Below are 56,233 nucleotides of genomic sequence, written 5' to 3'. Positions count from 1 at the left end.
TCACCGAGTTCGACGAACTGCACGGCGACCGTCACTTCTCCGACGACGCTGCGATCGTTGGCGGCATTGCTCGTCTGGACGACCAGCCGGTGATGATCATCGGTCACCAGAAAGGCCGGGAAGTGCGCGAGAAAGTCCGCCGCAACTTCGGCATGCCGCGTCCGGAAGGCTACCGCAAGGCGTGCCGCCTGATGGAAATGGCCGAGCGTTTCAAAATGCCGATCCTGACCTTCATCGACACCCCGGGCGCTTACCCGGGTATCGACGCCGAAGAGCGCAACCAGAGCGAAGCCATTGCCTGGAACCTGCGTGTCATGGCTCGCCTGAAGACCCCGATCATCGCCACCGTCATCGGTGAGGGTGGTTCCGGCGGTGCATTGGCGATCGGCGTGTGCGATCAGTTGAACATGCTGCAGTATTCGACCTACGCGGTGATTTCGCCGGAAGGTTGTGCTTCGATTCTGTGGAAAACCTCAGACAAAGCCCCGGATGCCGCTGAAGCCATGGGCATCACCGCCGAGCGCCTCAAAGGCCTGGGCATCGTGGATAAAGTGATCAGCGAGCCGTTGGGCGGCGCCCACCGTGATCCAGCCAAGGCGGCCGCCTCGATCCGTGCCGAGCTGAGTTCGCAACTGTCGATGTTGAAGAAGTTCGATAACGAAGCGCTGCTGGCTCGTCGTTACGAGCGACTGATGAGCTACGGTCTGTAACTGGACGCCGCTTCTGCCAACGATGCAAAACACTGTGGGAGCGAGCTTGCTCGCGATAGCGGTATAACAGTCAGCAAATGTGTTGAATGTTAAGCAGCCATCGCGAGCAAGCTCGCTCCCACATTTGTTTTGTGTGAAGTGATCGATATGAGTCAGACCATGATTGATCTACCTGGTAGGCTTCTACGCAACCTTGCTCCTTGTCGCTGCGCCGTCACCTGGCGCATCGCCTTCTCCGGCGGCCTAGACTCCACCGTCCTGCTGCACCTGCTCGCCCATCTCGCAAAATCCCAATCCCTGCCGGCGCTGAGCGCCATTCACGTCCACCACGGCCTTCAGGCTGCGGCCGATGCGTGGCCGGATCATTGCCGGTCCGTCTGTGACGCCCTGGGTGTGCCGCTACAGGTGGTTCGCGTTCAGGTTCAGCCTGGCGCCAGCCTTGAGCGTGCCGCCCGGGACGCGCGCTATGGGGCGTTCATCGAGGTCACTCAAGCCAATGAAGTGCTGCTGACTGCCCAGCACCGTGACGATCAGGCGGAAACCCTGTTGTTTCGGCTGTTGCGAGGCGCCGGGGTGAGGGGGCTCTCGGGCATGCCACGCCAACGACCGCTGGGCAAAGGGCATCTATTGCGGCCTTTGCTCGATGTCACGCGTGCGGAACTGGAAGCTTATGCGGACGAGTACCGGCTGAACTGGATTGAAGACCCCTCGAATCAGGACCGACAATTCTCGCGCAATTACCTGCGCCACCAGGTGTTCCCGGTATTGACCGAGCGCTGGCCGCAAGCCGTGGCGACCATGGCCCGTAGCGCCGCGCATCTGGGTGAAGCACAGGCATTGCTCGATGACCTGGCGCAGATCGATCTTGCCCGCGCAAGTACGGACAGTGAATTCGATTGGCTGGGTGTGCCGTCCCTGGAGCTGGCGCCGCTGGCGACACTCTCCGCCGCTCGCCAGCGCAATGCAGTGAGTCACTGGCTCGGGGCGCTGACGCGTCTGCCCGATAGCGACCACTGGTCGGGTTGGGAGGATTTGCGGGATGCCACCGGCGATGCCCGACCGCTTTGGCGATTGACGGACGGCGAACTCCACCGGGCCGGTGGGCGTATCTGGTGGCTGTCGGGAGACTGGCTTGGCACTCCACCCGCGCCCGGAACCTGGTCCGATCCCTCGCTACCGCTGGCGTTGCCGTGCAACGGTGAACTCACGCTCACCGGCCAAATCTGCGATGGGCCGTTGCAGATCCGCTACCGTGAAGGGGGAGAAATCATGCATCTGCCTGATCGCGGGCACCGTAACCTGAAGCGTTTGCTCAACGAACGCGGCGTTCCGAACTTTGCCCGTGGCAGATTGCCGCTGCTGTACCAGGGCGAGCAATTGCTGGCGGTGGCGAACCTGCGGGGTCTGAGCGGCAGCGCCAATGACGGCTGGTTTTTACATTGGCAGCCACCACCTGCGATCAAGGTTTGAGCTGAAAGGGGCTTTCCGGTAGACTACGCTCCCTTCTTGATACAACTTCTGTGGATTCGCCTGAATTGCAGGAGTTGCCGATTACCAAGCAGTCTTTGCTGGGCGATTCCAAAAAATGTGTAGCGAGCAACGTACCGGTGTCTCACCTTCCGGTCTGTCCCAACGCGGCGGTTTTTTTGAAAGATGCACTGTGATCGATGCAGGTGATCGGGGGCTTCGGCCTTCCTTCGCTTCCCCCGGCGGCTCGGACCGCTTTAACGCAGACTTCTAGGGTTTTTCATGACGCGCTACATATTCGTCACGGGCGGTGTTGTTTCTTCATTGGGGAAAGGCATCGCATCGGCTTCATTGGCGGCCATCCTGGAGGCGCGGGGACTTAAGGTCACCATGCTGAAGCTGGACCCGTACATCAACGTTGACCCGGGCACCATGAGCCCGTTCCAGCACGGTGAAGTGTTCGTCACCCACGACGGCGCCGAGACCGACCTGGACCTGGGCCATTACGAGCGGTTCATCCGCACGACCATGACCCAGAACAACAACTTCACCACCGGCCGTGTCTACGAACACGTCCTGCGCAAAGAGCGCCGTGGTGATTACCTGGGCGCCACCATCCAGGTGATCCCGCACATCACCGACGAAATCAAGCGCCGGATCATCAAGGGCGCCGGCGATGCCGACGTGGCCATGGTCGAGATCGGTGGCACCGTGGGTGACATCGAATCGCAACCGTTCCTCGAAGCGATCCGTCAATTGCGTTTCGAAGTCGGCGCCAAGCGCGCGATGCTGATGCACCTGACGCTGGTGCCGTACATCGCCACCGCCGGCGAAACCAAAACCAAGCCAACCCAGCACTCGGTCAAGGAGCTGCGTTCCATCGGCCTGCAACCGGACGTGCTGGTGTGCCGTTCCGATCACCCGATCGACCTCTCCTCGCGCCGCAAGATCGCGCAGTTCACCAACGTTGAGGAGCGTGCGGTGATCGCGCTGGAAGACGCCGACACCATCTACAAGATCCCGGGCATCCTGCACTCCCAGGGCCTGGATGATTTCGTCGTCGAGCGTTTCGGCCTGGAATGTGGCGGCGCCGATCTGTCCGAGTGGGAAGCCGTGGTCGACGCCAAGCTCAACCCCGAGCACGAAGTCACCATCGCCATGGTCGGCAAGTACATGGAACTGCTGGACGCCTACAAGTCGCTGATCGAAGCGATGAGTCACGCCGGCATCAGCAACCGCACCAAGGTCAACCTGCGCTACATCGATTCCGAAGACATCGAAAACCAGGGCACCGCGCTGCTCGAAGGTGTCGACGCGATCCTCGTACCGGGCGGCTTCGGTCTGCGTGGCGTGGAAGGCAAGATCACTGCCGTTCAATTTGCTCGCGAAAACAAGGTTCCGTACCTGGGTATCTGCCTGGGCATGCAAGTGGCTGTCATCGAGTTCGCACGTAACGTGCTGGGCTGGAAAGACGCCAACTCCACCGAGTTCGATCGTGCCAGCGGTCACCCCGTCGTGGGCCTGATCACCGAGTGGGAAGATGCCACCGGCGCCGTCGAAATCCGTACCGAAGCGTCCGACCTGGGCGGCACCATGCGCCTGGGCGCCCAGGATTGCCTGCTCGAAACCGGCTCCCTGGTGCACGACTGCTACGCCAAGGACGTGATCGTCGAGCGTCACCGTCATCGCTATGAAGTGAACAACAACCTGTTGCCGCAACTGATCGAAGCCGGTCTGAAAATCTCCGGTCGTTCCGGTGATGGCGCGCTGGTCGAAGTGGTCGAAGCCCCGGATCATCCGTGGTTCGTCGCTTGCCAGTTCCACCCTGAGTTCACCTCGACGCCACGCGACGGTCATCCGTTGTTCAGCGGTTTCGTCAAGGCAGCTTTGGTCCAACACCAGAAGAAGGCGTGATTCCAATGGCGCAGAAGATCATCCGCGTAGGCGATATCGAGATTGGCAACGACAAGCCAATGGTGCTGTTCGGTGGCATGAATGTGCTGGAAAGCTGTGACATGGCGATGCAGGTCTGCGAAGAGTACGTGAAGGTCACCGAAAAACTCGGTATCCCTTACGTGTTCAAGGCCAGCTTCGACAAGGCCAACCGATCCTCCGTGACCTCTTACCGTGGCCCGGGCCTGGAAGAGGGCATGCGGATTTTCCAGGACATCAAGCAAGCGTTCGGCGTGCCGATCATCACCGACGTCCACGAGCCTGATCAGGCGGCGGTCGTCGCTGAAGTCTGCGATATCATCCAGCTGCCGGCCTTCCTGTCGCGCCAGACCGACCTGGTGGTCGCGATGGCCAGGACCGGTGCGGTGATCAACATCAAGAAGGCCCAGTTCCTCGCCCCCCAGGAGATGAAACACATCCTGAGCAAATGCGTGGAAGCGGGTAACGATCAATTGATCCTCTGCGAGCGCGGTTCGAGCTTCGGCTACAACAACCTGGTCGTCGACATGCTCGGCTTCGGCATCATGAAGCAGTTCGAATACCCGGTGTTCTTCGACGTGACCCACGCGCTGCAAATGCCCGGCGGTCGCTCGGATTCCGCCGGCGGTCGTCGTGCCCAGGTCACCGATCTGGCCAAGGCCGGTATGAGCCAGTCGTTGGCCGGCCTGTTCCTCGAAGCGCACCCGGATCCGGACAACGCCAAATGCGACGGCCCTTGCGCCTTGCGTCTGGACAAACTGGAGCCATTCCTGGCCCAGCTCAAGGCGTTGGACGAACTGGTGAAGAGTTTTCCTGTCGTAGAAACCGCGTAAATCGGGTTTCTCCATGTAGGAGCTGGCTTGCCAGCGAAGGGTCCCTCAAGCCTTGCAGAGACTTCGAGGCCCCCTTCGCCGGCAAGCCGGCTCCTACAAAAAGCAATGTGACCCACAAGTTATAAATCGATCGGTACAGCGTTTTCGTCAACTTTGGAGTGTTTACAACAATGGCAAAAATCGTCGACATCAAAGGTCGTGAAGTTCTCGACTCCCGTGGCAACCCCACCGTCGAAGCGGACGTGCTTCTCGATAACGGCATCATCGGCAGCGCTTGCGCGCCGTCCGGTGCTTCCACTGGCTCGCGTGAAGCGCTCGAGCTGCGTGATGGCGACAAGAGCCGTTACCTGGGCAAAGGCGTGCTCAAAGCCGTCGCCAACATCAATGGCCCGATCCGCGATCTGTTGAAAGGTGCAGACCCAAGCGACCAAAAGGCGCTGGATCACGCAATGATCAAGCTCGACGGTACCGACAACAAAGGGTCCCTGGGCGCCAACGCGATCCTCGCCGTTTCCCTGGCAGCCGCCAAGGCCGCCGCACAGGATCAGGACCTGCCACTGTACGCTCACATCGCCAACCTGAACGGCACCCCGGGTGTCTACTCGATGCCGGTTCCGATGATGAACATCATCAACGGTGGCGAGCACGCGGATAACAACGTCGACATACAGGAATTCATGGTTCAGCCGGTTGGCGCCAAGTCTTTCTCGGAAGGTCTGCGCATGGGCACCGAGATTTTCCATCACCTCAAAGCCGTGTTGAAGGCCCGTGGCCTGAGCACCGCCGTGGGTGACGAAGGTGGTTTCGCGCCAAACCTGGCCTCCAACGAAGATGCTTTGAAAGTGATCTCCGAAGCCGTGGCCAACGCCGGCTACAAGCTGGGCACCGACGTGACCCTGGCCCTGGACTGCGCGGCGAGCGAATTCTACGAAGACGGCAAATACAACCTGTCCGGCGAAGGCCAGGTATTCACCGCTGAAGGTTTCGCCGACTACCTCAAAGGCCTGACCGAGCGTTACCCGATCATCTCGATCGAAGACGGCCTGGACGAGTCTGACTGGGCTGGCTGGAAAATCCTCACCGACAAGATCGGAGAGAAAATTCAGCTGGTAGGCGACGACCTGTTCGTGACCAACACCAAGATCCTGAAAGAAGGCATTGATAAAAAGATCGCCAACTCGATCCTGATCAAGTTCAACCAGATCGGCACCCTGACCGAAACCCTGGAAGCCATCCAGATGGCCAAGGCTGCGGGTTACACCGCCGTGATCTCGCACCGCTCCGGCGAAACCGAAGATTCGACCATTGCCGACCTGGCCGTGGGCACTTCGGCTGGCCAGATCAAGACCGGTTCCCTGTGCCGTTCCGACCGCGTTTCCAAGTACAACCAGCTGCTGCGCATCGAAGAGCAGTTGAACGGCAAAGCCAAGTACAACGGTCGCAGCGAATTCCGCGGCTAATGGCTAAAAGATAAAAAGACAACGGATTGTGTTGGAAAAGTCGCAACAGCGATGGATTTGCCACTAATCTGATGCCTTATCAGCACAAGCCTGGATCTTCCAGGCTTCGTGCTATCAGCAGCTTCAAAGTTTTTACACGGCTGTCTTTTTTCACTGGATACCTGATATTCGATGCGCAGTCCCAATTGGTTGTTCCTCGTCTTGCTCCTGCTGCTGGCTGGCCTGCAATACCGCCTGTGGGTGGGTAATGGCAGCCTGGCGCAAGTGGCCGAGCTGACTCAGCAGATCGCTGATCAACACGCTGAGAACGAAGGCCTGCTTGAGCGCAATCGGGTGATGGACGCTGAAGTCAGCGAGTTGAAAAAGGGCATGGAGACCGTTGAAGAACGGGCTCGCCATGAGCTGGGCATGGTCAAGGATGGTGAAACCCTTTACCAGCTGGCGCAATGAACCTTTCGTTACCGGCCTTCTGGGCCGTGATTCCTGCCGCGGGCGTCGGTGCCCGTATGGCCGCGGACCGTCCCAAGCAATATTTGCAACTGGGCGGGCGCACTATTGTTGAACACAGCCTCGGCTGTTTCCTCGATCATCCTTGCCTGAAAGGCCTGGTGGTCAGTCTTGCTGTCGATGATCCTTATTGGCCGAACCTGGCGTGTGCTGGCGATTCGCGTATTCAGCGGGTTGAAGGGGGGGCCGAACGTTCCGGGTCGGTGCTCAATGCGTTGCTGCATCTGCATGCCCAGGGCGCTGACGATGAGGATTGGGTGTTGGTGCACGACGCCGCGCGGCCGAATCTGAGCCGTGATGACCTGGACAAGTTGCTCGGTGAGTTGGCGGACGATCCGGTGGGCGGTCTGCTGGCGGTGCCGGCGCGCGACACCCTCAAACGGGTCGACAAGCAGGGCCGTGTCGTCGAAACCGTGGATCGCAGCGTGATCTGGCAGGCTTATACGCCACAGATGTTTCGTCTGGGTGCGTTGCATCGGGCGTTGGCCGACAGTCTGGTAGCGGATGCAGTCATCACCGATGAAGCTTCGGCGATGGAGTGGGCAGGGCTGGCACCGCGGTTGATTGAAGGGCGGTCCGATAACCTGAAAGTCACTCGGCCCGAAGACCTTGAATGGTTGCGCCAGCGTTGGGCTAACCGTCATTAATTGACTGTGGATCGGTGTTGCCCCTATCGCGAGCAAGCTCGCTCTCACAGGGCTCTACGGCATTTACAAGATTTGTATTCGACCACGGTCACTGTGGGAGCGAGCTTGCTCGCGATAGCGGTAGTATTGACAACCGACATCTTACTGGCACGCAGGCACCTTCCTAGCTTCGATACTCCGGCCTTTCAGCCAACCCTCCCTTCAAATAATCCACCAACTTGCGCACCTTCGGCGACAGATGCCGCTGCTGTGGATAAAGCGCCCATACCGCCGTGTTCGGCGGCTGATGCGCTTCCAGCAACGAAATCAACGCACCGCTTTTCAAATGCTCCAACACATAATAATCCGGCAACTGACACAACCCGACACCCTGTAACGCCGCATCCAGCACCGCTTGCCCACTGTTGCAACGCCAGTTTCCCTGTACCCGCTGGGAAAATTCCCGTCCGTTCTGTTCCAGTTGCCAAATGTCCGAACTGCCGATGAGGCAATTGTGCCGGCTCAGTTCCGACAAACTGTGTGGGCGACCATACCGTTCCACGTAGGACGGTGATGCGCACAGGTACATTTGCCGTGGTGCCAGTCGTGCCGCCACCAGTCTTGAGTCCTGCAAGCGACCCAGACGGATCGCCAGGTCCAGGCCCTCGTGCACCAGGTCCAGTTGGCGGTTGCTCAGTTCGATGTCGATCCGCAGTTGCGGGTAAAGCCCCATGAAGCGGGTCACCAGCGGCACGATGAAGCGTTCGCCGTACGCCACGGCGCAGGTCATGCGCAGCATCCCTTTAGGCTCGCTGGTCAGATCACCGACCGCTCGCAAGGCTTCTTCGCGGCCATCCTGTAAACGTTGGCAATGCTGCAGGAAGGTTTGCCCGGCCTCGGTCAGGGTGACCCGGCGGGTACTGCGATAAAGCAGTCGCGTCTGAAGTCGCTCTTCCAGCCGAACGATTTGTCGACTGACATGGGAGGACGACACCCCGAGACGTTCGGCAGCGGCGGTGAAATGGCTGCACTCGGCCACGGCGACGAACTCGTCGATGCCTTCCCAGCGGTTTTCGGACATTGATGATTATCCCTGTACAGCAATAAAGTTTTGCTTTTGTCCTGATTATTCACCGTAGAGCACTGTATTACACTCACTGTCTCATTTTTATTCACTGGAGAATGCTCATGATCAAGTCGCGCGCTGCCGTAGCCTTCGAGGCCAAGAAACCCCTCGAGATCGTCGAAGTCGATGTCGCCATGCCCAAGGCCGGTGAAGTATTGCTGCGAGTTGTTGCTTCCGGTGTCTGCCATACCGATGCCTACACGCTGTCCGGTGCCGACCCGGAAGGCATCTTCCCGTCGATCCTCGGCCACGAAGGTGGCGCGGTGGTGGAAGCCATCGGCGAGGGCGTGACCTCCGTGGAGGTGGGTGATCATGTGATTCCGCTCTACACCCCGGAATGTCGCCAGTGCAAATTCTGCCTGTCGGGCAAGACCAACCTCTGCCAGGCCATTCGCGCCACCCAGGGCAAAGGCCTGATGCCGGATGGCACCTCTCGCTTTTCCTACAAGGGCCAGCCGATTTTCCACTACATGGGTACCTCGACCTTCTCCGAGTACACCGTGCTGCCGGAAATCTCCGTCGCCAAAATTCCTAAAGAAGCGCCACTGGAAAAAGTCTGCCTGCTGGGCTGCGGTGTCACCACCGGCATCGGCGCCGTTCTCAATACGGCCAAGGTAAAGCCAGGTGACACGGTCGCCATTTTCGGCCTCGGCGGCATCGGCCTGTCGGCGGTCATCGGCGCGGCCAAAGCCAAGGCAGCGCGCATCATCGCGATTGACATCAACCCGGCCAAATTCGAGATCGCCAAGCAACTGGGTGCAACCGATTGCGTGAACCCGAAAGACTTCGACCGTCCGATCCAGGAAGTCATCGTCGACATGACCGATGGCGGCGTTGACTTCTCCTTCGAGTGCATCGGCAATGTGCAATTGATGCGCGCGGCCCTCGAGTGCTGCCACAAGGGTTGGGGCGAATCGGTGATCATCGGCGTGGCCGGTGCCGGTCAGGAAATCTCCACCCGTCCATTCCAGCTGGTCACCGGTCGCGTCTGGCGCGGTTCGGCGTTCGGCGGCGTGCGCGGCCGTACCGAGTTGCCAAGCTATGTCGAAATGGCCGAGACCGGCGAGATCCCGCTGGATACGTTCATCACCCACACCATGGGCCTGGAAGATATCAACAAGGCGTTTGACCTGATGCACGAAGGCAAGAGCATCCGTTCCGTCATCCATTTCTAAGAAGCAGCGGTAAGCCGCAAGTCATAAGCTGCAAGAGAGCGCGCCTCGACTTGCAGCTTCAAGCTTGTAGCTTACCGCTGGGAGTACTCCCATGAGCCTGGAAAATATCTCCTGCCAGAAAAGCTTCGGCGGCTGGCACAAACGCTATCGGCACCGCTCCGATGTGCTCGGCTGCGATATGGTGTTCGCCGTGTACCTGCCGCCGCAAGCGGAGCAGGGCGGCAAACTGCCGGTGCTGTACTGGCTGTCCGGCCTGACCTGCACCGACGAAAACTTCATGCAAAAGGCCGGCGCCATGCGCATGGCCGCCGAGCTGGGGCTGATCATCGTGGCGCCGGACACCAGCCCGCGCGGCCCCGATGTGCCGGGTGATCCGGACGGCGCCTGGGACTTCGGACTCGGTGCCGGTTTTTATCTGAATGCCACCCAGGAACCCTGGTCGCGGCACTATCGGATGCACGACTATGTCGTGCAGGAATTGCCGGCATTGGTCGAGGCGCATTTCCCTGCTTCGGACAAGCGCGGCATCAGCGGTCACTCCATGGGCGGCCATGGCGCGCTGGTCTGCGCGTTGCGCAACCCGGGGCGCTATCAGTCGGTGTCGGCGTTCTCGCCGATCAACAACCCGATGGATTGTCCTTGGGGGCAAAAGGCCTTTTCCCGTTACCTGGGGGAAGACCGGTCGAAGTGGCGCGAATGGGATGCCTGTGCATTGATCGCCGAGGCGGAAGAAAAATTACCGCTGCTGGTCGATCAAGGTGATCGCGACGATTTCCTCGCCACCCAGCTCAAGCCTGAAACCCTGCAACAAGCCACCAGACTGGCGGGTCATCCGCTGACGTTGCGCCTGCAACCCGGCTACGACCACAGCTATTTCTTCATCGCCAGCTTCATCGATGACCATCTGCAGCATCACGCGCGCGCTCTAGGGGGGGCTCTCAGTTAACGCCGAGGGGAAACTAATTGAGAGCACCCCCTCGCCTAATGCAGGTAGAATCACGCCCTGACAAAAATCGGGGCGTTTTTTTATGCGTATTGGCCACGGCTACGATGTGCACCGTTTCGCTGAAGGCGATTTCATTACTCTGGGCGGCGTGCGGATTGCACACGGCTTCGGGCTGCTCGCTCATTCCGACGGTGACGTCCTGCTGCACGCCTTGAGCGATGCCTTGCTTGGCGCGGCCGCGCTGGGCGACATCGGCAAACACTTCCCGGACACCGACCCGACATTCAAGGGCGCCGACAGCCGCGTGCTGTTGCGTCACGTCGTCGGATTGATCCACGCCAAAGGCTGGAAAGTCGGCAACGTCGATAACACCATCGTCGCCCAGGCGCCAAAAATGGCCCCGCATATCGAATCGATGCGCGCGCTGATTGCCGCGGATCTTCAAGTTGAGTTGGATCAAGTGAACGTGAAAGCCACCACCACCGAAAAGCTCGGCTTTGTCGGTCGCGAAGAAGGTATTGCCGTGCATTCCGTTGCCTTGTTGCTGCGCGTATGAACGACCTGCAATTGCTCGGTCCCCGTGCCTACGGTGAAGCCCTCGGCAGCGCCGTATTGAAAGCGACGGCTGAAGACTTTCAAGTCGATGAAGTGCTCGATATCCCCCTCAGTGGCGATGGCGAGCACCTGTGGATCTGGGTGGAAAAGCGCGGTCTGAATACCGAAGAAGCGGCGCGGCGGATCGCCAAAGCGGCTGGCGTGCCCTTGCGCACCGTCAGTTACGCGGGCCTCAAGGACCGTCAGGCGCTGACGCGTCAGTGGTTCAGCGTACAGCTGCCGGGCAAGGCTGATCCGGATTTGTCGCCTGCCGAAAACGATACGTTGAAAATCCTCAAGACCGGCCGGCACAAACGCAAACTGCAACGTGGTGCCCATTCGGCCAATGGCTTCACCTTGCGCCTGACTCAATTCGCGGGCGACAAGGCGGCAATCGAAGAGCGTCTGCAACGGATTGCCAAGCAAGGTGTTCCCAATTATTTCGGCGCCCAGCGCTTCGGGTTTGACGGCGGCAACGTGGTCGATGCCCGTGCCTGGGCCGCGCGCAAGGCGTTGCCGGAGCAGCGCAATGTGCGTTCGCGCCTGCTTTCAACGGCCCGTAGTTTTCTGTTTAACCAAGTGTTGGCGGCGCGAGTCGCCGATGGCACCTGGCAGTGTGCACAGGTCGGCGATTTGCTTGCCTTCACCGACAGCCGCAGTTTCTTTCCCGCCGGCGTTGCCGAGTGCAGCGACCCGCGCCTGGCAATTCTCGACCTGCACCCGACCGGTCCGCAGTGGGGCGAAGGTGACTCGCCGGCCTCGGGCGCTGTCCATGAATTGGAACAGGCAATCGCCGCACGCGAGGCGGATCTACGCGATTGGTTGATTAACGCCGGAATGAGCCACGAACGTCGCATCCTGCGGCTGCCCATTGGTGGGTTGACGTGGCATTATCCCGAGCCTGACATTCTGCAACTGGAATTCGTCCTGCCGGCCGGATGCTTCGCCACCGTATTGGTGCGCGAACTCGTCGATCTGGTGCCGGTGGGGCAGACGGACAGCCCATGCGTATTCTGATTTCTAACGATGATGGGGTAACCGCACCCGGTCTCGCCGCGCTTTATGCTGCGCTGGCGGATTACACCGAATGCGTGGTTGTCGCCCCGGACCAGGACAAAAGCGGCGCCAGCAGTTCGCTGACGCTCGACCGTCCGCTGCACCCGCAAACCCTGGCCAACGGCTTTATCAGCCTTAACGGCACGCCCACCGATTGCGTCCACCTGGGGCTTAACGGTCTGCTGGAGCAAGAACCGGACATGGTGGTGTCCGGGATCAACCTGGGCGCCAATCTCGGGGACGATGTGCTGTATTCCGGGACTGTGGCCGCCGCCCTCGAAGGGCGTTTCCTGGCGCGTCCTTCGTTCGCCTTTTCGTTGGTCTCACGGCAAGTAGAGAACCTTTCCACAGCCGCTTATTTTGCGCGCAAACTGGTGGAGGCTCATGCGGACCTCGATCTGCCACCGCGCACGGTGCTGAACGTGAACATTCCCAATTTGCCGCTGGACCACATCCGCGGCATACAACTGACTCGCCTCGGCCATCGCGCCCGCGCTGCGGCGCCGTTGAAAGTGGTCGATCCGCGGGGCAAATCCGGTTACTGGATCGCCGCGGCGGGGGACGCCGAGGATGGCGGTCCGGGCACCGATTTCCATGCGGTGATGCAGGGCTATGTTTCAATCACCCCGCTGCAACTGGATCGCACCTTCAATGACGCCTTCAGAAGTATTGATGGCTGGCTCGAGGGACTGCGCTAATGGCTCGTGAACAAGACCACATGCTGCATCGCGGCATCGGGATGACCTCGCAACGAACCCGCGAGCGCCTGATTCAGCGGTTGTATGAGGAGGGCATCTCCAACGCCAAGGTGCTGGAGGTGATTCGCCGTACACCGCGTCACCTGTTCGTCGACGAGGCGCTGGCCCACCGTGCCTATGAAGACACGGCGTTGCCGATCGGGAACAACCAGACCATCTCCCAGCCTTACATGGTCGCCCGGATGAGCGAACTGTTGCTGGAGGCAGGTCCTCTGGACAAGGTCATGGAGATCGGCACGGGCTCGGGCTATCAGACCGCGATCCTGTCGCAACTGGTCGAGCGGGTGTTTTCGGTCGAGCGCATCAAGGTGCTGCAGGACCGGGCCAAGGAGCGCCTGGTCGAGCTCAACTTGCGCAACGTGGTGTTTCGCTGGGGCGATGGCTGGGAGGGCTGGCCGGCGCTGGCGCCGTACAACGGCATCATCGTCACCGCCGTGGCCACCGAAGTGCCTCAGGCATTGCTCGATCAATTGGCGCCGGGGGGGCGATTGGTGATTCCGGTCGGCTCCGGCGAGGTTCAACAATTGATGTTGATCATTCGGGAAGAACAGGGTTTTTCCAGACGCGTTCTCGGGTCTGTGCGCTTCGTTCCATTGCTCAACGGTCCGCTGGCCTGAGCATTTGTTTCGACGCGCTGAATTCTCTTCGATTGTCCCTGTCTTACAGCGGCATCGATCGATTAAACGGGGCGCATCGACAGGTAGCAAACGTGTGCCTCGCTTCATTAAAGGTAAAGCCTGCACGGCCCGTTATACTTGCGACTTTCTGCCGGAATACGGCAATCCACATTTTCAGCCACCACAAAGGGAGCGGCGGGTGAGTCTTACAGTCATTGCGCAGCGAATGGGTATAACGAGCTTTCAGCGCCTGGTGACTGGCCTCGTCTTGAGCACCTTGCTGGTTGGTTGTTCCAGCAACAAGTCGAGCGACGTGCGCGTCATCGAGCGCAACAAATCTGTCGCGCAGCGACCGGCAGTGACGACGGGTCAATACGTCGTTCGTCCCAAGGACACCCTGTTCTCCATCGCCTTCCGCTACGGCTGGGATTACAAGGCGCTGGCAGCGCGCAACAACATTCCTGCGCCCTACACGATCCATCCAGGTCAGACGATTCGCTTTGACGGTCGCACCGGTTCAACGCCGGCAACCGTGGTCAGTTCAGCCAGTTCAACACCTTCATCGTCGAGTAAAACCACCGTCTTCCGTCGTCCCGCTACCGGTGGGACCACTGGCACGGCGGTGGTCGTACCGTCCGTCGCGAACAAACCTGCAGCCGTTCCGATGCCGCCAGCGGGTCCCGCCCCGACCGGCTGGGGGTGGCCTTCTAATGGCATTCTCATTGGTAAATTCTCTTCAAACGGCAGTTTGAATAAAGGAATTGATATCGCCGGGGATTTGGGACAGCCTGTTTTAGCTGCGTCTGATGGGACGGTGGTATACGCCGGGAGTGGCTTAAGGGGCTACGGCGAATTAGTCATCATCAAACACAGCGATACCTACGTCAGTGCCTACGGACATAACCGCAGGCTGTTGGTTCAGGAGGGGCAGCAGGTCAAGGTCGGACAGACAATTGCCGAAATGGGGTCCACGGGTACAGACCGGGTGAAACTGCACTTTGAGATTCGCCGACAGGGTAAACCTGTAGATCCGCTGCAATTCCTGCCACGTCGTTGATTGCTATCCAGCCTGTTCCGTCACGTAGAGGGGACAGGCTCCAGCGTTGCCAAGGATATAGGCGCCGCTTGAGCCTGGGGTCGAACTCACCAAAGGACTATAACAATGGCTCTCAGTAAAGAAGTGCCGGAGTTTGACATCGACGATGAGGTTCTCCTTATGGAGACCGGCATCGACACGGATCCGATGTCGAATGATGAAGGGGCTGCACCACCTTCCGTTCGTACAAAATCCAAACACTCCGCTTCGTTAAAGCAACACAAGTACATTGATTACACGCGTGCACTCGATGCCACGCAGCTGTATCTCAATGAGATCGGTTTCTCCCCCCTGTTATCCCCCGAAGAAGAAGTTCATTTTGCGCGCTTGTCGCAAAGTGGAGATCCTGCCGGGCGCAAACGCATGATTGAAAGTAACCTGAGGCTGGTGGTGAAGATCGCCCGGCGTTACGTCAATCGTGGCCTGTCGCTGCTGGACTTGATCGAAGAGGGCAACCTCGGGCTTATCCGGGCGGTAGAAAAGTTCGACCCTGAACGTGGCTTCCGCTTTTCGACCTACGCGACCTGGTGGATTCGTCAGACCATCGAGCGCGCAATCATGAATCAGACCCGGACCATCCGGTTGCCGATCCATGTGGTCAAGGAGCTTAACGTCTACCTGCGGGCTGCACGGGAACTGACACAAAAACTCGATCATGAACCCTCACCCGAAGAAATCGCCAACCTGCTGGAAAAACCAGTGGCAGAGGTCAAGCGCATGCTCGGCCTTAACGAGCGGGTATCTTCGGTCGACGTCTCGTTGGGCCCGGATTCGGACAAAACCCTGCTGGACACCCTTACCGATGACCGCCCAACCGATCCATGTGAACTGTTGCAGGATGACGACCTGTCCCAGAGCATCGATCAATGGCTCTCTGAACTGACCGACAAGCAGCGTGAGGTGGTCATCCGCCGCTTCGGCCTGCGAGGGCACGAGAGCAGCACGCTTGAAGATGTAGGCCTGGAAATCGGCCTGACCCGGGAACGGGTCAGACAGATCCAGGTTGAAGGCCTGAAACGCCTTCGGGAGATTCTCGAAAAGAACGGCCTGTCGAGCGAGTCGTTGTTTCAATAAGTAGTCGCCAGGCACGCTGCACAAAAACCCCGACTGGTTCGGGGTTTTTTGTGAGTGCAGCAAAGGGTTTTGATACGGCTGCGACATCACATCAGCTTTGTAGTCTCGTGCTGTAAGTCTTTGCTTACCCTTATGTAGGTTTTCGTTATCTTTACAGTGTGGCAGTGTTCCACGTTTCTTTTGCCCTGCGCTTATCTCTCTGATTTATGTGCTTATTTTATTAAGTTACCAGCATATGACAGCCGAACCAGGGCGTTTTCGGCCGCTTGCTCCCGGGCGGGAACGCTTTAGTATTCAGGTTGTGTCAACGGACGGACACGCCCTTCAAGGATGAGGGGAAAGGACATCGCAGGACGCGTTTCATCAGGACGATGAAAAGGAACACAGGGACTAGGGAAAAAAATGTGGGCGGGTCAAACCGCCCCTTTTTTTGTCTGCAATAAAGTCATAAAAGCAAAAAGGCCCGCAGGGGGCCTTTTCGAGAACGCGGAGCAATCAGCGTTCGAGGTCTTTGATCTTGCCTTTGACGCCATCCCACTCTTCGGCATCGGGCAGCGATTCTTTTTTCTCTGTGATGTTGGGCCAGATTTCGGCCAGCTCAACGTTCAGCTGAATGAACTCCTGCATATCTTCAGGGACTTCATCTTCAGAGAAGATGGCCACGGCAGGGCATTCAGGCTCGCACAGTGCGCAGTCGATGCACTCATCCGGGTGAATCACCAGGAAGTTCGGGCCTTCGTAAAAGCAGTCCACCGGACAGACTTCTACGCAGTCGGTGTACTTGCACTTGATGCAGTTGTCGGTGACGACGAAGGTCATTTCTAGATTTCTCCTCAGGCGGCGGCAGCGGAGCCCCTTCACGTTGGGGTCGCCAGGTTCGGGAGCGATAGTCTGCTGGCCAGGCTATTAGCCAGCAGCATCCCAAACCGCGCGAGATTCTAACAGCTTGCACGCAAGTGCGTTAGACCCGTGTCTTCAGTGTATAGAGCATTTCGAGCGCACGACGCGGGGTCATGTCATCCAGATCGAGTTTAGCCAGTTCATCCAGCACCGGATGCGGCAGGCTGGCGAACATGTCGCTCTGCTGCGGCGCGGCCGGTTTGCCCTTGGCGGGCTTCGGCGTTTCATGGGGCAGGGCAGTGGCCTCCAGTCGGCCCAGATGCTCGCGAGCCCGCACGATCACTTCGCTCGGCACACCGGCCAACTGCGCAACCGCCAGGCCATAGCTCTGGCTGGCAGGCCCTGGCAGCACATGATGCAGGAACACGATGCGCTCATTATGCTCGGTGGCATTGAGGTGCACGTTGGCCACCAGCGGCTGGGCTTCCGGCAACACCGTCAGTTCGAAATAGTGCGTGGCGAACAGCGTGTAGGCCCGCAGGTGCGCCAGGCGTTCGGCGGCGGCCCAGGCCAGGGAGAGGCCATCGAAGGTGCTGGTGCCGCGACCGACTTCGTCCATCAGCACCAGGCTGCGCTCGGTGGCGTTGTGCAGAATGTTGGCGGTTTCGCTCATTTCGACCATGAAGGTCGAACGCCCGCCCGCCAGGTCATCGCTGGAGCCGATCCGGGTAAAGATCCGATCCACCAGCGACAGTTCGCAGCTGGCCGCCGGCACGAAACTGCCAATGTGCGCCAGCAGTACGATCAGCGCGGTCTGACGCATGTAGGTGGATTTACCGCCCATGTTCGGACCGGTGATCACCAGCATGCGCGTATTGTCGTCGAGGCTCAGGTCGTTGGCCACGAACGGCGTGGTCAGCACTTGCTCGACCACCGGGTGACGACCCTGGCTGATGCGCATGCAGGGCTCGTCGACGAAACGCGGGCAGTTCAGGTCCAGGTTCAGTGCGCGCTCGGCCAGGTTGCTCAGCACGTCCAGCTCGGCCAGGGCGGCGGCGGTATCCTGCAGGGGCGGCAACTGGGCGATCAGGTCTTCGAGCAACGCTTCGTAGAGCATCTTCTCGCGGGCCAGGGCGCGGCTCTTGGCCGACAGCGCCTTGTCTTCGAAGGCCTTCAGTTCCGGGGTGATGAAGCGCTCGGCACCTTTGAGCGTCTGGCGGCGGATGTAGTCGGCCGGCGCGGATTCGGCCTGTTTGCTCGGCAACTCGATGAAGTAACCGTGAATGCGGTTGTAGCCGACCTTCAGGTGCGACAGGCCGGTGCGGGCCTTCTCCCGCGCTTCAAGGTCGATCAGGAACTGACCGGCGTTTTCGCTGAGCGATTGCAGCTCGTCGAGTTCGCTGTCGTAACCGGTTTTCAGCACGCCGCCGTCACGGATGACGGCGGGCGGGTTGTCGACGATGGCTTTTTCCAGCAGGGCCGCCAGTTCCGGGTAGGTGCTGGTGGTCTTCGCCAGTTGAATGATGTGCGGAGCTTCGAGCTCGGTCATCGCCACTTGCAGTTCCGGTAGTGCGCCGAGGGCGTCGCGCAGGCGAGCCAGGTCACGAGGACGTGCATTGCGCAGGCCGATCCGCGCCAGGATCCGCTCGATGTCGCCGATTTCCTTGAGCTGCGGTTGCAGTTTTTCGAAGCGGTAGCCGTCGAGCAGGCAAGTGATCGAGGTCTGGCGTGCCAGCAGGACGCTGAGATCGCGCAGGGGGCGGTTCAGCCAGCGGGTCAGCAATCGGCTGCCCATGGCGGTCTGGCAGCGATCGACCACCGATTGCAAGGTGTTATCCCGACCACCGGCCAGGTTGGTGTCCAGTTCCAGGTTGCGACGGCTCGCGCCATCCAGCACCACGGTATCGTCCAGACGTTCATGCCGCAGGCTGCGCAAGTGGGGCAGGGCGGTGCGCTGGGTTTCCTTGGCATAGCTCAGCAGGCAACCGGCAGCGCCGATGGCCAGGGTCAGGTTCTCGCAGCCGAAACCTTTCAGGTCCTGGGTCGAGAATTGCTGGCAGAGACTTTTCAGCGCCGAGTCACGTTCGAAATCCCACGGCGCACGGCGACGAACCCCACGACGTTTTTCCGCGGGCAAATCTTTGGGCCAGTCATCCGGGATCATCAGCTCCACCGGATTGACCCGCTCCAGTTCCGCCAGCAGGTTTTCCCAGCCCTTGATTTCCAGCACCGTGAAGTTGCCGCTGGTGATGTCCAGCACGGCTAGGCCGAACAGGCGCTCGTCACCCAGCACTGCGGCGATCAGGTTATCCCGACGCTCATCCAGCAGCGCCTCGTCACTCACCGTGCCCGGGGTGATGATCCGCACCACCTGACGATCCACCGGGCCTTTACTGGTGGCCGGGTCGCCGACCTGCTCGCAGATCACCACCGACTCGCCGAGCTTCACCAGTTTCGCCAGGTAACCTTCGGCGGCGTGGTAAGGAATCCCGCACATCGGAATCGCCTGCCCGGCCGACTGCCCACGGGCGGTCAGGGTAATGTCCAGCAACTTGGCGGCCTTCTTCGCGTCTTCATAGAAGATCTCGTAGAAGTCACCCATGCGATAGAACATCAGCTGGTCGGGGTGCTGGTTTTTCAGGCGCCAGTACTGCTGCATCATCGGCGTGTGGGAGGACAGATCGGAGAGGGCTTTATTCATCGGATAATCAGGCAAATTCGTTGAAAGGTGTAGGGCAAAGGAGGGGCGTCGGCCCGGCTTTTCCGCGATGGGCGCAAGGTTAACATGGGCAGTCCACCCGACGCAGGCATGAAAGCCCTTGTTGGCTGGCAAGAGGTGGCGGGCAGAGTGACGGCTTTTCGGCCTGGGGAAACAGGTCAGGCCACACACATTTTGATCGTTTCCGAGCCTTGCAAGCGCGATCCGCTCGTGTACGGTAGTCCCATTGAGCCCTTTCAGGAGAGGACCGTGAAAGAAATTACCCAGCTGGCCGCTGAACTTGGCAGGCGCTTGCAGGTTCTCAATGCTCACGTCACTGCCGCCGAGTCCTGTACCGGCGGTGGGATCTGCGAAGCGATTACCCGCATTCCCGGCAGCTCGGCGTGGTTCGAGGCCGGTTATGTCACTTACTCCAACCGCCAGAAGATCGAGCAGTTGAATGTCCCTGCGCCCTTGTTTGCCACTGTGGGCGCGGTCAGTCGCGAGGTGGTCGAGGCGATGGTGCGGGGCGCGCAGGAAAAAAGCCGCGCGCATCTTGCCGTGGCGGTCAGTGGTGTCGCCGGGCCCGATGGCGGGTCGCCCAGCAAGCCGGTTGGCACGGTGTGGCTGGCCTGGGGGGTCGGCGAGCGGGTATTCAGCGAGGTGCAACACTTTCCCGGCAACCGCGACGAGGTTCGCCGACAAACGGTGAAGGCCGCGCTAGAGGGGCTACTGCGCCATGCCGCTGGAGAAATCTCAAATCAGGGGTAGGCGATCCTCAAGCGCTGTGGAATAATACTGGCTACTTATACAGGTGTTGGCCGTCAGGCCTTATTGATTACGTGAGGACTTTAATGGACGACAACAAGAAGAAAGCCTTGGCTGCGGCCCTGGGTCAGATCGAACGTCAATTCGGCAAGGGTGCCGTAATGCGTATGGGCGATCAGGACCGTCAGGCGATCCCGGCTATCTCCACTGGCTCTCTGGGCTTGGACATCGCGCTCGGCATTGGCGGCCTGCCAAAAGGCCGTATCGTTGAAATCTACGGCCCTGAATCCTCGGGTAAAACCACCCTGACACTGTCGGTGATCGCCCAGGCTCAGAAAGCCGGCGCGACCTGCGCATTCGTCGACGCCGAGCATGCCCTGGACCCTGAATATGCCGGCAAGCTGGGCGTCAACGTCGACGACCTGCTGGTTTCCCAGCCGGACACCGGCGAGCAGGCCCTGGAAATCACCGACATGCTGGTGCGTTCCAACGCGGTTGACGTGATCATCGTCGACTCCGTGGCGGCGCTGGTGCCAAAGGCTGAAATCGAAGGCGAAATGGGTGACATGCACGTGGGCCTGCAAGCCCGCTTGATGTCCCAGGCCCTGCGCAAGATCACCGGCAACATCAAGAACGCCAACTGCCTGGTTATCTTCATCAACCAGATCCGCATGAAGATCGGTGTGATGTTCGGCAGCCCGGAAACCACTACCGGTGGTAACGCCCTGAAGTTCTACGCTTCGGTTCGTCTGGACATCCGTCGCACTGGCGCGGTGAAAGAAGGCGATGAAGTCGTTGGTAGCGAGACCCGCGTCAAGGTCGTTAAGAACAAGGTGGCTTCGCCGTTCCGTCAGGCCGAGTTCCAGATTCTTTATGGCAAGGGCATCTACCTCAACGGTGAGATGATCGACCTGGGTGTTCTGCACGGTTTCGTCGAGAAGTCCGGTGCCTGGTATGCCTACAACGGCACCAAGATCGGTCAGGGTAAAGCCAACTCGGCCAAGTACCTGGCAGAAAACCCGGACATCGCCGCGACCCTCGAGAAGCAGCTGCGCGACAAGCTGCTGACGCCGGCACCGGACGTCAAGGCATCGCCGGTCAAAGAGACTGCAGATGACCTGGCTGACGCCGATATCTGATTGATCCGATGACTGCCGTACTCGATACACTCGTCGCAGTGCGGCGAACCGCAATGGACCTGCTCGCACGACGCGAGCACGGTCGGGTCGAGCTGACGCGTAAACTGCGTCAGCGCGGCGCTCTTCCTGAAATGATCGACACCGCACTCGACCGCTTGACGGAAGAGGGCCTGTTGTCCGAATCCCGTTACCTCGAAAGTTTCGTTTCCTACCGTGCCCGGTCCGGTTATGGCCCTTTGCGTATTCGTGAAGAGTTGAATCAGCGCGGGCTGCAACGTACTGACATCGAACTCGCGTTACGCGAGAGCGGTATCAACTGGCAGGAACAACTGGAAGATACCTGGCGGCGCAAGTTCTCCGGGCATTTACCCATAGACGCACGGGAACGCGCCAAACAAGGCCGGTTCCTGGGTTATCGGGGATACTCCATGGAGATGATCAGCCGCTTGTTCAGCGGCCGAGGGATGGACGATTGAATGAACGGCTCGCTATGTCGATAGCGGGCCGTTTTTTTGCCTCAGGTAACCTTCAATGGCTCCCGCGTGCGTTGCTGCGCCTGGGATTTTGACTGCGCCCAGTTTTCCGGCAGGTTGATGTAGTCCACCAGTTCCCGCAGGCGTCCATGATCACGGGCATTGAACGTGAAGGCCAGTCGCGCCAAGTGGCTGAACTGCGGTTCGTCGTGCTCCTCACCGTTGTAGGCATGCTGGTGGAAGTGATCGCTCAGGCACAGGTCGGCGAACGCGCCTTGCATGTGTTCCAGCGCATCGTCGCTGAGCTTGTGGTTCATGCGGATCACGAACTGATGCTTGAGCCAGCGGCTTGAGTGGAAGTTGCTGTAGAACTGATTGATCTGCTCCACCGCGTCTTCGGCGCTATAGACCAGGCTTACCAGCTTCATGTCGGTGGGCAGGATGTAGCGATTCTCCTCCAGTTGCTGGTGAATGAAGTCCAGCGCTCCTTGCCAGAACTTGCCGCCTGGCGCATCCAGCAATACCACCGGCACCAGCGGGCTCTTGCCGGTCTGGATCAGGGTCAGTACTTCCAGCGCTTCATCCAGGGTGCCGAACCCACCGGGGCACAGGACCAGCGCATCGGCTTCCTTGACGAAGAACAGTTTGCGGGTGAAGAAGAAGTGGAAAGGCAGCAGGTTGGTCGTGCCATTGACGGTGGGATTGGCATGCTGCTCGAAGGGCAGGGTGATGTTGAACCCCAGGCTATGTTCCAGGCCGGCACCTTCGTGGGCCGCCGCCATGATGCCGCCACCGGCACCGGTGATGACCATCAGGTCAGAGCGCGCCAATGCCGCGCCGAGCTCTCGGGCCAGGCCATACAGCGGATGTTCTATCGGCGTTCGGGCCGAACCGAAAACGGTGACTTTGCGACGCCCTTTGAACTGCTCCAGCACCCGGAAGGCATGTTCCAGTTCGCGCAGGGCTTGCAGGGTGATCTTGGCGTTCCAGCGGTTGTGATCTTCCTGGGCCATGCGAAGCACGGTCAGGATCATGTCGCGGTAGATGGGAATGTTCGGGCTGTTGGGTGAAACCAGGTTGAGTTGTTCTTCGACCTTGCTGGCGAGGTCGTGGCCGCTTTCTTCAAAATGACGGCTCAGGAGGTCATTCGGTTGGTAAGGCATTCAGCTTCTCCTTCTGCACAGAACCCTTGGCCCCGACAAGGCAGTTGTCGGCGCCGCGACGCCTCGTGCGTCGCTGTCTGCCCAGGCCCGTGCCTGGGCGATCCACCGGACTCGAGTTGCAAATCGAGTCATCCATACAGGCTCTGTTTTTTCCCTTGGATGAAAGAAACGTTCGCACAACAAGACACATGTCAGGCAGCCCCTTTTCGGCCTGGAAAATAAATCGTGGACACTATGAATCTAGACCCTTGCGGGGATTTGCGCTGACTTGATCATTGCGCCGCAAAGTCTTTCCTGGCAACCGCTTATTGTCGATTTGCAAGGTGATTTCACCGCTCGTCTGAACGCAAAGCTGAACGTTCATCACTCTGATTTACTAAAAGACAGGTGTGACATGACAACTTTGCGTCAAAGGCTGGACGCGCGACACAAGCGGGTGAAGGATTTTATCGCTCACGCAGGGCGAGGCGCATGGAGCCGAAGCAATGACCAGAGTCATTCTGGAGATCGAAATCGATACGCAACTGTATCGATTGCTGAAGTCATCGGCCGAGAATCATCATTTGAGTCTCGAGGAGGAGTGTTGCCGACGTCTTGAGGCCGCCGAGCGACGCTCTTGCTATCTGCAGGCGCTGCTGGCAGAACTGCGCGCCGAGGATGAGCAGCGGCGCGCCAATTCCCAGTGATTACTTTTTCTTCGCGGGTGCGGCTTTCGGGCAATCCGATTCCTGGAAGCGCTCGCTCGCAACCGGACGGTTGGTCTTAACCTCGGTGAACTCGTAACGCATGATTGCGCCCTTGGCCATCAGCTTGCGAAAGCCCGGGTTGTTGCAGACGGTGGAGCCGAGCTGAAAATAAACCGCTTTCGGGTCGGCGCGCATTTTGTCTGCGTGGCTGCTCTGGACGCTGAGGTGGTTGATCAGCTCTTTACCTTCGACGGTGTAGCCCTGATCGAGAATGTCTTCGTTGATCGCTCGTGGAGTGCCGACGCTGCTTTGAGCGGCAACGTTTTGCAGCATTTTGCTCAGTTCCATGTCTTTCAAGGAAGCAGCCTGGGCGCTGAAGGACGACGCCAGCAAAACGGCGGCGGTAGGAACGATAAGGCGCAGCATGAAACTCTCCTGGTTCAGTGACTGGTGGTTCGACCAGCCACATGACTGTGCGTTCAGTGGCGGCGAATTATAGGGGAGGTGGCCTGGACGGTACAGGCTTGCGCCGGCCGGTCTGATAAACTGCGAGCACTTCCTGTCCTGCCGAGTGTTTTTCGTGTCGATTTCCTGTCCATTCCGGTGTTGCCTGCAATGAGCCATGCACTCAAGCCCTTTGCGTCGAATGCCGTCGCGCGCCTGCGCGACCAGCGTGAAGAGGAGGGCATCAAACCGATCCAGGCCCGAGGCTGGCGAGCACCGCGTTGCCGTGCTTGCCGTGTGATCGAGAGCCACTGCCTGTGTGCCTGGCGCCCACAGGTCGAGACCCGTTCCGGGGTGTGCCTGATCATGACCAACAAGGAAGTGTTCAAGCCCAGTAATACCGGTTGGCTGATCGCCGATGTGGTGCGGGACAACCATGCGTTTATCTGGTCACGGACCGAAGTCGATCAGCAGCTGTTGCAGCTCTTGTCCGATCCGCAATGGCAGCCCTATCTGGTGTTTCCAGGCGAGTACGTCGAGCCCGAGCGAGTGACCCATGGTGTCGTGGCCGATAGCACCCGGCGGCCGCTGTTCATTCTGCTGGACGCCACCTGGACCGAAGCCCGGAAGATCTTTCGCAAAAGTCCCTATTTCGATGCGCTTCCGATCCTGAGCCTGCTGCCCGAAAAACTCTCCCGGTACCGGCTGCGCCGCTCGACCCGCAGCGAGCACCTGTGCACGGCCGAAGTGGCGGCGCTGTGCCTCGATCTGGCGGGCGATGTCGAGGCCGCTTCAGCGCTGGACGCTTATTTCGATGTGTTCAGCCAGCATTACCTCGATGCGAAACACCAGCTGGAGATGAACGTTGCAACGCCGGCCCACGCCGAGCTGATGCCCTTCGTGCAGAATGCGGCCCCGGTGACGTGCTGAACGTCGCCCATACTGCAAGCAGCCGGTCGGGCTACGTCGCTTGACCACCCCGGCTTCGCTGGGCATGCTTGGCGCCGATTAGGGCGCGGCCAGGTTTGATACGCCGTATTCTTTACGTGAAAAAGCTGTGTGAACAGCTACGTAGTTGGCGTTGAACGTGCCCTGTTGATGCAGCTCCGTGGCTGCACCTCGTTTGAAAAACAGGATCATTAGAAAAATGGCCACATACGAAATCCTGATTGCCGATGACCACCCTCTTTTTCGTAGCGCCTTGCATCAAGCGTTGACCCTTGGCCTCGGTCCGGATGTCCGACTGGTGGAAGTGGCGAGCATTGCCGAACTTGAAACCCGTCTCGACGAAAAGTCCGACTGGGACCTGGTGCTGCTGGACTTGAACATGCCGGGGGCCTACGGTTTTTCCGGACTGGTGCTGTTGCGTGGTCAATATCCGCAGATTCCGGTGGTCATGGTCTCCGCTCAGGAAGAGGCATCGATCATGGTGAAGTCCCGTGAATTTGGTGCCAGCGGTTTCATTCCCAAGTCGAGCGACTTGAGCGTTATTCAGAAAGCCGTGCGTGCGGTGCTGGATGGCGATGTGTTCTGGCCACCCCAAGCCTTCGAAGCGGTGAGCGTCTCCGCCGAAGCCAAGGCTGCCAGTGAAGGCCTTGCCAGTCTGACTCCCCAGCAGTTTCGGGTGCTGACCATGGTCTGTGAAGGATTGCTGAACAAGCAGATCGCTTATGAACTGAGCGTCTCGGAAGCGACGATCAAAGCTCACGTCACCGCGATTTTTCGTAAGTTGAATGTGCGGACCCGGACCCAGGCGGCCTTACTGTTGCAACAACTTGAGTCAATTTCGAGCCACTAAAGCGTAACCGTTCACGCTTTTTTGACCATGCTTGATTTAGCTTTCCCACTCCTTTTTGGTCAGTTGCCCACTCTATGTCACCTTTCAAAGGCCAAACCGGCCTCAAACGCATCCTCAACGCCTCCGGTTACTCGCTCGATGGCCTGCGTGCAGCCTTCACCGGCGAAGCGGCCTTTCGGCAACTGGTGTTGCTCAATGTCATCCTGATCCCGGTTTCGTTCGTCCTGAACGTCAGCCGTGTCGAGCAGGCGCTGCTCATTGCCGTCTGTCTGTTGGCATTGATTGTCGAGTTGCTCAATTCGGCGGTGGAGGCCGCCATCGACCGCATTTCCCTTGAGCTGCACCCCCTGTCGAAGAATGCAAAAGACATGGGCAGCGCCGCGCAGTTGGTGGCGTTGACCATGATCGCACTGGTGTGGGCAGTGATCCTGCTTTAAGCGATGGTGGGCAGCACGATCTCGTCGCTGCGCTGAACCCCTGCGGTGAAGGCGCGGCACAGGTCGAGGAATTCGCGCATCGCCGAGGTCTGATATTTCTGTTTGTGCCAGATGAAATAAAACTGCCGCGCCAGGTCCAGGTCCGGGGTCTCCACCGGCACCAGGCTGCCGCGGCGGAATGCATCGCGCAGGGCCAGCCGCGAAATGCAGCCAATCCCCAAGCCTGATTCCACCGCACGCTTGATCGCTTCGGTGTGTTCCAGTTCCAGGCGGATGTTCAGTCCGCTACGGTGGTGGCGCATGGCCTGGTCAAACGTCAGTCGCGTGCCCGAGCCTTGCTCGCGCAGAATCCACGCCTCGTGGCTCAGTTCATCCATGGTCGCCGTGCCGCGTTTGGCCAGCGGATGCTGCGGCGCACAGAACACTACCAGCTCATCCTCGACCCAACTCTGCACTTCGATATCCGGATGGCTGCAATCGCCTTCGATCAGACCCAGATCAATTTCGTAGTGGGCGACCTGCTGCACAATGTTGGCGGTGTTCTGCACATGCAACTTCACCTGGCTTTCCGGATGATGCTGCATGAAGCTGCCGATCAGCAGGGTGGCCAGGTAGTTGCCGATCGTGAGCGTCGCGCCGACCGCCAGGGAACCGAAACCAGACTTGCCGTTGAGCAGGTCTTCGATTTCCTTGGCCTGATCGAGCAGTGCCACCGCTTGCGGCAATAGCTGTTTGCCGAGGGCGTTGAGGGCCAGCCGTTTGCCCGCACGGTCGAATAGCTGGCAGCTGCACTGGCGCTCCAGTTCGGTGATCGAGGTGCTCGCCGCCGATTGCGACAGGTTGAGCAGACCCGCAGCTCGGGATACGCTTTCCTGCTGGGCGACGGCGACGAATACTTGAAGTTGACGGAGAGTAAATCGCATATCTATATAACCGATAACCCTTATCTTAATAATCCAGTTAACAGATATTGTCGCTGCCATTAGAATGCGATGCAATTGCGCACATCAGCTCATATTCGCAGAGCCGCGCAGAGCACGCGCAGACAAATCTCCAGGAGTCCCACGTACATGAGCAACATGAACCACGAGCGTGTCCTCAGTGTTCATCACTGGAACGACACTCTGTTCAGCTTCAAGTGCACCCGTGATCCGGGCCTGCGCTTCGAGAACGGTCAGTTCGTGATGATCGGCCTGCAACAGCCCAACGGCCGGCCGCTTATGCGCGCTTACTCGATTGCCAGCCCGAACTGGGAAGAGCATCTCGAGTTCTTCAGCATCAAGGTGCCTGATGGTCCGCTGACTTCCCAGCTGCAGCATCTGAAGGAAGGCGACGAGATCATCATCAGCAAGAAGCCTACCGGCACCCTGGTGCTGGATGACTTGAAGCCTGGCAAACATTTGTACCTGCTCAGTACCGGTACCGGTCTGGCGCCGTTCATGAGCGTCATCCAGGACCCGGAAACGTACGAGCGTTTCGAGAAAGTGATCCTGTGCCACGGCGTGCGTTACGTCAACGAAGTCGCTTATCGCGAGTTCATCACCGAGCACTTGCCGCAGAACGAGTTCTTCGGCGATGCCCTGCGTGACAAGTTGATCTACTACCCGACCGTGACCCGTGAGCCGTTCGAGAACGAGGGGCGCCTGACCGACCTGATGCGCAGCGGCAAGCTGTTCAGCGACATCGGCCTGCCACCGATCAACCCGCAGGACGACCGCGCCATGCTGTGCGGCAGCCCGAGCATGCTCGACGAGACCAGCGAAGTGTTGAACAGCTTCGGCCTGAAAGTCTCGCCACGGATGCGCGAGCCGGGTGATTACCTGATCGAGCGTGCGTTCGTCGAGAAATAAGCAACTTTTCAACTGCTCTGCTTTCCCTGTGGGAGCGAGCCTGCTCGCGAAAGCGGTGTAACAGTCAATTTCAATGTTGACTGATACGCCCCCTTCGCGAGCAGGCTCGCTCCCACAGTGGTTTCTGGTGTTTAGACGATCGCGGGAATAACTTCCAGAACGCGGATCAGGCCTGACTCGGGGTAATGCCACCGCACATCCACATCCCAGAACTGCGCCCCATATTCCCGCTCCGGCGCAGGCGTCTGGTAAGCCGGACGCGGATCCTGCGCCAGACACTGCTCGATCAGCTCTACCAAGGGCTCGCCAAGGCGCTGAGCGTGCCCGTGCGCCTGTTGCAATGCCGAATCCGTCCACTGCACGGGAATCATCTGCGGCGCAGCGCTGGCAATGCTGTTGGACGCCGTATCGACGATATCGGCGTAGGGCACGTAGGGTTTGATGTCGAGAATCGGCGTGCCGTCGAGCAGGTCGATGCCGGATATCCACAGGCGGTTGGCTTCGACCTTGTCCAGCTTGACCACGGATTGACCGATGCCGTTGGGCCGATGGGTCGCACGGGTGGCAAACACCCCCATGGATTTGTTGCCGCCCAGGCGAGGCGGGCGCACTTTCAGGCGTGGTCTTTCTTCCAGGGCCTGATGGAACAGGAACAGCAGCCAGACATGGCTGACCTGTTCCAGGCCCTGCACCGCATCACCCTGATCGAACGGCGCCACCAGTTCCAGCACGCCGCGAGCGGCGGGAGCCAGTTGCGGCTGGCGCGGAATGGCGAACTTCTCCTTGAAACAGGAGCGCACGAAACCGATGGGGGAAACGCTGTAGGTCATAGGCTGGGGCCCAGCAACAAGTTTCAAGCTTCAAGCTTCAAGCTGAACAAAATCGGCTTGCAGCTGCTTCAAGCTCTCACTCGCAGAGTGAGCCCCTTGAGGAAGTTGCGCAGCAACTGGTCGCCGCACGCACGGTAGTTGGTGTGGCCGAACTTGCGGAACAGCGCGCTCAGCTCGGGCTTGGACACCGGGAACTCGGAGGCCTTGAGGATCGCGTGCATGTCGTCTTCCTTCAGTTCGAAGGCCACCCGCAGTTTCTTCAGGATGATGTTGTTGGTCACCGGCGTTTCGATCGGCTGTGGCGGACGGCTTTCGTCCTTGCCGCGCTTGAAGATCACCAGGCCATCGAGGAAATGCGCCATCACTTCGTCCGGGCAGCGGACGAAGCCTTCCTCGTCTTCCTCTTTCTTGTCGAGGTACGTCACCAGGTCTTCCAGGGTCACGTCCATGCCGCCGAGCTTGATGATCTCGATGACTTTCTTGTCGCTGATGTCGAGCATGTAGCGCACGCTGCGCAGTACGTCGTTATGAATCATGGTGTGCAATCCTGATAATCGGCAGTGGGCGCCGCATAAGCAGCGGCGCCAAAATGTGTGGCGGCGTGAGCAGTCTCAGAACTTCTCTTTGCCGGACAGGTAGCGCCATTGCCCCAAGGGCACTTTGCCAATGGAAACGCCGCCTATGCGGATCCGGCGGATGGCGACGACCTTCAGGCCGACGGCCTGGCAGAACAGGGCGATCACCCCCGGTTGTGGGTTCTTCATCGCGAAACGCAGACGGTTTTCACTCTGCCAGCTGGCTTTGACCGGTGGCAGTTCCTTGCCCTTGTAGGTCAGGCCATGGTTCAGGCGGTTGAGGCCGTGAGCCACCATGTCGCCTTCAACCTCGACCACATACTCTTGTTCGATCTTGGCGGAATCGGCGGTGAGCTTGCGCAGGATCTTCCAGTCCTGGGTGAACACCAGCAGACCGCTGGCATTGGCCTGCAGGTCGGTGCTGGCGGTCAGGCGCAGGAAGTGGCCCTTGAGCGGACGTTTGCTGAAGCGGTGTTCTTCGCTCAGGGTCTCGGCGCTGATGGTCGCCATGGCCGTTTCCGCATCCATGCCTGCCGGGACGTTGAACAGGATGGTCACCGGTTCTGGCGCAGTGGCTTTGGCTTCTGGATCGAGCTCGACTTTCTGGGTGTCGACCTTGAACTGCGGCTCGTCGATGACTTCACCGTCCACGGTGACCCAGCCGCCCTCGATGAACAGCTCAGCCTCCCGACGGGAACAGCCGACGAGTTCGATGAGGCGTTTGGAGAGACGAATCGGGTCAGTCATGACAGGGCCGTAACAAAAAAGGGGTGGGCATTGTACCTGCTGGGCGCCGGTTAAGCCCGGTTCCATTTGTGCCGTACAGCTTTTCGTAGGAGCTGGCTTGCCAGCGAAGGCGGCCGATTGATCTGCGCAAGGCTCTCGGGCCCCTTCGCTGGCAAGCCAGCTCCTACAGTTTGTTCTGTGTCGTGTCAGCCATGTTGTGAGCGTTGTCGGGTTTGACGAAGGCGCATGTGCAGCAATGGATAGGGCTGGCCCATGCCATCGACCTCGGAGCGGCCAATCACCTCGAACCCCTGCTTGAAGTAGAACCCCAGGGCTTGCGGGTTCTGTTCGTTGACGTCCAGTTCATCGGCATTCAGGTGTTCCATCGCATAGCGCAACAGCTGTTTGCCCAGGCCCTGGCCTCGATGCGCCGGGTCGATGAAGAGCATTTCGATCTTGCCCGCCGCGACCCCGGCGAACCCGGTGATGCGCTGGCTCGAGTCTTTGGTACAAATCAGCATCACCGCATCGAGGTAGCGGGTCAGCACCAGGTTCTTCAGCAGGTCGATGTAGCTGTCGGGCAGAAAGTCATGGGTGGCGCGAACCGAGGCTTCCCACACCTGCGTCAGCTCTTCGTAATCGCTCTGTTTCGGCGTCTGGATGACCGAATGTTGGCGCATGCCCGGCTGCCCCTTTTGCAGTTGATGATGCGAATCCTTTCCCCCACAAAACGATAGACGTAAAAAAGCCCCGCATCTCGTCAAGAGAGCAGGGCTTTTCGTTTTTTTTGCGTTTAGATCTGTTCAGCCCACAGATCGTATTCGTCGGCGTCGGTCACTTTGCACCAGACCTTGTCGCCCGGTTTCAGGTTGCTGCCGTTGTCGATGAATACGTTACCGTCGATTTCCGGGGCATCGAAGAAGCAGCGGCCGACCGCGCCTTGCTCGTCGACTTCATCGACCAGCACTTCGATTTCACGGCCAACGCGCATTTGCAGGCGCGCCGAGCTGATGGCCTGCTGGTGCGCCATGAAGCGGTCCCAGCGGTCTTGCTTGACGTCGTCCGGCACGATGGCCGCGTCCAGCAGGTTGGCCGGTGCGCCTTCTACCGGCGAGTACTGGAAGCAGCCGACGCGGTCGAGCTGGGCTTCAGTCAGCCAGTTCAGCAGGTACTGGAAGTCTTCTTCGGTTTCGCCAGGGAAGCCGACGATGAAGGTCGACCGGATGATCAGGTCCGGGCAGATCTCGCGCCAGTTCTTGATGCGAGCCAGGGTCTTGTCTTCGAAGGCCGGGCGCTTCATCGCCTTGAGGACTTTCGGGCTGGCGTGCTGGAACGGGATGTCCAGGTACGGCAGGATTTTCCCGGCGGCCATCAGCGGGATCAGCTCGTCGACGTGCGGGTACGGGTAAACGTAGTGCAAGCGAACCCAGACATCGAGGGTGCTCAGGGCTTCGCAGAGTTCGGTCATGCGGGTTTTCACCGGTGCGCCATTCCAGAAGCCGGTGCGGTACTTCACGTCGACGCCGTAGGCGCTGGTGTCTTGCGAGATCACCAGCAGCTCCTTGACGCCGGCCTTGACCAGGCGCTGGGCTTCGTCGAGCACATCACCGACCGGGCGGCTGACCAGTTTGCCGCGCATCGACGGGATGATGCAGAAGCTGCAGCTGTGGTTGCAGCCTTCGGAAATCTTCAGGTAGGCGTAGTGACGTGGGGTCAGCTTGATGCCTTGCGGCGGCACCAGGTCGATCAGCGGATTGTGATCCTGGCGCGGCGGCACGGCGTCGTGCACGGCGTTGACCACTTGCTCGTACTGCTGCGGGCCGGTCACGGCCAGCACGCTCGGATGCACCTTGCGAATGTTGCCTTCTTCGACGCCCATGCAGCCGGTGACGATGACCTTGCCGTTTTCCTTGATGGCTTCGCCGATCACTTCCAGCGATTCAGCCTTGGCCGAATCGATGAAGCCGCAGGTGTTGACCACCACGACGTCGGCGTCCTCGTAAGTGGACACGACGTCATAGCCTTCCATGCGCAGCTGGGTCAGGATGCGTTCGGAGTCGACCAGAGCTTTGGGGCAACCCAGGGATACGAAGCCAACCTTTGGATTGGCCGGCGCAGGAGTGGTGGACATGTCTAACCTCGGTATTTGTGACGCCTCCAGCCGAAGACGGCAAGGCGACAGACGGGCGCTTGGCGTCCTGCCTCGTGAATACGCTGTTTTTTGACAAGTGACTATTGTTGCCAGGTAAGGCGCCGCGCCGAGTCATAGCTTGCTATGGCGAGAAGCGGCAACGCAGCATGGCGACAACAGGCGCCGTCAAAAATCAGCAGTGATTCGCGAGGCAGGACGCTTAGCCTCTGATCAAAAAGTGCGCAATTCTAGCGATGAGAGGCGCACTTGACCAGCTTTATACGGGGAAATACGACGAGTGCTGCGCTATGCTTCGCGCCGTTGCACATTGCCGATTTCGTACAGTCAATAAAACGTCTGTAACAGCGTGTAAAACAGCGCATGCTGCTCGGCAATCATGGGGTTTTTTTCTTAAGCGGTTCGGGTCTGGATGCAGAGGTGGTGGATGGGTCAGGCAAGTAGTCAGGCGGCGGGTGCCGAGCATTCGGCGGCCAGGCCGATCGGCATGCTGGTCGCAGCGGTCGGGGTGGTGTATGGCGATATCGGTACAAGCCCGCTGTACACCCTCAAAGAAGTATTTTCCGGTGGCTACGGCGTGCCCGTCACCCATGACGGGGTGCTGGGGATTCTGGCCCTGATCTTCTGGTCGCTGATCTGGGTCGTCTCGATCAAGTACATGATGTTTGTCCTGCGTGCCGATAACCAGGGCGAAGGCGGGATCATGGCCTTGACCGCCCTGGCCCGGCGGGCAGCGGCGGGGCATGCGAAGTTACGTACCTTGCTGGTGGTCTGCGGGCTGATCGGTGCAGCGTTGTTCTATGGCGACAGCATGATCACGCCGGCGATTTCCGTGCTCTCGGCGATTGAAGGCCTGGGACTGGCATTCGAAGGTATCGACCATTGGGTGGTGCCGCTGTCGTTGATCGTGCTGGTGGCGCTGTTCCTGATCCAGCGTCACGGCACCGCGCGGATCGGCATTCTGTTCGGGCCGATCATGGTCACCTGGTTTGTCGTGCTGGGTGCGCTGGGGGTCTACGGCATCCTGCAACACCCGGAAGTGTTGCAGGCCATGAACCCGGTGTGGGGCGTGCGTTTCTTCGTCGTGCATCCGGGCATGGGCGTGGCGATCCTTGGTGCGGTGGTGCTGGCGCTGACCGGTGCCGAAGCGCTGTACGCCGACATGGGCCACTTCGGTCGCAAGCCGATTGCCCGGGCGTGGTTCATCCTGGTGTTGCCGGCGCTGGTTCTCAACTACTTCGGCCAGGGCGCGCTGCTGCTCGGTGATCCGGAAGCCGCTCGTAACCCGTTCTACCTGCTGGCGCCGAGCTGGGCCTTGATTCCGCTGGTCGGCCTGTCGACCATGGCGACGGTGATTGCCTCCCAGGCAGTGATCTCCGGGGCGTTCTCCCTGACTCGCCAGGCAATTCAGCTCGGCTACATTCCGCGCATGCACATCCAGCACACCTCCAGTGCCGAACAGGGCCAGATCTACATCGGCGCGGTGAACTGGTCGCTGATGGTCGGCGTGATCCTGTTGGTGCTGGGTTTCGAATCCTCCGGCGCCCTGGCTTCGGCCTATGGCGTGGCCGTGACCGGCACCATGCTGATGACCACTATCCTTGTGTCGGCGGTGATGTTGTTATTGTGGAAATGGCCACCGGTGCTCGCCGTCCCGGTGTTGCTCGGCTTCCTGTTGGTGGACGGTCTGTACTTCGCCGCCAACGTGCCGAAGATCGTGCAGGGCGGGGCGTTCCCGGTGATCGCCGGGATTGTGCTGTTCGTGCTGATGACCACCTGGAAGCGCGGCAAACAACTGCTGGTCGACCGAATTGACGAGGGCGGATTGCCGCTGCCGATCTTCATCAGCAGCATCGCCGTCCAACCACCGCATCGGGTCCAGGGCACGGCGGTATTCCTCACCGCGCGTCCGGATGCCGTGCCCCACGCGTTGCTGCACAACCTGCTGCATAACCAGGTATTGCATGAGCAAGTGGTGCTGCTGACGGTGGTCTACGAAGATATTCCGCGGGTACCGCCGGCGCGGCGCTTCGAGGTCGAATCCCACGGCGAAGGCTTCTTCCGGGTGATCCTGCACTTTGGCTTCGTGGACGAGCCGGACGTGCCCCAGGCGCTGAAGCTGTGTCATCTCGAAGACCTGGACTTCAGCCCGATGCGCACCACCTACTTCCTCAGCCGCGAGACGGTCATCGCCTCCAAGCTCGTAGGCATGGCCCGCTGGCGCGAGGCGCTGTTTGCCTTCATGTTGCAGAACGCCAATGGCAATTTGCGGTTCTTCAATCTGCCGTTGAACCGGGTGATTGAGTTGGGTACCCAGGTAGAAATGTAAGCCCCATCCAAAAGCCCCCGCTCCCACATTGGATCTGCGGCGTCAGTTGGAATGAAAAAAGCCCCCGCTACCGTGAGGTATCGAGGGCTGTTTTGTCAGCGAAGCTCAGATCATTCCTGAGCCGCCGTTTCCTTCGCCTGACGCTTCTCGATCACATCCACCAACCGCTGGGCCAAAGCCGGGTAGTTCTCATCGAAGTGATGCCCGCCAGGCAGCTTCATCGCCTCACCCACAGCCGTCTTATCAGTACAGCCGCTCTCATCGGTTTCCTCTTCGCCATAGATGCACACCACTTTCTCCGCCGGCAACTTGGCCATTTCCGGGCCGGTGGCGGCTTCCTTGCCGGCATTGCCAAGCCAGCCTTCGACTTCGATTTCGAAGCTGCCGGTGCGGGCGAAGGCCAGCAGGATTATGGCGTCGACCCGTTGTTGTTCCGCGGGCTCCAGGCGGTTATAGATGGCTGGCAGGACGTCGGCGCCGAACGAGTAACCGGTGAGGATGAAGCGTTTGGTGCCCCATTTCTGCCGGTAGTGCTGCATCAGCTCGGCCAGGTCCAGGGCGCTTTGCTCAGGGCTCTTGTGCTGCCAGTAGTAGCGCAGGGTGTCGATGCCGACCACCGGGTAGCCGATCTTGGCCATCTCGCCCGCCACGTCGCGGTCCAGGTCGCGCCAGCCGCCGTCGCCGGAGAGAAACAGGGTGACGGTGTCCCGGGCCTGGCCGGCCGGGACTTCGACCACCGGAATCTGCAGGCCGCCCGCGGCTTTGTCGCCACCGACGAGGAGCTTGCGCAGTTCGTTGTTCAGCACTTGCGGCAGGTTGATGTCGTAGTCGCTGATGCTGGTTTCGGCGTTCGGCTGGTCGCGTACGAAGCCGGCGCTGGTGTCGTCCGGGTTGTCGTTCCAGGCCACCAGCCAGTGGCCGTGGGTGGCGCTTTTCGGCAGCAGATGAGTGCAACCGGGTTTTTCCAGGGCCAGGTCCACCGACACGGCCTGGGCTTTATCGTTCTTCTGCTCGGACAGCCAGCGCCATGCCAGCACGGCACCGGGGCCGATGCCGCTGACCAGGGTCGCCGGGCCGTTCAGCGCCCTCAGGCCCGATTGCAGGGCACGACTTTGCAGCAGGCAGTCTTTGGGCAGGATCACTTGGACGATCTGCGCCGAGCCGCTGCGGCTGAGGGTCAGCAGTTGTGTGTCGCTGAGCTTCTGCTCGGCGTAGACCGCCACCAGCACCTGGGCGCGCGGGGTGTTGCCGGGGATGACTCGAGTCATCGCCGCGCCATCGGCGGGAGTCAGCTGTTCGAGGGTGGGTTCGGGTGCCGGACGTTTGAGGTACCAGTAACCGCCAGCGAGGATCAGGGCCAGCACTACCAATATGCCCAGTACGTACCGCAGGGAGCGTTGAATCATCAGCGTTTCACCAATCCAGTCAAGCCGCCCGCAATCAGGGCAGCAGTGTCGGCCAGGGCCACCAGCGGATCGAGTCCGGCGGGCACGGCCATATAGCGGGGTTCCCAGTCGGGCTGGAACTTGTCTTTGAAGCGGCGCAGGCCCTGGAAGTTGTAGAGCTGCTCACCACGGCGGAACACCATCGAGCCCAGGCGCTGGGTCAGCGGAGCGCCGCGACGGGGTTGCAATCCAGACAGCGGCACCATGCCCAGGCTGAAGCGCGCGTATCCATGATTTTTATAATGCTGGATCAGGCCGACCATCATGAATTCCATGGTCAGCTTGGGAGCATCGGGGTGCGCGCGCATCAGGTCGAGGCTGGCCAGGTCATGGCCATAGGTCTCGAGCAGGTTGGCGAACGCCACCGGGCGCCCTTCGAACCGAATCACCGCGATGCGGAAATGCTTGAGGTAGTCATCGCTGAAACGGCCGAGGGAGAAGCCTTTCTCGCGCACGTTCTTGCCGGTCAGCCAGGCATCGGAGATCACCTTGAGCTCATCCATCGGCGCGTGGCCCGGTTCGTGGATTTCCAGCGACAGGCCGTCGCGGGTGCCACGATTCCAGGTGTAGCGCAGGTCCTTCATCTCTTTGCCCTTGGCCTCGAGGTCGAAGCGCTGCAGATCGACCCGGGCTTCTTCCCCGAGCTTGATCGCCGTCAGGCCGATGTCCATGTAATACGGCAGGTTCTCGGCGCGCACCTGATAGAACACCGGGCGGGCGTGGTGAAGGTCGCACAGGTCGCGGAACTGCCAGATCATCTCGGCCCGTTGCAGGGCCGGGCCGATCGGGTCGTACAAGGCCACCAGGCTGCGACCACGGCGGGCGTACATCAGGAACGCCTGGTCGTCAGGGTGAAACAGCAGCGCCTTGTCACCGGTCAGGGCCAGGCCGCCATCCGGTTGCGCGGAGGCCATGAGGATCCTGGTCGCGCGCTCCAGCTCATCGGGCGTTGGCAGGTGGATCACCGGGCGCGCGGTGCGCAGCAGCCAGGTCAGGGACACCACCAGCAACAGGACGGCGGCACCGAGCAGCGAGCGCAAGCCGCGAGGGGCATCGGCATCGAGGGTGAACTGCCACCAGAGTTGATGGCTGTAGGGAACGTCCTGATAGGCGAACAGCAGCAGCCAGATCGACGCCCCGAGCACGCACAGGCTGGACACCAGATACAGCGGTGAAAAGGGCAGTTCGGTCAGGCGGCTGGGACGATAGAACGAGCTGCGGAAAACCCCCAGCAGGCTCGCGGTCAGGGTCATCAGGCAGGCTTCTTCCCAGTCGAAGCCCTTGAGCAGCGAGAGCAGGGCGCCCACCAGCAACAGAATGGTGGTCAGCATCCACGCGGCCGACAGGCGTCGACGCAGGCCTTGGGCCAGCAGCAGACACAGCACGCCGACCAGGCTGGCGCCGAAGTGCGAGGCGTCGACCAGTCGATGCGGAATCAGAAAGCCGATGTGCTCCAGGCGCGTATCGATTTCCGGGGTCACGCCGGAGAACAGCAGTACTACGCCGGACAGGAACACCAGCACTGCCAGGATTGGTGCGGCCAGGCCGGACGCGGCGCGTAGCGTCTGGCGTGTCTGGAATACGCGTTGGCCTTCATTGATCAACAACAGCAAGCATGCTACGAGCAACGGCAGCACCACATAGATCAAGCGATATAGCAGCAGCGCGGCCGCCAGTGGCGCGGCACCGAGCTTGTCGGCGAAGGCGGCCAGCAAGATGGCCTCGAACACCCCGACACCGCCCGGCACGTGGCTGAGAACCCCGGCTGCCAGGGCCAGCAGGTACACCAGCAGGAAGGCACCGAAGGGCGGCGCTTCTGGCAGCAGCAGATACAGCACGGTCGCGGCGGCGGCCACGTCCAGGGCGGTGATGACCAATTGCAGGAAGGTCAGGCGACGCCCCGGCAGGCGCAAGGTGCGGCGGCCCACCTTGACCAGCAGATTATCCGGGTAAGGCTGTTCAGGCAGGCGACGGCGGTAAATGCCGATCGCCAGCACGGTAAACAGCAGCAGTACCGCGACGGCGACCGCTCCGAGCAGTGCCTCGGACAGCCCCAGGGCGACGGAAGCGGCGGGCAGGTCGCTGAGCGTGGCAAGCGCCGCGAGCGGGGGCAGGGCGCACCCGAGCGAGAGACTGGCGAAGAGCGTCATGTGGGCGACTTCCGAAGCCCCCAGGCCATGACGAGCATATAAGCGGTAGCGAACCGAGCCTCCCGAGAGCATCGAAAGACCGATGGCATTGCCGATGGCGAATGCGGTGAACCCGCCCAGGGCGAGGGTGCGCGGCGCCAGTGTCACGCCGGCATATCGGCTGGCCGACCACTCGTAGCCGAGCAAAATGATGAAGCCGACCACTGTCGCAGCCAATGCACCGAGCAACGCCGGTTGCGATACTTCGAGCATCGAGTCGTGCAACGCGTACAGATCGAGTTCGCTCAGCAGGTGACGACAGGCAACCAGCGCGATAGCGAATAACAGCAGCGTGACGGCCAGACCCAGGGGTTGCCGATATTTGCTGACCAGGTCCAGCAAGCGCAGACGCTCAGCCTTGATCGGTTGTGTCGCGGTGACGGTGTCTTGTGAATCAGACGAGTTGGTGCGCATCAATCACCTCTTGGATTGTGCGCGACAGGATGGGGGTATCCGGTCAAGTTACCAATCCCTGTAGAAAAAAATACTTACAAATATACCTATTCTCACTGGGACCCGGCGATGGCGCGTCATCATTTGAAAAGGGTTTGTCTGAGAGCGAATCCCCCTGTAGGAGCGAGCCTGCTCGCGATGGACTCAAGAGGCGCCGTGTTTAACCAGTGAAGACGCGTTATCGTTAACGACCATCGCGAGCAGGCTCGCTCCTACAGGGGGCATCGCTGCAGGGTGACAGGTCATTGTTGCGAAAGGACTTTTCCCTCAGACACAAAAAAGGCCACTCTTTCGAGTAGCCTTTTTTGATGTTTGGTTGCGGGAGCCGGATTTGAACCGACGACCTTCGGGTTATGAGCCCGACGAGCTACCAGACTGCTCCATCCCGCGTCTGTGTGGCGGCATTCTACAGGCGAACGGCGCAGTGTCAATCTTTAATCCTGAACCTTGCCAAATAAGTGCCATGGATGGCAAAGCGCGGCAGGGGAGACCTAAGTTCCGGAATCAGAACGATTTCTCTTTTGCGCGCTACTCATGGGTAAGCGCTGCATTTAGACGAAATAGACGCGCACAAAAAAGGCCACTCTTTCGAGTAGCCTTTTTTGAGTGTTTGGTTGCGGGAGCCGGATTTGAACCGACGACCTTCGGGTTATGAGCCCGACGAGCTACCAGACTGCTCCATCCCGCGTCTGTGGGCGGCACTCTACAGGCGCACGGCGCAGAGTCAACCTTTAATCCTGAAACCGGTCGAATAAGTGCAAATGAATGGCAAATTGCGGCAGGGGACATCTAAGTCCCGGAATCAGAACGAATTCTCTTTCCGTGCTAGCGATGGGTAAGCGCTGCATTCGGATAAAACAAGCGCACACAAAAAAGGCCACTCTTTCGAGTAGCCTTTTTTGATGTTTGGTTGCGGGAGCCGGATTTGAACCGACGACCTTCGGGTTATGAGCCCGACGAGCTACCAGACTGCTCCATCCCGCGTCTGTGTGTTGGATTCTACAGAGGATGGCAGGGGTGTCAACCCTAATCTTGAAAAAACCTGTTCCTGTTCAATCGCTTAGCTCTCCATCAAGGTGGGGCGGGAGGCCTGTAAGGCAGGTGTGGCAAGGCCTCGAGCTCTATTGGGTGGAGTTGTGCGATAGAGAAGTTAAATTCATCAGGTACTTTTCCTACATATGGAAAAGAACATTCGGAGTACTGGTGCTATATACAGGTGTCAGTGAGATACTGCCTGTCCGGCAGCCCATGACCCCCATTTCTTTGCCATGAATACCGCTTTTATATGACCCAGCGAAAAATCATTCACGTCGATTGTGACTGTTTCTACGCCGCCATCGAGATGCGTGACGACCCGCGCCTGGCGGGGAAACCGCTGGCGGTAGGTGGGTCGGCGGATCGGCGGGGTGTGATCGCCACCTGCAATTATGAAGCGCGGGCATATGGCGTGCGTTCGGCCATGTCGTCCGGGCACGCCTTGAAACTGTGCCCGGACCTGACCATCGTCAAGCCGCGCATGGACGCCTATAGAGAAGCGTCAAAGGAAATTCACACGATCTTTCGCGATTACACCGACTTGATCGAGCCGCTTTCCCTCGATGAGGCCTACCTTGATGTGTCGGACTGCGCGCATTTCGGTGGCAGCGCCACCCGCATTGCCCAGGATATCCGGCGCCGGGTGTCCAATCAGTTGCACATCACTGTCTCGGCCGGCGTGGCGCCGAACAAGTTTCTCGCCAAGATCGCCAGCGACTGGAAGAAACCCAACGGCCTGTTTGTCATTACACCGGATCAGGTGGAGGACTTTGTCAGCGGTTTACCTGTGAGCAAACTGCACGGGGTGGGTAAGGTAACGGCCGACAAGCTGGGGCGGCTCGGTATCCTCGACTGCTCGCATTTGCGCGAATGGGACAAGTTGGCGCTGGTGCGCGAATTCGGCAGCTTTGGTGAGCGGCTCTGGAGCCTGGCGCGCGGGATCGACGACCGTCTGGTGCACAACGACAGTCGTCGCCAGTCGATCAGTGTGGAAAATACCTACGACGTGGATCTGCCGGATCTGGTGAGCTGCCTGGACAAATTACCCGAGCTGCTGGAGACCCTGGCCGGACGCATGGCGCGCATCGACAGCAGTTATCGGCCGGGCAAGCCGTTCGTCAAAGTGAAATTCCATGACTTTACCCAGACCACGCTGGAACAGGCGGGGGCAGGGCGGGACCTGGGGAGTTATCAGCTGTTGCTGACCCAGGCGTTCAATCGCGGCGGGAAGCCGGTGCGGTTGTTGGGGATAGGGGTCAGGCTGGAGGATTTACGGGGTGGGTTTGAGCAGATGGAGTTGTTTGAGCGGTAGTGGCAGGGAAGGATGTGGTGGTGAATGTGAAGCCGCCTTCGCGAGCAAGCCCGCTCCCACAGGGGACCGCGTTCTTACAGATAGAATGCGGTTAAATGTGGGAGCGGGCTTGCTCGCGAAGGCGTTCCGACGAAGCTTTTGCTTTAATTCGGTCCCGGATTCGCCACCAGTCGCCCGCCATCCTTGGTCAATGACTTGAGGAACTCGGCCTGCAACTCCGGATCGTTGCGGGTCAGTTCGATCAGGCTCTGCTCCAGCTCCGTGGCTTCTTCTTCCAGGCCCAGCTCCGACAGACGCTTGACCCGGTGCACCCACTGACTCACTTCGTCATCTTCGAGGTCGTCGTAAATCAGCCCGTGCGCTTCGAGCAGCTTGCCGCGCAATCCACTGCTGACCGCCAGGGACGAGTCGGAGTGCACGTCGTCCTGGGCGTCTGCGACAGTGATCAACAGACGGCTCAGATGATTGATGTCATGTTCGGCGAACGGGCTGTCCAGCAGGTTAACGCGCAAAATGCCGTTTTTGTCTGTATTGAGCTGGAAGGTTTCCTTGCCGGCCTTGACCTCGACCGGACGCTCGCTCCAAGGCAGGCTCGAGTACTCGGTGCGCTTGTCCAGCTGGACTTCGTCGATGCCGGCCAGGTTCTGCTGTGCGCGACCATTGGACTGCGCATTCATGAACGGGTTGAGCCCGGCGAAACCGTAGCTGAACCAGTCCCGGGTCACACTGTCCGGAAGGTTGCCGAGGGCGAACACGTTGACCACGTTGGCGCCGACACCGCCCACCACCGCCACCGCGCCCAGCGGAATCTCATAGATCTCCCGCCAGGGTTGGTACGGCGTGTAGCGATCATAGTGGCGCGTGACTTCGAATTCGGTGACTTCGAAGGTCTTCTGCTCGTGGATTTTCACCCGCCGCTGCGGCAGCTCAAGCACCTTGGGCTCGCCGACATCGATCTGCAGGCTGTGATCGAGCAATTTGCGCTCGACACGTTCCTCGTGCTCGCTGCGTTGCGACATGTGATTGGCACAGCCGCTGACCAGCAGGGTGCCGCACAAGGCGGCACCACCGAGGCCTAAGGTGTTTCGCTTGAACATGACTTCTCTATCTGGGGTCAGCGGCGGATACGGGCCTGGAGGAAGGACAGCACGTCAGCGACCGGCAGCGCTTGCGCCTCGGGCTCGGTGCGGCTCTTGTATTCCAGATTGCCATCAGCGAGGCCGCGGTCACTGACCACGATCCGGTGAGGGATGCCGATCAGTTCCATGTCCGCGAACTTGATGCCCGGGCTGGTTTTCTTGTCGCGATCGTCCAGCAGCACTTCGAAGCCGGCGGCAGTCAATTCTGCGTACAGCTTGTCGGTGGCTTCGCGAACCTGTTCGGTTTCATAGCGCAGGGGCACCAGAGCGACCTGGAAGGGTGCCAGGTTATCGCTCCAGATGATGCCGTTTGCGTCGTTGTTCTGCTCGATGGCCGCGGCCACCACGCGGGACACGCCAATGCCATAGCAGCCCATTTCCAGGGTCACCGGCTTGCCGTTCTCCCCCAGCACTTCGCACTTCATCGCTTTGCTGTATTTGTTGCCCAGCTGGAAGATGTGCCCGACTTCGATGCCGCGCTTGATTTCCAGGATACCCTTGCCATCTGCGCTTGGGTCGCCGGCCACGACGTTACGCAGGTCGGCCACGGTCGGAACCGGCAGGTCACGTTCCCAGTTCACGCCGAAGTAGTGCTTGTCGTCGATGTTGGCACCGATACCGAAATCGCTCATCAGTTCGACGGAACGGTCGATGATGATCGGCAGCGGCAGGTTCAGCGGGCCGAGGGAGCCGGCACCGGCGCCAATCGCGTCGCGCAGTTCGGCTTCGGACGCCATCACCAGCGGGCTGGCGACGCCTGGCTGGTTGGCGGCCTTGATTTCGTTCAGCTCGTGGTCGCCGCGGATGATCAGGGCAATCAACTTGCCTGGCTCTTCGGCGTGAACCACCAGGGTCTTGATGGTCTTTTCGATCGGCAGGTTGAAGCCTTCGACCAGTTGCGCGATGGTCTTGGCGTTCGGCGTGTCGACCAGGCGCAACTGTTCGGCGGGGGCTGGACGGGACGTTTCCCGCGGCACGGCTTCGGCTTTCTCGATGTTGGCGGCGTAGTCGGAACCGTTGCTGAAGACGATATCGTCTTCGCCGGATTCGGCCAGTACATGGAACTCGTGGGAGCCGGCGCCGCCGATGGAGCCGTTGTCGGCTTCGACCGCACGGAACTTCAGGCCCAGGCGAGTGAACACATTGCAGTACGCCTGGTACATGCGGTCATACGTGACCTGCAGCGAAGGCTGGTCGGCATGGAAGGAATAGGCGTCCTTCATGATGAATTCGCGACCGCGCATCAAACCGAAGCGTGGGCGGATTTCGTCACGGAATTTGGTCTGGATCTGATACAGGTTGATCGGCAGCTGTTTGTAGCTGCTCAACTCGTTGCGCATCAGGTCGGTGATCACTTCTTCGTGGGTCGGGCCGGCGCAGAAGTCGCGGCCGTGGCGATCCTTGAAACGCAGCAATTCCGGGCCGTATTCTTCCCAGCGCCCGGATTCCTGCCACAGCTCAGCCGGTTGCGTGCTCGGCATCAACACTTCAAGAGCGCCCGCGGCGTTCATTTCTTCGCGAACGATGGCCTCGACCTTGCGCATCACTCGCAAGCCCATCGGCAGCCAGGTGTACAGGCCGGAGGCGAGTTTGCGGATCATGCCGGCGCGCAGCATCAGCTGATGGCTGATCACGACCGCATCGGAAGGCGTTTCTTTCTGTGTGGCGAGCAAAAATTGACTGGTGCGCATGGTTGGCCGTTGTCGGTTGCTGATGACGTGAAATGACGGAGCATTGTACGGGCGAGATCTTCTGGCGTACAGGCGTGCGGTCGGTGGGGTGGCAAAGGGCGGAAATCGACGCGCCCTTTGCGAAATTTCCTACGTAAAAAGCCTAGGATTCCTCCGCTACCTGGGTCGGCACCGGCTCCGGCGTCGGACCGGCGCGGCGGTTCTCCTGGTACCAGTGCACGGCGATCAACACCAGTGTCGGAACGCCCAGCAGCGCGGTAATCAGGAAGAAATCGTGGTAACCGTATTTCTCCACCATCACCCCTGAGTAGCCGCCGATCAGGCGTGGCAGCAGCAGCATGATCGAGCTGAGCAGCGCGTACTGGGTGGCGGAGAACTTGAGGTTGGTGAGGCTCGACAGGTAGGCGACGAATGCCGAAGTCGCCAGGCCCGAGCTGAAGTTGTCCAGGGAGATAGTGCCGATCAGCATATTCAGGTTGGCGCCCATGTCGGCGAGCATCAGGAACAGCAGGTTGGTACCGGCCGAGGTGATCCCGCCGATGAACAGGATCGGCAGGATGCCGAAGCGCACGATCAACAGGCCGCCCATGCCGGCGCCGACCAGGGTCATGATCAGGCCGAAGATTTTGCTGACGCTGGCGATCTGATCCTTGGTGAACCCCTGGTCGATGTAGAACACGTTGGCCATCACGCCCATGACCGTGTCGGACATCCGGTAGGTGGCGATCAGCCCGAGCAGCAGCAGCGCCTGCCAGCGGTACCGCAAAATGAAGTCGTTGACCGGCGTCAGCACCGGCGCCAGGCCGCGGCGGCCCATGGATGACAGGCACAGCGCGGTCAGGGTGATGTAGAGGATCGCTCGCAGGAATGCGCGGTCTTCGAGCAGCAGGTCGAGCAGGCTTTCGTCCTGGAACAGCACGCTGGCGAAGTCGGTGTTGTAGAGCTGAGTGAACAGGGCCGGGACGGAGACCAGCAGCACGATCAACACGAAGACCGAGGCCAGTTGATGCACAAAGCTGTAGCGCCCGGCCTGCAGTTGCGTGCGTAACGGTACGGGCGGCTCGCGCATGAACAAGGACGTCAGCAGCGCCGGGACCATCAAGGCGCCGAACAGGATGTAAGTGCCGGCCCAGGCCGAATGCTGGTAATTGAAGCCAGTGGAGCCGAAGCCTTCGGCAAAGAACAGCGCGCCGGCGGTGGCCAGCAGCGCGGCAATCCGGTAGCCGGACATGTAACTGGCGGCCAGCGCGGCCTGGCGGCTGTCTTCGGCGATTTCCAGGCGATAGGCGTCGACCGCGATGTCTTGTGTCGCCGAGGCGAAGGCGACGACCACGGCGATAGCGATCAGCCAGGACAAATGCTTTTGCGGGTCGCAGAAACCCATCCCGATCAAGCCGAGAATTACCAGTGCCTGGGAGAGCACCAGCCAGGAGCGGCGTCGACCGAGCTTGCCGAGCAGTGGCAGGCGCCATTGATCGAGCAGCGGTGACCAGACCCATTTAAAGGCGTAGGCCAGACCGATCAGGCTTGCATAGCCGATGGTTTCGCGAGCCACGCCGGCTTCACGCAGCCAGACTGAAAGTGTCGAAAACACCAGCATGTAGGGTAGGCCGGCGGCGAAACCAAGCAACAACAGCACAAGCGTTGAAGGGCTGGCATAGGCGGCGAGCGCGGCGCGCCAGGTTTTACGGGGCATGGGCTGGAGTCTGCCTCAAGAATTACGGAAACAAAGCGCGCACTCTAACCGCTGTGCTCTACCGGGCGCCAGCCATGGCGCTGAATATCAACACGATTATTCTGGACACTGATGCCTTCCATGCGCAAACGCGCCCGCTGTTCATCCCCTGAAACACTGCCCACCGGCAGGCTGATGCGCCCACCGGCACCGAGCACGCGGTGCCAGGGCAATTTGCTGTCAGGGGGCAGTTGACTCAGTGTCCGGCCGACCCAGCGGGCGGCACGACCCAGCCCGGCCAGCTCGGCGAGTTGGCCGTAACTCACGACTTTGCCCGCGGGCACTTGCGCCAGGGTCAGATAGAGCGCCGTGCGTCGGATTTGCGCCGGGGTTTGGTGTTCGGCGGTTGAGTCGGTCACGTCCGCAGTTTCCTGGAAGAAATTCGCATTACCGTCTGTAGAGTAATGCCTGGATCTGCAATTGAGAAATGAACTCAATAGAAATAGTCGGGTCAGTGCTTGCTGGGGTCTTATTCCTATGGATAATGCCGACTTTTTTTCGCAATCTTGAGCCTGTTTTTGCTTATGGTGTCCAGAACCCTGCTGTGCCTCGCTGTCTTCACTGCTTCCACACCCTTGCTTGCCGACACCGTCTGGTTGAAGAACGGTGACAAACTGAGCGGCAAGATCACTTTGTTCGACGGTGGCAAGCTGCTGATCCAGACCGAGTATGCCGGCGCGGTCCCGATCGACTGGAAGCAAGTCAAAACCCTGGAAAGCGATCAGCAATTGCTGGTCAAGCAGGATGCCTACACCGGCGAAAAGGCCAAGGCGCTGCATGCGGCGGAAGACGGCAAGGTGACCCTTGCCAACGGCGACGGTCCCAAGACCGTGGAGCTGGCCAGTATCCAGCAGATGCTCAAGCCCAAGCCGGTGGTCGAAGATCTCGTGTGGAAGGGTAATGTCGATGTGGCGCTGGATTATCAGCGCGCGGAAAAAGACACCGATGATTACGACGTCGACTTCAAGACCAGTGCCCGCCACGGCAGATGGCGTCACACCGCGGAAGGCGAGTACAACCGCGAATTCCAGGACGACGTGGTCACCACGGACAACTGGCGCGGCGAGTACTCCCTCGACCGCTTCCTGACCGACAAATGGTTCTGGCAGGGTCGCCTGGTATACAAGCGTGACAAGGTCGAAGACCTTGCCCGTCAGCGCACGGTCGGTACCGGTCCCGGTTATCAGTTCTGGGATGACGAGCTGGGTGCATTCTCCCTGGGCTCGCTGCTCAACCGCACCGATTACGAATACGCCGATGGTGGCAAGGACAACTTCTATTCGGTCGCCATGAAGTGGGACTACAACCGCTACCTGGTCGGCAAGAAAGTGGAGTTCTTCACCAATGGCGAGGTGGGCAAGCCGCTGGGTAACGTGGCCGATTATGCGCTGGATGCCGAGGTTGGGCTGCGCTACAAGGTCACGGATTGGGCGTCGTTGAACCTGAAGGCCGAGAGAGACATCATCAAGGGTAGCGATGAGGCTGACCTGAGCAAGACGCGTTATACGGCAGGTTTTGGCGTTACCTGGTAACCGTCGCTCCTCATTACGAACCGATCGCGGGCAAGCCTTACTGTAGGAGCAAGCTTGCTCGCGATGGTCGTTAACGATAACGCGACCAACCTGATGCCCTGCGGCGGCTTCGGGTTTTTCGCGAGCAAGCTCGCTCCTACACTTTCGCTTAACTGAATGGCAATAGCTCAAGTCGGATTGCGATGGCGTCAACACAATCGAAAGTGATCTCTCCGGCAAAAACGTACGGGCACAAAAAAGCCCCGCTTTTGAGGGCGGGGCTTTTTACTAAAGCAAGTACAAGTTAGATAACTTGAACTTCTTCAGCTTGCATGCCTTTCTGACCGCGGGTAGCGATGAAAGAAACCTGTTGGCCTTCTTTCAGGCTTTTGAAGCCGTCGGATTGGATAGCTTTGAAGTGAACGAACAGGTCGTCACCGGATTGTGGAGTGATGAAGCCGAAGCCTTTTTCATCGTTGAACCACTTAACGGTACCGGTTTGGCGATTAGACATGGTGTAACTCCTTGAACAAAGATAACTGCGACGCAGGAAGAACCCTGGCCGAGACTGAGTGCAAAGAGCAGGAAAAATTCTTGTAGATGGTTGGATCGAAATTCAACATATCGTGTAGAGATTCTCAGTGACACAAGCAGCACAGTGGCGCCACCTTAACCCTTTTTCCGGAACGTGCCAATGTTTCTTGCGAAGGTTTCTCTGTTTTCGTGACTGACGGTGCACTGTTCTGCGCTGAAGGTCCGCAAATCAAGGGGCTTGGCGCCGAGAATATGGCCTCGGACTTTGATCCCGGCGGCGCGCCCGGTAAGATGCCGGACAGAATTTTTCCACCTCGCTATTCAGGACACCCGCCATGAGCATCAAATCGGACAAGTGGATTCGCCGCATGGCGCAAGAGCACGGCATGATCGAACCTTTCGTCGAGCGCCAGGTGCGTGGCGAAGGCGCCGAGCGCGTGATTTCCTACGGTGTGTCGAGCTACGGCTACGACGTGCGTTGCGCCGATGAATTCAAAGTGTTCACCAACATCAATTCGGCGACCGTCGATCCGAAGAACTTCGACGAAAAGAGCTTCGTCGACGTCAAGAGCGACGTGTGCATCATCCCGCCGAACTCCTTCGCCCTGGCGCGCACCGTGGAGTTTTTTCGCATTCCTCGAAACGTGCTGACCATCTGCCTGGGTAAAAGCACTTACGCCCGTTGCGGCATTATCGTTAACGTGACCCCGCTCGAGCCTGAGTGGGAAGGCCATGTGACCCTGGAATTCTCCAACACCACTACGCTGCCGGCGAAAATCTACGCCAATGAAGGCGTGGCGCAGATGCTGTTTTTCGAATCCGACGAAGAGTGTGAAGTTTCCTACAAGGACCGTGGCGGCAAGTATCAGGGGCAGCGCGGCGTCACTTTGCCACGCACCTGATTCATTTCATCGGGTTGCCGGTGGGAATTCCTGGGCGGGTAGACACTCTATTGGGTGTACTGCCCGGTTCGCGCACAGCGGACGAGGCCATTGCTAAGGAGTGTCCCATGAAGATCGATCCGCGAATAAGTGCCGAGCTGGCAAGGCTTGAGCCCAATCAGGTTGGCGTCTTGGCCTGGTCCTTGTTGGCGCACCCGCCTGTCATGGCGGGGGGCATCCCCGGTCAACCCGATCCCGATACCCCCAACGAACAACCGACGGAACCGGGAGAGCCAACCCTGCCGGATGAGCCGCCACCCGCGCCTGTTGCCTGATCATTGATCATTGTAGGAGCGAGCTTGCTCGCGATGGTCGTCAACGATAACGCGACAAGCCTGACACCCCGCGGCGGATTGGAGTTTTTCGCGAGCAAGCTCGCTCCTACACGACTGGCCAGATTTCGTTGTCGCCGATGACGAATACCCTGCAAGTGTCATCTTGCTGTATCTGATAACCGCCGGTAAACGCGCCGAAGGCAGGTAGCAGGCTGATCTCGTCGCCGAGCCGGAAGCAGGCCAGGCGCAAGCTTTGTCGACCCCGGCCGGTCAATCGGTAGACGGGGTGCACATGCCCGGCCAGTACGTGCCGACTCCCGTGAGGGGTCGGCTCATGCTGCAAGGCGAACGGTCCCAGCAGCAAAGGCTCGGGCACCACTCGAATATTCAGCGAAACGGGCGGGTCGCCGGCGCGCTTGTCATGGTTGCCGCGGATCAGCGTCATGGGCAAGTCGCGGTGCTGGTCTCGCCACTCGGCTAACGCGCTTAGCGTGGCTTTCGCGTGGGACCCGGGACCGTGCAGGAAATCCCCGAGAAAAATCAGCTGCCGACAGGGCAGGGTTGCGAGTAACCCGGTTAACACGGCGATATTGCTGGCGGTGGTGCCCTGCGGCACCGGTTGCCCGAGGCTGCGATAAGCGGCGGCCTTGCCGAAATGCACATCGGCGACCAACAACGCCTGTTGCGCTGGCCAGTAAATCGCCTTTTCTGGCAACAACCAGAGATCTTCACCCGCCAGGCGGACCGGATAGGGCGTACTCATCAGGCTTTCCCTGTTTCGGCGGTTTTCTCGAGGTCGTTGACCATGCGTCTGATGCGGTCGGCGAGTTTTTCCGAGCTCATGCTTTCGCGCATGCGTTCCACCAGCAGCGGAAACCCGAGGGGGGTAGGGCGCTTAATATGATGCAGGTCCAATTGCAGGCGATTGAGCCGCTCCAGGGTCCGTTCCAGACGATGGATATCCAGTTCCTCGCGCAGGACTTCTTCCCCGGCCTGGGCCAGCAGCAGATTGCCGGCGTCGTATTGCTTGAACACTTCAAAGAACAGACCGCTCGATGCCTGAACCTGACGCGTGCTTTTCGGCGCGCCAGGGTAGCCGGCGAACACCAGCCCGGCGATGCGCGCGATTTCCCTGAATCGGCGCAACGCCAGCTCGCCGGCATTCAGGCTGGCGAGGACGTCCTTCAACAAAAAGTCAGGGCTCAACAGGTGCGAATCCAGCTGCGTCGACCAATCCACGCAGGTGGCGCTGAGCAGTTCCAGGCCGTAATCGTTGACCGCGATCGAAAAGGTGACGGCCAGCCGTTGACTGACCCGCCATGCCAGCAGGCTCGCCAGGCCCAAATGCACCTGGCGTCCGGCAAAGGGGTAGAGGAACAGGTGCCAGCCTTCGCGGGATTTGAGCACCTCGGCCAGCAGGCTGGTCTCGGTGGGTAGCCCGGACCAACGTTTCTGTACCGCTAACAACGGGCGCAGGGCCTGCATTTCCGGGCCGATAAAGGCGCCCTGATCCGCGGCACTGAAGCGCGCCACCACGGCGTACGCCAACTCGCTGGACAACGGCATGCGCCCACCATTCCAGCGCGGCACCGCGGCTTTTCTCGTGGCGCTGCGTTTGACATAAGCCGTCATGTTTTCCACCCGGACCAGCTCCAGCAAACGTCCGGCAAACAGAAATCCATCCCCAGGCCTGAGTCTTGCGATAAAGCCTTCTTCGACACTGCCCAATTGCTTGCCACCGCCACCCTTGCTCCAGAACTTCAGCTGGATGCTCGCGTCGCTGACAATGGTGCCGATGCTCATGCGATGCCGTCGGGCCAATCGCGCGTCCGGCACGCGCCAGACTCCGTCCTCATCCGGTTCGACCCGGCGATAGTCCGGATAAGTCGTCAGGGAAAGCCCGCCGTGGCGCACGAACGCCAGGGCCCAGGTCCAATCCTGCGGTGTGAGATCACGATAAGCCCAGGCGCCGCGCACTTCTTCGTACAACTCATCGGGCAGGAACCCGCCGCCCAAGGCCATGCTCACCAAGTGCTGAACCAGCACATCCAGCGGCTTGTGCGGTGACTCCCGGGGTTCGATCCGCCGTTGCGCCACCGCATCCTGTGCCGCGGCGGCTTCGATCAATTCGAGGCTGTGCGTGGGTACCAGCGTCACACGCGAAACCCGGCCCGGCGCGTGGCCGGAACGCCCGGCACGCTGCATCAACCGCGCCACGCCTTTGGCCGAGCCGATCTGCAGGACCCGCTCGACCGGCAGGAAGTCCACGCCCAGGTCCAGGCTCGAGGTGCAGACCACGGCTTTGAGCTGACCTTCCTTGAGCGCTCGTTCGACCCAGTCGCGGGTGTCCCGGGACAGCGAGCTGTGATGCAGGGCGATCAGCCCTGCCCAGTCCGGGCGAGCCTCGAGCAGCGCCAGGAACCAGATTTCCGATTGCGCACGGGTGTTGGTGAACACCAGGCTGCTGGGGCTGGATTCAAGCTCGGCAACGACCGCCGGCAACATTTTCAAGCCGATGTGCCCGGCCCAGGGGAAACGTTCGATGGCTGGTGGCAACAATGTGTCGACCTGCAGTGCCTTGGACGTTTGACCCTGGACGTTGATGCCGCCGCCCTGTGGGATTAATACCTGCTCAGCGTGGGCCTGATTACCCAGGGTTGCGGAAACGCCCCAGACGATCAGCTGCGGGTGCCAGCTGCGCAGGCGGGCGAGGGCCAGTTGCAGCTGCACGCCGCGCTTGTTGCCGAGCAATTCGTGCCATTCGTCGACCACCACCATGCGCAAGGTCGACAGTGCTGTGAACGCGTCGGCGCGGGCCAGCATCAGGGTCAGGCTTTCGGGGGTGGTGATCAGTGTCGAGGGCAGGCGCCGACTCTGGCGTGCGCGTTCGCTGGTGCTGGTATCGCCGGTGCGCAGGCCGATGCTCCACGGGATCTGCAAGTCGTGCAACGGCGCTTCCAGCGCGCGGGCGGTATCGGCGGCCAGGGCGCGCATGGGGGTTATCCACAGCACCGTCAAGGGTTCGGCGACCGGTTTGCGTTTGCGAGGTTTATCGCTGGCAGGCGTGACGCGGGCGAAGCGTTCGAGCGCACCCAACCACACGGCATAGGTTTTACCTGCGCCGGTGCTGGCATGCAGCAACCCGGATTGTCCGTTTTTTATCGCTGCCCACACCTGTTTCTGAAAGACGAACGGCTTCCAGCCGCGAGCGGTGAACCAGTGTCTTGCGAAGTGGGGAGAGATTCCCATGCCGGCGGCGTGCGCTCTGAAAGTCTTCTTTCAGTGACCACGGCAGCGTACGAAAGGTTTAATGACACAACACAGTCCTGTAGGAGCCCGGCTTGCCGGCGAAGGCGTCCTTGAGATCGCCATCGCCGGCAAGCCGGGCTCCTACAGAGATCGCCTTCGCCGGCAAGCCTGGCTCCTACAGAGATCGCCATCGTTGGCAAGCCTGGCTCCTACAGAGATCGCCATCGTTGGCAAGCCTGGCTCCTACAGAGATCGCCATCGTCGGCAAGCCTGGCTCCTACAGGTATCGAGCGCTATTTCAGGTTGCCGCTGAGGAATTGTTTCAGTCGTTCACTTTTCGGATTGCCCAGCACCTCATCCGGCGCGCCTTCTTCCTCTACCAGCCCCTGGTGCAGAAACAGTACCTGGCTCGATACCTTGCGGGCGAAGCTCATTTCATGGGTGACCATGATCATGGTCCGGCCTTCTTCAGCCAGGCCCTGGATCACCTTGAGCACTTCACCAACCAGTTCCGGATCGAGCGCCGAGGTCGGTTCGTCGAACAGCATGACTTCCGGCTCCATGGCCAGTGCGCGGGCAATGGCGACCCGCTGCTGCTGGCCGCCGGACAGGAACGCCGGGTACTGATCGGCCACCCGCGCCGCCAGACCGACCTTGTCCAGGTAGCGACGGGCGCGATCTTCGGCTTCTTTCTTGTCACAACCCAGCACCCGGCGAGGCGCCATGGTGATGTTTTCCAGCACCGTCATGTGGCTCCACAGGTTGAAATGCTGGAACACCATGGCCAGGCGGGTACGGATCCGCTGCAGTTCATCGGGATCGGCGACATGGATGCCGTGGCGATCCTTGACCATGCGAACGTTCTGGCCATCGAGGCTCATGGTGCCCTCGTTGGGTTGTTCAAGAAAATTGATACAGCGCAAAAAAGTGCTTTTACCCGAGCCGCTGGCGCCGATCAGGCTGATGACGTCGCCGGTATTGGCCTTGAGCGAAACGCCTTTGAGCACATGATGGTCGCCATAGCTCTTGTGCAGACCTTCGATGGTCAGTTTGTACATGGGGCATGCATCCTCAAGGCGAAAGTAGATAGCCGCTGCGATACGCCTCGGCGCCCGCGACGTGCGCGATCACCATGCCGGCAGTGGCCATGCGCCGCAGCGAGCGGGCGTACATCAGGCCGGCGGCGGTGCAATGAACGGGGGTGACGCGATCATTGATCGGGTCGATGATTTCGGCGATCAGTTGCCCGGCTTCCAGGTACTGTCCCGGCAACGCCATGAACACCAGCAGTCCGCCGACGGGGGTTGCCACCGGTTCCACACCGGCCAGCGGCGTGGCAGGGTAGGGCAATATCGGCAGTGGCGCTGGTTTGCCGGCAATCGCACCGAAGTGGGTCAGGTAGTTGATCAACGCCTGGCAGTCGAGGCTGGCCAGCGGGTGATTGACGTCGCCCTGGCCGCGCAGCTCGACGGTGACCGAAAAGCTCCCCTGCGGTATATCGAAGTGTTCGCCAAAGCGTTCCTGGAGTTGCCACCAGAGCAGGGTGAAGCATTCATCGAACGACTGGCCGCCTGAATCGGTGGCCAGCAGACAGGCTTCGGCACCGATGTAACGGGCCAGCGGCTCGACCTGCGGCCAGGCTTCGGGTGTGGTGTAGAGATGGGCGACCGCTTCGAAATCGCAATGCAGGTCCAGCACCACGTCGGCATCGCAGGCCAGCCGTTGCAGGATCAGGCGCTGGGACTGCAATTGGGTGACGGCGCTCTGGCGCCCCAGCGCGTCGCGCAGGCTGCCGCGGATCAATTCGAGGTTGCGCTGCGGATCGTCGCCAAGCTGGCCTTCGATCGCATTGCCGACCTCTTCGCTCAAATCGACGAACCAGCGGTTGAAGTTCTGCCCGCTCTCCAGGTCGTAACGGCCCAAGGGTACATCCATCAGCACCTGCTCCAGTCCGACCGGATTGGCCACCGGCACCAGCACGATTTCGCTGCACAGGCGGCCGTCGGCCTCAAGTTCTGCCAGGCGCTGCTTGAGGTGCCAGGCCACCAGCATGCCAGGCAGTTCGTCGGCGTGCAGGGATGACTGGATGTAGATCTTGCCCTTGGCCGACGGCGGGCCGAAGTGGAAGCTGTGAATCTGTCGTGCGGTCCCCGGCAGCGGGGCCAGCAGGTCATGAATCTGGTGGCGCATGTTCGTCTCTTTATTTCTGAAAGCGGGTCCTAGTGGGTCGGCCCGAGGAATGCCAGCCATCGGCGTTCGGCGAGGCGAAACAGGCCAACCAGCGCAAAGGTAACGGTCAGGTAGATCAGCGCGGCGATGCCGAACGACTGGAAGGTCAGGAAGGTCGCCGAGTTGGCGTCCCGCGCGACTTTCAGGACATCGGGGATGGTCGCGGTGAACGCCACGGTGGTCGAGTGCAGCATCAGAATCACTTCGTTGCTGTAATAAGGCAACGAGCGACGCAGGGCCGACGGCATGATCACGTAGGCATACAGCTTCCAGCCTGTCAGCCCGTAAGCCTTGGCCGCTTCGACCTCACCATGGGCCATGCTGCGAATCGCCCCGGCGAAAATCTCCGTGGTGTAGGCGCAGGTGTTCAGGGCAAACGCCAGGATCGTGCAGTTCATCGCATCGCGAAAGAACGCATCGAGCACGGGCTGGGCACGCACGGCAGCCAGGCTGTAGATCCCGGTGTAGCAGATCAGCAGCTGGATATACAGCGGCGTCCCGCGGAACAGGTAGGTATAGAACTGCACCGGCCAGCGAATGTAGGCGTGGGGTGAAACCCGGGCGATAGACAACGGGATCGACACCAGGAAACCGATGAAGATCGAAGCACTGAGCAGCCACAGGGTCATGGCCAGGCCTGTGATGTTGTAGCCGTCGGTGTAGAGGAAAGGTCTCCAGTATTCCTGCAGGAGTTCGATCATCGTACGGCCTCCCGGGAACCGGCGGCGTAGCGGCGTTCGAGCCAGCGCAGGACAAAATTGGAGGCGCTGGTGATCAGCAGGTAGATCAGCGCGGCGAGCACCAGGAAGTAAAACAGTTGATAGGTGCTTTTACCCGCATCCTGGGCCGCCTTGACCAGATCGGCGAGGCCGATGATCGAGACCAGCGCGGTGGCCTTGAGCATCACCATCCAGTTGTTGCCGATGCCGGGCAGGGCGAAGCGCATCATTTGCGGGAACACCACGATCCGGAAACGCTGGCCGCGTCTGAGGCCATAGGCGGTGGCGGCTTCGACCTGGCCCCGTGGCACCGCGAGGATCGCGCCGCGGAAGGTTTCGGTGAAATACGCACCGTAAATGAAGCCCAGGGTGATGACCCCGGCGCTGAACGGGTTGATCTCGATGTATTCCCATTCCATGAAATCGGTAAAGGTCGTCAACCAGGTTTGCAGGCTGTAGAAGATCAGCAGCATCAGCACCAGGTCCGGCACGCCGCGGATCAGTGTGGTGTAGAGCTGGGCCGGGATCCGCACCAGTTTGACTTTTGACAGCTTGGCACTGGCACCCAGCAAGCCGAGCAACACGGCCACCAATAGCGACAATACCGATAATTTGATGGTCATCCAGGTGCCTTCCAGCAGCAACGGACCGAAGCCCTTGAGGCTGAAGGCTGAGAGCCCCAGATTTTGCAGGAGGTTTTCGAACATAAATCAGCAACCTGATCGGATGAAAAAAGCGCCCATCGCGAAATGGGCGCCGGGCATTATTTGCCGCTGTACAGGTTCAGATCGCCAAAGTGTTTCTTCTGAATGGTGGCATAGGTGCCATCGTCGTGTAACGCTTTGATACCTTTATCCAAAAGTGCCTTCAGCTCTTTGTTACCTTTAGAGATAC

The 56,233-nt window shown here is 60.0% G+C and carries 52 protein-coding genes, 3 tRNA genes and 1 pseudogene (2 of these 56 cut by a window edge); 28 read left to right on the top strand and 28 right to left on the bottom strand.

Translation table 11 applies throughout. The features are described from left to right. The 7 genes and pseudogenes from J2W17_RS24925 to ispD form a co-directional block, all read left to right on the top strand. A protein-coding gene (locus J2W17_RS24925; protein ID WP_307340918.1) for an acetyl-CoA carboxylase carboxyltransferase subunit alpha crosses the window boundary here: on the top strand, positions 1 to 710 show its 3' portion. The gene continues 238 nt to the left of window position 1, outside the view; 710 of the gene's 948 nt are visible here — the last part of the coding sequence; its start codon lies beyond the left edge, outside the window; the stop codon is at positions 708 to 710. A gap of 147 nt (positions 711 to 857) precedes the next feature. Then, a pseudogene (gene tilS / locus J2W17_RS24920) lies at positions 858 to 2,185 on the top strand (tRNA lysidine(34) synthetase TilS). A 274-nt stretch (positions 2,186 to 2,459) separates the two neighbouring features. Further along, positions 2,460 to 4,091, top strand: a complete 1,632-nt coding sequence (locus J2W17_RS24915; protein ID WP_307340915.1) for a CTP synthase — start codon at positions 2,460 to 2,462, stop codon at positions 4,089 to 4,091. A 5-nt stretch (positions 4,092 to 4,096) separates the two neighbouring features. Then, a complete protein-coding gene (kdsA, locus tag J2W17_RS24910) occupies positions 4,097 to 4,942 on the top strand; it encodes a 3-deoxy-8-phosphooctulonate synthase (protein ID WP_307340911.1) in 846 nt (281 codons plus the stop codon). Between the two features lie 170 nt (positions 4,943 to 5,112). After that, positions 5,113 to 6,402, top strand: a complete 1,290-nt coding sequence (eno, locus tag J2W17_RS24905; RefSeq protein ID WP_307340905.1) for a phosphopyruvate hydratase — start codon at positions 5,113 to 5,115, stop codon at positions 6,400 to 6,402. Positions 6,403 to 6,573: 171 nt separating this feature from the next. Continuing rightward, on the top strand, positions 6,574 to 6,852 hold the full coding sequence (gene ftsB / locus J2W17_RS24900) for a cell division protein FtsB (RefSeq protein ID WP_008028992.1): 279 nt from the start codon (positions 6,574 to 6,576) through the stop codon (positions 6,850 to 6,852). Further along, positions 6,849 to 7,556: a 2-C-methyl-D-erythritol 4-phosphate cytidylyltransferase gene (ispD, locus tag J2W17_RS24895; protein ID WP_307340902.1), complete on the top strand. Its 708-nt coding sequence runs from the start codon at positions 6,849 to 6,851 to the stop codon at positions 7,554 to 7,556. Before ftsB ends, ispD begins: the two co-directional genes overlap by 4 nt. A gap of 163 nt (positions 7,557 to 7,719) precedes the next feature. On the opposite strand, the gene J2W17_RS24890 is transcribed toward ispD, so the two are convergent. Next, on the bottom strand, positions 7,720 to 8,616 hold the full coding sequence (locus tag J2W17_RS24890) for a LysR substrate-binding domain-containing protein (protein ID WP_307340898.1): 897 nt from the start codon (positions 8,614 to 8,616) through the stop codon (positions 7,720 to 7,722). 107 nt (positions 8,617 to 8,723) lie between these two features. On the opposite strand from J2W17_RS24890, the gene J2W17_RS24885 reads away from it, so the two are divergent. The 8 genes from J2W17_RS24885 (at position 8,724) to rpoS (ending at position 15,977) form a co-directional block, all read left to right on the top strand. After that, the gene (locus tag J2W17_RS24885) at positions 8,724 to 9,836 is read left to right on the top strand and encodes an S-(hydroxymethyl)glutathione dehydrogenase/class III alcohol dehydrogenase (RefSeq protein ID WP_307340894.1); all 1,113 of its coding nucleotides are present in this window, start codon (positions 8,724 to 8,726) and stop codon (positions 9,834 to 9,836) included. A 91-nt stretch (positions 9,837 to 9,927) separates the two neighbouring features. Next, positions 9,928 to 10,782: an S-formylglutathione hydrolase gene (gene fghA / locus J2W17_RS24880; protein ID WP_307340891.1), complete on the top strand. Its 855-nt coding sequence runs from the start codon at positions 9,928 to 9,930 to the stop codon at positions 10,780 to 10,782. 82 nt (positions 10,783 to 10,864) lie between these two features. Further along, positions 10,865 to 11,338: a 2-C-methyl-D-erythritol 2,4-cyclodiphosphate synthase gene (gene ispF / locus J2W17_RS24875; RefSeq protein WP_307340888.1), complete on the top strand. Its 474-nt coding sequence runs from the start codon at positions 10,865 to 10,867 to the stop codon at positions 11,336 to 11,338. Continuing rightward, positions 11,335 to 12,393 (top strand): tRNA pseudouridine(13) synthase TruD, encoded by a 1,059-nt coding sequence (truD, locus tag J2W17_RS24870; protein WP_307340886.1) that lies wholly within the window; start codon positions 11,335 to 11,337, stop codon positions 12,391 to 12,393. Before ispF ends, truD begins: the two co-directional genes overlap by 4 nt. Continuing rightward, complete coding sequence (gene surE / locus J2W17_RS24865) at positions 12,381 to 13,130, top strand: 5'/3'-nucleotidase SurE (protein ID WP_307340883.1); 750 nt, start codon at positions 12,381 to 12,383, stop codon at positions 13,128 to 13,130. The genes truD and surE overlap by 13 nt, the downstream gene beginning before the upstream one ends. Positions 13,131 to 13,171: 41 nt before the next feature. Beyond that, on the top strand, positions 13,172 to 13,807 hold the full coding sequence (locus J2W17_RS24860) for a protein-L-isoaspartate(D-aspartate) O-methyltransferase (protein ID WP_178110502.1): 636 nt from the start codon (positions 13,172 to 13,174) through the stop codon (positions 13,805 to 13,807). A 199-nt stretch (positions 13,808 to 14,006) separates the two neighbouring features. Then, positions 14,007 to 14,864, top strand: coding sequence for a peptidoglycan DD-metalloendopeptidase family protein (locus tag J2W17_RS24855; RefSeq protein ID WP_307341025.1), 858 nt, complete (start codon positions 14,007 to 14,009; stop codon positions 14,862 to 14,864). Positions 14,865 to 14,969: 105 nt separating this feature from the next. Further along, entirely contained in the window at positions 14,970 to 15,977 is a 1,008-nt protein-coding gene (gene rpoS / locus J2W17_RS24850) for an RNA polymerase sigma factor RpoS (protein ID WP_307340880.1), read from the top strand. Positions 15,978 to 16,472: 495 nt separating this feature from the next. Here the strand turns inward: rpoS and fdxA are convergent, their stop codons facing one another. Continuing rightward, positions 16,473 to 16,796 carry a ferredoxin FdxA gene (gene fdxA, locus J2W17_RS24845; RefSeq protein ID WP_003222178.1) on the bottom strand — a complete coding sequence of 108 codons (324 nt, stop codon included), beginning with the start codon at positions 16,794 to 16,796 and terminating at the stop codon, positions 16,473 to 16,475. Positions 16,797 to 16,938: 142 nt separating this feature from the next. Then, positions 16,939 to 19,518 (bottom strand): DNA mismatch repair protein MutS, encoded by a 2,580-nt coding sequence (gene mutS / locus J2W17_RS24840; RefSeq protein ID WP_307340860.1) that lies wholly within the window; start codon positions 19,516 to 19,518, stop codon positions 16,939 to 16,941. Positions 19,519 to 19,785: 267 nt separating this feature from the next. Here mutS and J2W17_RS24835 point away from each other — a divergent pair, with 267 nt between their 5' ends. The 3 genes from J2W17_RS24835 (at position 19,786) to recX (ending at position 21,898) form a co-directional block, all read left to right on the top strand. Continuing rightward, a complete protein-coding gene (locus tag J2W17_RS24835; RefSeq protein WP_307340856.1) occupies positions 19,786 to 20,286 on the top strand; it encodes a CinA family protein in 501 nt (166 codons plus the stop codon). Between the two features lie 83 nt (positions 20,287 to 20,369). Further along, positions 20,370 to 21,422, top strand: coding sequence for a recombinase RecA (recA, locus tag J2W17_RS24830; protein ID WP_064676129.1), 1,053 nt, complete (start codon positions 20,370 to 20,372; stop codon positions 21,420 to 21,422). An 8-nt stretch (positions 21,423 to 21,430) separates the two neighbouring features. Continuing rightward, positions 21,431 to 21,898 carry a recombination regulator RecX gene (gene recX, locus J2W17_RS24825; RefSeq protein ID WP_307340852.1) on the top strand — a complete coding sequence of 156 codons (468 nt, stop codon included), beginning with the start codon at positions 21,431 to 21,433 and terminating at the stop codon, positions 21,896 to 21,898. Between the two features lie 41 nt (positions 21,899 to 21,939). On the opposite strand, the gene J2W17_RS24820 is transcribed toward recX, so the two are convergent. After that, positions 21,940 to 23,058 (bottom strand): LOG family protein, encoded by a 1,119-nt coding sequence (locus J2W17_RS24820; protein WP_307340849.1) that lies wholly within the window; start codon positions 23,056 to 23,058, stop codon positions 21,940 to 21,942. Positions 23,059 to 23,543: 485 nt separating this feature from the next. On the opposite strand from J2W17_RS24820, the gene J2W17_RS24815 reads away from it, so the two are divergent. Further along, positions 23,544 to 23,744: a hypothetical protein gene (locus J2W17_RS24815; protein WP_064676132.1), complete on the top strand. Its 201-nt coding sequence runs from the start codon at positions 23,544 to 23,546 to the stop codon at positions 23,742 to 23,744. Here J2W17_RS24815 and J2W17_RS24810 read toward each other — a convergent pair whose 3' ends face one another. Further along, on the bottom strand, positions 23,745 to 24,170 hold the full coding sequence (locus J2W17_RS24810) for a quorum-sensing-regulated virulence factor family protein (RefSeq protein ID WP_154979044.1): 426 nt from the start codon (positions 24,168 to 24,170) through the stop codon (positions 23,745 to 23,747). A 189-nt stretch (positions 24,171 to 24,359) separates the two neighbouring features. Here J2W17_RS24810 and J2W17_RS24805 point away from each other — a divergent pair, with 189 nt between their 5' ends. From J2W17_RS24805 to J2W17_RS24795, 3 genes are all read left to right on the top strand, one after another. Further along, positions 24,360 to 25,118: a tRNA-uridine aminocarboxypropyltransferase gene (locus J2W17_RS24805; protein ID WP_307340844.1), complete on the top strand. Its 759-nt coding sequence runs from the start codon at positions 24,360 to 24,362 to the stop codon at positions 25,116 to 25,118. A 217-nt stretch (positions 25,119 to 25,335) separates the two neighbouring features. Beyond that, positions 25,336 to 25,986: a response regulator transcription factor ErdR gene (erdR, locus tag J2W17_RS24800; protein WP_010462704.1), complete on the top strand. Its 651-nt coding sequence runs from the start codon at positions 25,336 to 25,338 to the stop codon at positions 25,984 to 25,986. Between the two features lie 74 nt (positions 25,987 to 26,060). Continuing rightward, positions 26,061 to 26,423: a diacylglycerol kinase gene (locus J2W17_RS24795; protein WP_307340840.1), complete on the top strand. Its 363-nt coding sequence runs from the start codon at positions 26,061 to 26,063 to the stop codon at positions 26,421 to 26,423. Here the strand turns inward: J2W17_RS24795 and J2W17_RS24790 are convergent. Further along, positions 26,420 to 27,346, bottom strand: coding sequence for a LysR family transcriptional regulator (locus J2W17_RS24790; protein ID WP_307340838.1), 927 nt, complete (start codon positions 27,344 to 27,346; stop codon positions 26,420 to 26,422). The genes J2W17_RS24795 and J2W17_RS24790 overlap by 4 nt on opposite strands. Positions 27,347 to 27,493: 147 nt before the next feature. Here J2W17_RS24790 and fpr point away from each other — a divergent pair, with 147 nt between their 5' ends. Then, positions 27,494 to 28,273, top strand: coding sequence for a ferredoxin-NADP reductase (gene fpr, locus J2W17_RS24785; protein WP_008054100.1), 780 nt, complete (start codon positions 27,494 to 27,496; stop codon positions 28,271 to 28,273). Positions 28,274 to 28,404: 131 nt separating this feature from the next. Here the strand turns inward: fpr and tsaA are convergent, their stop codons facing one another. The 5 genes from tsaA to rimO all read right to left on the bottom strand — a co-directional run bounded on the left by tsaA (position 28,405) and on the right by rimO (position 32,535). Further along, a complete protein-coding gene (tsaA, locus tag J2W17_RS24780; RefSeq protein ID WP_307340833.1) occupies positions 28,405 to 29,103 on the bottom strand; it encodes a tRNA (N6-threonylcarbamoyladenosine(37)-N6)-methyltransferase TrmO in 699 nt (232 codons plus the stop codon). 68 nt (positions 29,104 to 29,171) lie between these two features. Beyond that, positions 29,172 to 29,639 carry a YehS family protein gene (locus tag J2W17_RS24775; protein ID WP_307340830.1) on the bottom strand — a complete coding sequence of 156 codons (468 nt, stop codon included), beginning with the start codon at positions 29,637 to 29,639 and terminating at the stop codon, positions 29,172 to 29,174. Positions 29,640 to 29,714: 75 nt separating this feature from the next. Beyond that, the gene (locus J2W17_RS24770; protein WP_307340827.1) at positions 29,715 to 30,425 is read right to left on the bottom strand and encodes an rRNA pseudouridine synthase; all 711 of its coding nucleotides are present in this window, start codon (positions 30,423 to 30,425) and stop codon (positions 29,715 to 29,717) included. 185 nt (positions 30,426 to 30,610) lie between these two features. Continuing rightward, the gene (locus tag J2W17_RS24765) at positions 30,611 to 31,084 is read right to left on the bottom strand and encodes a GNAT family N-acetyltransferase (protein WP_307340824.1); all 474 of its coding nucleotides are present in this window, start codon (positions 31,082 to 31,084) and stop codon (positions 30,611 to 30,613) included. A gap of 113 nt (positions 31,085 to 31,197) precedes the next feature. Further along, complete coding sequence (gene rimO, locus J2W17_RS24760) at positions 31,198 to 32,535, bottom strand: 30S ribosomal protein S12 methylthiotransferase RimO (RefSeq protein WP_307340821.1); 1,338 nt, start codon at positions 32,533 to 32,535, stop codon at positions 31,198 to 31,200. Between the two features lie 445 nt (positions 32,536 to 32,980). Between rimO and J2W17_RS24755 the strand changes: the two genes are divergently transcribed. Next, positions 32,981 to 34,882 carry a potassium transporter Kup gene (locus tag J2W17_RS24755; protein WP_307340819.1) on the top strand — a complete coding sequence of 634 codons (1,902 nt, stop codon included), beginning with the start codon at positions 32,981 to 32,983 and terminating at the stop codon, positions 34,880 to 34,882. Positions 34,883 to 34,992: 110 nt separating this feature from the next. On the opposite strand, the gene J2W17_RS24750 is transcribed toward J2W17_RS24755, so the two are convergent. From J2W17_RS24750 to J2W17_RS24730, 5 genes are all read right to left on the bottom strand, one after another. Then, positions 34,993 to 36,288, bottom strand: a complete 1,296-nt coding sequence (locus tag J2W17_RS24750; RefSeq protein WP_307340816.1) for a virulence factor family protein — start codon at positions 36,286 to 36,288, stop codon at positions 34,993 to 34,995. After that, on the bottom strand, positions 36,288 to 38,930 hold the full coding sequence (mprF, locus tag J2W17_RS24745; RefSeq protein WP_307340812.1) for a bifunctional lysylphosphatidylglycerol flippase/synthetase MprF: 2,643 nt from the start codon (positions 38,928 to 38,930) through the stop codon (positions 36,288 to 36,290). Before mprF ends, J2W17_RS24750 begins: the two co-directional genes overlap by 1 nt. 352 nt (positions 38,931 to 39,282) lie before the next feature. Further along, positions 39,283 to 39,359, bottom strand: a tRNA-Met gene (locus tag J2W17_RS24740). A 221-nt stretch (positions 39,360 to 39,580) separates the two neighbouring features. Beyond that, positions 39,581 to 39,657: transfer RNA gene (locus tag J2W17_RS24735), tRNA-Met, on the bottom strand. A 219-nt stretch (positions 39,658 to 39,876) separates the two neighbouring features. Then, a tRNA-Met gene (locus J2W17_RS24730) sits at positions 39,877 to 39,953 on the bottom strand. A 301-nt stretch (positions 39,954 to 40,254) separates the two neighbouring features. Between J2W17_RS24730 and dinB the strand changes: the two genes are divergently transcribed. Further along, positions 40,255 to 41,316, top strand: coding sequence for a DNA polymerase IV (gene dinB, locus J2W17_RS24725; RefSeq protein WP_307340810.1), 1,062 nt, complete (start codon positions 40,255 to 40,257; stop codon positions 41,314 to 41,316). Positions 41,317 to 41,459: 143 nt separating this feature from the next. On the opposite strand, the gene J2W17_RS24720 is transcribed toward dinB, so the two are convergent. The 4 genes from J2W17_RS24720 to J2W17_RS24705 all read right to left on the bottom strand — a co-directional run bounded on the left by J2W17_RS24720 (position 41,460) and on the right by J2W17_RS24705 (position 46,240). Then, a complete protein-coding gene (locus J2W17_RS24720; RefSeq protein ID WP_307340808.1) occupies positions 41,460 to 42,413 on the bottom strand; it encodes a hypothetical protein in 954 nt (317 codons plus the stop codon). 17 nt (positions 42,414 to 42,430) lie between these two features. Next, positions 42,431 to 44,146, bottom strand: a complete 1,716-nt coding sequence (locus J2W17_RS24715; RefSeq protein WP_307340805.1) for a proline--tRNA ligase — start codon at positions 44,144 to 44,146, stop codon at positions 42,431 to 42,433. A gap of 142 nt (positions 44,147 to 44,288) precedes the next feature. Further along, positions 44,289 to 45,842 carry an AmpG family muropeptide MFS transporter gene (locus tag J2W17_RS24710; protein WP_307340804.1) on the bottom strand — a complete coding sequence of 518 codons (1,554 nt, stop codon included), beginning with the start codon at positions 45,840 to 45,842 and terminating at the stop codon, positions 44,289 to 44,291. Positions 45,843 to 45,886: 44 nt separating this feature from the next. Then, positions 45,887 to 46,240: an MGMT family protein gene (locus J2W17_RS24705; RefSeq protein WP_064676150.1), complete on the bottom strand. Its 354-nt coding sequence runs from the start codon at positions 46,238 to 46,240 to the stop codon at positions 45,887 to 45,889. 165 nt (positions 46,241 to 46,405) lie between these two features. Here J2W17_RS24705 and J2W17_RS24700 point away from each other — a divergent pair, with 165 nt between their 5' ends. After that, positions 46,406 to 47,413 carry a DUF481 domain-containing protein gene (locus J2W17_RS24700; protein ID WP_307340797.1) on the top strand — a complete coding sequence of 336 codons (1,008 nt, stop codon included), beginning with the start codon at positions 46,406 to 46,408 and terminating at the stop codon, positions 47,411 to 47,413. A 283-nt stretch (positions 47,414 to 47,696) separates the two neighbouring features. Here the strand turns inward: J2W17_RS24700 and J2W17_RS24695 are convergent, their stop codons facing one another. Next, a complete protein-coding gene (locus J2W17_RS24695; protein ID WP_002554837.1) occupies positions 47,697 to 47,906 on the bottom strand; it encodes a cold-shock protein in 210 nt (69 codons plus the stop codon). Between the two features lie 355 nt (positions 47,907 to 48,261). Here J2W17_RS24695 and dcd point away from each other — a divergent pair, with 355 nt between their 5' ends. Together dcd and J2W17_RS24685 are read left to right on the top strand one after the other, a co-directional pair. Beyond that, the gene (gene dcd, locus J2W17_RS24690; RefSeq protein WP_028622498.1) at positions 48,262 to 48,828 is read left to right on the top strand and encodes a dCTP deaminase; all 567 of its coding nucleotides are present in this window, start codon (positions 48,262 to 48,264) and stop codon (positions 48,826 to 48,828) included. A 107-nt stretch (positions 48,829 to 48,935) separates the two neighbouring features. Continuing rightward, positions 48,936 to 49,142, top strand: a complete 207-nt coding sequence (locus tag J2W17_RS24685; protein ID WP_150797509.1) for a hypothetical protein — start codon at positions 48,936 to 48,938, stop codon at positions 49,140 to 49,142. A gap of 106 nt (positions 49,143 to 49,248) precedes the next feature. On the opposite strand, the gene pdeM is transcribed toward J2W17_RS24685, so the two are convergent. The 7 genes from pdeM to J2W17_RS24645 form a co-directional block, all read right to left on the bottom strand. Further along, positions 49,249 to 49,905 (bottom strand): ligase-associated DNA damage response endonuclease PdeM, encoded by a 657-nt coding sequence (pdeM, locus tag J2W17_RS24675; RefSeq protein WP_307340787.1) that lies wholly within the window; start codon positions 49,903 to 49,905, stop codon positions 49,249 to 49,251. Then, positions 49,905 to 52,391, bottom strand: coding sequence for a ligase-associated DNA damage response DEXH box helicase (locus tag J2W17_RS24670; protein ID WP_307340784.1), 2,487 nt, complete (start codon positions 52,389 to 52,391; stop codon positions 49,905 to 49,907). Before J2W17_RS24670 ends, pdeM begins: the two co-directional genes overlap by 1 nt. Before the next feature lie 293 nt (positions 52,392 to 52,684). Beyond that, on the bottom strand, positions 52,685 to 53,449 hold the full coding sequence (locus J2W17_RS24665) for an ABC transporter ATP-binding protein (protein ID WP_307340781.1): 765 nt from the start codon (positions 53,447 to 53,449) through the stop codon (positions 52,685 to 52,687). 13 nt (positions 53,450 to 53,462) lie between these two features. Further along, entirely contained in the window at positions 53,463 to 54,581 is a 1,119-nt protein-coding gene (locus J2W17_RS24660) for a succinylglutamate desuccinylase/aspartoacylase family protein (protein ID WP_307340778.1), read from the bottom strand. Between the two features lie 29 nt (positions 54,582 to 54,610). After that, positions 54,611 to 55,321 (bottom strand): ABC transporter permease, encoded by a 711-nt coding sequence (locus J2W17_RS24655; protein WP_307340775.1) that lies wholly within the window; start codon positions 55,319 to 55,321, stop codon positions 54,611 to 54,613. Then, positions 55,318 to 56,046 carry an ABC transporter permease gene (locus J2W17_RS24650; RefSeq protein WP_307340772.1) on the bottom strand — a complete coding sequence of 243 codons (729 nt, stop codon included), beginning with the start codon at positions 56,044 to 56,046 and terminating at the stop codon, positions 55,318 to 55,320. The genes J2W17_RS24655 and J2W17_RS24650 overlap by 4 nt, the downstream gene beginning before the upstream one ends. 56 nt (positions 56,047 to 56,102) lie before the next feature. Next, positions 56,103 to 56,233 carry the 3' end of a transporter substrate-binding domain-containing protein gene (locus J2W17_RS24645; RefSeq protein ID WP_307340770.1) on the bottom strand. 652 nt of this gene lie beyond the right edge of the window, so 131 of the gene's 783 nt are visible here — the last part of the coding sequence; its start codon lies off the right edge, out of view; it ends in the stop codon at positions 56,103 to 56,105.

The sequence above is a fragment of the Pseudomonas lini genome, from assembly GCF_030812475.1.
GTDB classification, from domain to species: Bacteria; Pseudomonadota; Gammaproteobacteria; order Pseudomonadales; family Pseudomonadaceae; genus Aquipseudomonas; species Aquipseudomonas lini_A.
The sequence above is the reverse complement of the archived record's forward strand: the minus strand, read 5'-3'. Positions and strand labels throughout refer to the sequence as shown.

Bases quoted from the DNA above. Each gene is read 5' to 3' on its own strand.
- J2W17_RS24915 (WP_307340915.1), top strand. From the start codon at position 2,460: ATGACGCGCTACATATTCGTCACGGGCGGTGTTGTTTCTTCATTGGGG.
- kdsA (WP_307340911.1), top strand. From the start codon at position 4,097: ATGGCGCAGAAGATCATCCGCGTAGGCGATATCGAGATTGGCAACGAC.
- eno (WP_307340905.1), top strand. From the start codon at position 5,113: ATGGCAAAAATCGTCGACATCAAAGGTCGTGAAGTTCTCGACTCCCGT.
- ftsB (WP_008028992.1), top strand. From the start codon at position 6,574: ATGCGCAGTCCCAATTGGTTGTTCCTCGTCTTGCTCCTGCTGCTGGCT.
- ispD (WP_307340902.1), top strand. From the start codon at position 6,849: ATGAACCTTTCGTTACCGGCCTTCTGGGCCGTGATTCCTGCCGCGGGC.
- J2W17_RS24890 (WP_307340898.1), bottom strand. From the start codon at position 8,616: ATGTCCGAAAACCGCTGGGAAGGCATCGACGAGTTCGTCGCCGTGGCC.
- J2W17_RS24885 (WP_307340894.1), top strand. From the start codon at position 8,724: ATGATCAAGTCGCGCGCTGCCGTAGCCTTCGAGGCCAAGAAACCCCTC.
- fghA (WP_307340891.1), top strand. From the start codon at position 9,928: ATGAGCCTGGAAAATATCTCCTGCCAGAAAAGCTTCGGCGGCTGGCAC.
- ispF (WP_307340888.1), top strand. From the start codon at position 10,865: ATGCGTATTGGCCACGGCTACGATGTGCACCGTTTCGCTGAAGGCGAT.
- truD (WP_307340886.1), top strand. From the start codon at position 11,335: ATGAACGACCTGCAATTGCTCGGTCCCCGTGCCTACGGTGAAGCCCTC.
- surE (WP_307340883.1), top strand. From the start codon at position 12,381: ATGCGTATTCTGATTTCTAACGATGATGGGGTAACCGCACCCGGTCTC.
- J2W17_RS24860 (WP_178110502.1), top strand. From the start codon at position 13,172: ATGACCTCGCAACGAACCCGCGAGCGCCTGATTCAGCGGTTGTATGAG.
- rpoS (WP_307340880.1), top strand. From the start codon at position 14,970: ATGGCTCTCAGTAAAGAAGTGCCGGAGTTTGACATCGACGATGAGGTT.
- fdxA (WP_003222178.1), bottom strand. From the start codon at position 16,796: ATGACCTTCGTCGTCACCGACAACTGCATCAAGTGCAAGTACACCGAC.
- mutS (WP_307340860.1), bottom strand. From the start codon at position 19,518: ATGAATAAAGCCCTCTCCGATCTGTCCTCCCACACGCCGATGATGCAG.
- recA (WP_064676129.1), top strand. From the start codon at position 20,370: ATGGACGACAACAAGAAGAAAGCCTTGGCTGCGGCCCTGGGTCAGATC.
- recX (WP_307340852.1), top strand. From the start codon at position 21,431: ATGACTGCCGTACTCGATACACTCGTCGCAGTGCGGCGAACCGCAATG.
- J2W17_RS24820 (WP_307340849.1), bottom strand. From the start codon at position 23,058: ATGCCTTACCAACCGAATGACCTCCTGAGCCGTCATTTTGAAGAAAGC.
- J2W17_RS24815 (WP_064676132.1), top strand. From the start codon at position 23,544: ATGACCAGAGTCATTCTGGAGATCGAAATCGATACGCAACTGTATCGA.
- J2W17_RS24810 (WP_154979044.1), bottom strand. From the start codon at position 24,170: ATGCTGCGCCTTATCGTTCCTACCGCCGCCGTTTTGCTGGCGTCGTCC.
- J2W17_RS24805 (WP_307340844.1), top strand. From the start codon at position 24,360: ATGAGCCATGCACTCAAGCCCTTTGCGTCGAATGCCGTCGCGCGCCTG.
- erdR (WP_010462704.1), top strand. From the start codon at position 25,336: ATGGCCACATACGAAATCCTGATTGCCGATGACCACCCTCTTTTTCGT.
- J2W17_RS24795 (WP_307340840.1), top strand. From the start codon at position 26,061: ATGTCACCTTTCAAAGGCCAAACCGGCCTCAAACGCATCCTCAACGCC.
- J2W17_RS24790 (WP_307340838.1), bottom strand. From the start codon at position 27,346: ATGCGATTTACTCTCCGTCAACTTCAAGTATTCGTCGCCGTCGCCCAG.
- fpr (WP_008054100.1), top strand. From the start codon at position 27,494: ATGAGCAACATGAACCACGAGCGTGTCCTCAGTGTTCATCACTGGAAC.
- tsaA (WP_307340833.1), bottom strand. From the start codon at position 29,103: ATGACCTACAGCGTTTCCCCCATCGGTTTCGTGCGCTCCTGTTTCAAG.
- J2W17_RS24775 (WP_307340830.1), bottom strand. From the start codon at position 29,639: ATGATTCATAACGACGTACTGCGCAGCGTGCGCTACATGCTCGACATC.
- J2W17_RS24770 (WP_307340827.1), bottom strand. From the start codon at position 30,425: ATGACTGACCCGATTCGTCTCTCCAAACGCCTCATCGAACTCGTCGGC.
- J2W17_RS24765 (WP_307340824.1), bottom strand. From the start codon at position 31,084: ATGCGCCAACATTCGGTCATCCAGACGCCGAAACAGAGCGATTACGAA.
- rimO (WP_307340821.1), bottom strand. From the start codon at position 32,535: ATGTCCACCACTCCTGCGCCGGCCAATCCAAAGGTTGGCTTCGTATCC.
- J2W17_RS24755 (WP_307340819.1), top strand. From the start codon at position 32,981: ATGGGTCAGGCAAGTAGTCAGGCGGCGGGTGCCGAGCATTCGGCGGCC.
- J2W17_RS24750 (WP_307340816.1), bottom strand. From the start codon at position 36,288: ATGATTCAACGCTCCCTGCGGTACGTACTGGGCATATTGGTAGTGCTG.
- mprF (WP_307340812.1), bottom strand. From the start codon at position 38,930: ATGCGCACCAACTCGTCTGATTCACAAGACACCGTCACCGCGACACAA.
- dinB (WP_307340810.1), top strand. From the start codon at position 40,255: ATGACCCAGCGAAAAATCATTCACGTCGATTGTGACTGTTTCTACGCC.
- J2W17_RS24720 (WP_307340808.1), bottom strand. From the start codon at position 42,413: ATGTTCAAGCGAAACACCTTAGGCCTCGGTGGTGCCGCCTTGTGCGGC.
- J2W17_RS24715 (WP_307340805.1), bottom strand. From the start codon at position 44,146: ATGCGCACCAGTCAATTTTTGCTCGCCACACAGAAAGAAACGCCTTCC.
- J2W17_RS24710 (WP_307340804.1), bottom strand. From the start codon at position 45,842: ATGCCCCGTAAAACCTGGCGCGCCGCGCTCGCCGCCTATGCCAGCCCT.
- J2W17_RS24700 (WP_307340797.1), top strand. From the start codon at position 46,406: ATGGTGTCCAGAACCCTGCTGTGCCTCGCTGTCTTCACTGCTTCCACA.
- J2W17_RS24695 (WP_002554837.1), bottom strand. From the start codon at position 47,906: ATGTCTAATCGCCAAACCGGTACCGTTAAGTGGTTCAACGATGAAAAA.
- dcd (WP_028622498.1), top strand. From the start codon at position 48,262: ATGAGCATCAAATCGGACAAGTGGATTCGCCGCATGGCGCAAGAGCAC.
- J2W17_RS24685 (WP_150797509.1), top strand. From the start codon at position 48,936: ATGAAGATCGATCCGCGAATAAGTGCCGAGCTGGCAAGGCTTGAGCCC.
- pdeM (WP_307340787.1), bottom strand. From the start codon at position 49,905: ATGAGTACGCCCTATCCGGTCCGCCTGGCGGGTGAAGATCTCTGGTTG.
- J2W17_RS24670 (WP_307340784.1), bottom strand. From the start codon at position 52,391: ATGGGAATCTCTCCCCACTTCGCAAGACACTGGTTCACCGCTCGCGGC.
- J2W17_RS24665 (WP_307340781.1), bottom strand. From the start codon at position 53,449: ATGTACAAACTGACCATCGAAGGTCTGCACAAGAGCTATGGCGACCAT.
- J2W17_RS24660 (WP_307340778.1), bottom strand. From the start codon at position 54,581: ATGCGCCACCAGATTCATGACCTGCTGGCCCCGCTGCCGGGGACCGCA.
- J2W17_RS24655 (WP_307340775.1), bottom strand. From the start codon at position 55,321: ATGATCGAACTCCTGCAGGAATACTGGAGACCTTTCCTCTACACCGAC.
- J2W17_RS24650 (WP_307340772.1), bottom strand. From the start codon at position 56,046: ATGTTCGAAAACCTCCTGCAAAATCTGGGGCTCTCAGCCTTCAGCCTC.